The organism is Paractinoplanes lichenicola (assembly GCF_016785085.1).
GTDB classification, from domain to species: domain Bacteria; phylum Actinomycetota; class Actinomycetes; order Mycobacteriales; family Micromonosporaceae; genus Actinoplanes; species Actinoplanes lichenicola.
This window is the reverse complement of record NZ_JAENHO010000005.1, coordinates 278,860-333,902: the sequence shown is the minus strand read 5'-3', so window position 1 is coordinate 333,902 and position 55,043 is coordinate 278,860. Positions and strand designations below refer to the sequence as shown.

General features: G+C 70.7%; 57 protein-coding genes and 1 other RNA gene (2 of these 58 only partly in view). 29 read left to right on the top strand and 29 right to left on the bottom strand.

From position 1 onward, the window contains the following. Positions 1-706, top strand: the 3' portion of a protein-coding gene (panB, locus tag JKJ07_RS19015; RefSeq protein WP_202992931.1) for a 3-methyl-2-oxobutanoate hydroxymethyltransferase. Its footprint begins 125 nt before the window's first position; only the last 706 of its 831 coding nucleotides appear in the window; its start codon lies beyond the left edge, outside the window; it ends in the stop codon at positions 704-706. A gap of 172 nt (positions 707-878) precedes the next feature. Continuing rightward, the gene (locus JKJ07_RS19010) at positions 879-2,078 is read left to right on the top strand and encodes a hypothetical protein (RefSeq protein WP_202992930.1); all 1,200 of its coding nucleotides are present in this window, start codon (positions 879-881) and stop codon (positions 2,076-2,078) included. Here the strand turns inward: JKJ07_RS19010 and JKJ07_RS19005 are convergent. Beyond that, entirely contained in the window at positions 2,075-3,067 is a 993-nt protein-coding gene (locus tag JKJ07_RS19005) for a quinone oxidoreductase family protein (RefSeq protein ID WP_236029323.1), read from the bottom strand. The genes JKJ07_RS19010 and JKJ07_RS19005 overlap by 4 nt on opposite strands. Positions 3,068-3,144: 77 nt before the next feature. On the opposite strand from JKJ07_RS19005, the gene JKJ07_RS19000 reads away from it, so the two are divergent. Both JKJ07_RS19000 and JKJ07_RS18995 read left to right on the top strand, forming a co-directional pair. After that, a complete protein-coding gene (locus JKJ07_RS19000) occupies positions 3,145-3,564 on the top strand; it encodes a MarR family winged helix-turn-helix transcriptional regulator (protein ID WP_202992928.1) in 420 nt (139 codons plus the stop codon). 172 nt (positions 3,565-3,736) lie between these two features. After that, on the top strand, positions 3,737-5,185 hold the full coding sequence (locus JKJ07_RS18995) for an RNA-guided endonuclease InsQ/TnpB family protein (protein WP_202992927.1): 1,449 nt from the start codon (positions 3,737-3,739) through the stop codon (positions 5,183-5,185). Here the strand turns inward: JKJ07_RS18995 and JKJ07_RS18990 are convergent. Together JKJ07_RS18990 and JKJ07_RS18985 are read right to left on the bottom strand one after the other, a co-directional pair. Continuing rightward, positions 5,182-6,597, bottom strand: a complete 1,416-nt coding sequence (locus tag JKJ07_RS18990; RefSeq protein ID WP_202992926.1) for an RNB domain-containing ribonuclease — start codon at positions 6,595-6,597, stop codon at positions 5,182-5,184. The two genes, JKJ07_RS18995 and JKJ07_RS18990, sit on opposite strands and share 4 nt — an antisense overlap. Before the next feature lie 72 nt (positions 6,598-6,669). After that, positions 6,670-7,896 carry a hypothetical protein gene (locus tag JKJ07_RS18985; RefSeq protein ID WP_202992925.1) on the bottom strand — a complete coding sequence of 409 codons (1,227 nt, stop codon included), beginning with the start codon at positions 7,894-7,896 and terminating at the stop codon, positions 6,670-6,672. Here JKJ07_RS18985 and JKJ07_RS18980 point away from each other — a divergent pair. Then, positions 7,826-9,070, top strand: coding sequence for a hypothetical protein (locus JKJ07_RS18980; protein WP_202992924.1), 1,245 nt, complete (start codon positions 7,826-7,828; stop codon positions 9,068-9,070). The two genes, JKJ07_RS18985 and JKJ07_RS18980, sit on opposite strands and share 71 nt — an antisense overlap. An 85-nt stretch (positions 9,071-9,155) precedes the next feature. Here JKJ07_RS18980 and JKJ07_RS18975 read toward each other — a convergent pair whose 3' ends face one another. Continuing rightward, on the bottom strand, positions 9,156-9,359 hold the full coding sequence (locus JKJ07_RS18975; protein WP_202992923.1) for a hypothetical protein: 204 nt from the start codon (positions 9,357-9,359) through the stop codon (positions 9,156-9,158). 136 nt (positions 9,360-9,495) lie between these two features. Then, positions 9,496-10,518 carry an aspartate-semialdehyde dehydrogenase gene (locus JKJ07_RS18970; RefSeq protein ID WP_202992922.1) on the bottom strand — a complete coding sequence of 341 codons (1,023 nt, stop codon included), beginning with the start codon at positions 10,516-10,518 and terminating at the stop codon, positions 9,496-9,498. 112 nt (positions 10,519-10,630) lie between these two features. On the opposite strand from JKJ07_RS18970, the gene JKJ07_RS18965 reads away from it, so the two are divergent. Next, a complete protein-coding gene (locus tag JKJ07_RS18965) occupies positions 10,631-11,428 on the top strand; it encodes a class I SAM-dependent methyltransferase (protein WP_202992921.1) in 798 nt (265 codons plus the stop codon). Here the strand turns inward: JKJ07_RS18965 and JKJ07_RS18960 are convergent. The 4 genes from JKJ07_RS18960 to JKJ07_RS18945 form a co-directional block, all read right to left on the bottom strand. Continuing rightward, entirely contained in the window at positions 11,425-12,027 is a 603-nt protein-coding gene (locus JKJ07_RS18960) for a M15 family metallopeptidase (protein ID WP_202992920.1), read from the bottom strand. The genes JKJ07_RS18965 and JKJ07_RS18960 overlap by 4 nt on opposite strands. Before the next feature lie 30 nt (positions 12,028-12,057). Then, entirely contained in the window at positions 12,058-12,660 is a 603-nt protein-coding gene (locus tag JKJ07_RS18955) for a GTP cyclohydrolase II (protein WP_202992919.1), read from the bottom strand. Between the two features lie 33 nt (positions 12,661-12,693). Further along, positions 12,694-13,824, bottom strand: coding sequence for an ABC transporter permease (locus JKJ07_RS18950; protein WP_307834321.1), 1,131 nt, complete (start codon positions 13,822-13,824; stop codon positions 12,694-12,696). Positions 13,825-13,895: 71 nt separating this feature from the next. Continuing rightward, positions 13,896-14,786 (bottom strand): LysR family transcriptional regulator, encoded by an 891-nt coding sequence (locus JKJ07_RS18945; protein ID WP_307834320.1) that lies wholly within the window; start codon positions 14,784-14,786, stop codon positions 13,896-13,898. A 67-nt stretch (positions 14,787-14,853) separates the two neighbouring features. Between JKJ07_RS18945 and JKJ07_RS18940 the strand changes: the two genes are divergently transcribed. From JKJ07_RS18940 to JKJ07_RS18910, 7 genes are all read left to right on the top strand, one after another. Further along, positions 14,854-16,068, top strand: a complete 1,215-nt coding sequence (locus JKJ07_RS18940) for an MFS transporter (protein ID WP_202992917.1) — start codon at positions 14,854-14,856, stop codon at positions 16,066-16,068. Continuing rightward, positions 16,058-16,486 carry a MarR family winged helix-turn-helix transcriptional regulator gene (locus JKJ07_RS18935; RefSeq protein WP_202992916.1) on the top strand — a complete coding sequence of 143 codons (429 nt, stop codon included), beginning with the start codon at positions 16,058-16,060 and terminating at the stop codon, positions 16,484-16,486. The genes JKJ07_RS18940 and JKJ07_RS18935 overlap by 11 nt, the downstream gene beginning before the upstream one ends. A 324-nt stretch (positions 16,487-16,810) precedes the next feature. Next, on the top strand, positions 16,811-17,869 hold the full coding sequence (locus JKJ07_RS18930) for a type I glyceraldehyde-3-phosphate dehydrogenase (protein ID WP_202992915.1): 1,059 nt from the start codon (positions 16,811-16,813) through the stop codon (positions 17,867-17,869). Between the two features lie 11 nt (positions 17,870-17,880). Continuing rightward, positions 17,881-18,789, top strand: a complete 909-nt coding sequence (locus JKJ07_RS18925) for a serine/threonine dehydratase (protein WP_202992914.1) — start codon at positions 17,881-17,883, stop codon at positions 18,787-18,789. Then, a complete protein-coding gene (locus JKJ07_RS18920) occupies positions 18,753-19,301 on the top strand; it encodes a hypothetical protein (protein ID WP_202992913.1) in 549 nt (182 codons plus the stop codon). The genes JKJ07_RS18925 and JKJ07_RS18920 overlap by 37 nt, the downstream gene beginning before the upstream one ends. Before the next feature lie 7 nt (positions 19,302-19,308). Beyond that, positions 19,309-19,785, top strand: a complete 477-nt coding sequence (locus JKJ07_RS18915) for a hypothetical protein (protein ID WP_202992912.1) — start codon at positions 19,309-19,311, stop codon at positions 19,783-19,785. 53 nt (positions 19,786-19,838) lie between these two features. Then, positions 19,839-20,018, top strand: a complete 180-nt coding sequence (locus JKJ07_RS18910; RefSeq protein WP_202992911.1) for a hypothetical protein — start codon at positions 19,839-19,841, stop codon at positions 20,016-20,018. A gap of 92 nt (positions 20,019-20,110) precedes the next feature. Here JKJ07_RS18910 and rnpB read toward each other — a convergent pair. After that, an RNA gene (gene rnpB / locus JKJ07_RS18905) (RNase P RNA component class A) lies at positions 20,111-20,512 on the bottom strand. A 26-nt stretch (positions 20,513-20,538) separates the two neighbouring features. Here rnpB and JKJ07_RS18900 point away from each other — a divergent pair. The 3 genes from JKJ07_RS18900 (at position 20,539) to JKJ07_RS18890 (ending at position 23,618) form a co-directional block, all read left to right on the top strand. Next, positions 20,539-21,303: a sulfite exporter TauE/SafE family protein gene (locus JKJ07_RS18900; RefSeq protein ID WP_202992910.1), complete on the top strand. Its 765-nt coding sequence runs from the start codon at positions 20,539-20,541 to the stop codon at positions 21,301-21,303. A gap of 562 nt (positions 21,304-21,865) precedes the next feature. Continuing rightward, positions 21,866-22,951 carry an IS110 family RNA-guided transposase gene (locus JKJ07_RS18895; RefSeq protein WP_202992909.1) on the top strand — a complete coding sequence of 362 codons (1,086 nt, stop codon included), beginning with the start codon at positions 21,866-21,868 and terminating at the stop codon, positions 22,949-22,951. 67 nt (positions 22,952-23,018) lie between these two features. Continuing rightward, positions 23,019-23,618: an AAA family ATPase gene (locus tag JKJ07_RS18890; RefSeq protein ID WP_202992908.1), complete on the top strand. Its 600-nt coding sequence runs from the start codon at positions 23,019-23,021 to the stop codon at positions 23,616-23,618. On the opposite strand, the gene JKJ07_RS18885 is transcribed toward JKJ07_RS18890, so the two are convergent. Then, entirely contained in the window at positions 23,584-24,069 is a 486-nt protein-coding gene (locus JKJ07_RS18885) for a hypothetical protein (RefSeq protein ID WP_202992907.1), read from the bottom strand. The two genes, JKJ07_RS18890 and JKJ07_RS18885, sit on opposite strands and share 35 nt — an antisense overlap. Positions 24,070-24,087: 18 nt before the next feature. Next, positions 24,088-24,678 (bottom strand): NUDIX hydrolase, encoded by a 591-nt coding sequence (locus JKJ07_RS18880; RefSeq protein WP_202992906.1) that lies wholly within the window; start codon positions 24,676-24,678, stop codon positions 24,088-24,090. Positions 24,679-24,828: 150 nt separating this feature from the next. Here JKJ07_RS18880 and JKJ07_RS18875 point away from each other — a divergent pair, with 150 nt between their 5' ends. From JKJ07_RS18875 to JKJ07_RS18865, 3 genes are read left to right on the top strand one after another with little or no spacing between them, the layout of a single operon-like run. After that, positions 24,829-25,281 carry a nuclear transport factor 2 family protein gene (locus JKJ07_RS18875; protein WP_202992905.1) on the top strand — a complete coding sequence of 151 codons (453 nt, stop codon included), beginning with the start codon at positions 24,829-24,831 and terminating at the stop codon, positions 25,279-25,281. A 2-nt stretch (positions 25,282-25,283) separates the two neighbouring features. Continuing rightward, complete coding sequence (locus tag JKJ07_RS18870) at positions 25,284-25,814, top strand: TetR/AcrR family transcriptional regulator (RefSeq protein ID WP_202992904.1); 531 nt, start codon at positions 25,284-25,286, stop codon at positions 25,812-25,814. Then, positions 25,811-26,224: a DUF1707 SHOCT-like domain-containing protein gene (locus tag JKJ07_RS18865; RefSeq protein ID WP_202992903.1), complete on the top strand. Its 414-nt coding sequence runs from the start codon at positions 25,811-25,813 to the stop codon at positions 26,222-26,224. The genes JKJ07_RS18870 and JKJ07_RS18865 overlap by 4 nt, the downstream gene beginning before the upstream one ends. Here JKJ07_RS18865 and JKJ07_RS18860 read toward each other — a convergent pair. Next, positions 26,214-27,413 carry a sialidase family protein gene (locus JKJ07_RS18860; protein WP_202992902.1) on the bottom strand — a complete coding sequence of 400 codons (1,200 nt, stop codon included), beginning with the start codon at positions 27,411-27,413 and terminating at the stop codon, positions 26,214-26,216. The two genes, JKJ07_RS18865 and JKJ07_RS18860, sit on opposite strands and share 11 nt — an antisense overlap. Further along, on the bottom strand, positions 27,413-28,465 hold the full coding sequence (locus JKJ07_RS18855) for a S1 family peptidase (protein WP_202992901.1): 1,053 nt from the start codon (positions 28,463-28,465) through the stop codon (positions 27,413-27,415). The genes JKJ07_RS18860 and JKJ07_RS18855 overlap by 1 nt, the downstream gene beginning before the upstream one ends. 151 nt (positions 28,466-28,616) lie before the next feature. On the opposite strand from JKJ07_RS18855, the gene JKJ07_RS18850 reads away from it, so the two are divergent. The 3 genes from JKJ07_RS18850 to JKJ07_RS18840 all read left to right on the top strand — a co-directional run bounded on the left by JKJ07_RS18850 (position 28,617) and on the right by JKJ07_RS18840 (position 32,739). After that, a complete protein-coding gene (locus tag JKJ07_RS18850) occupies positions 28,617-29,243 on the top strand; it encodes a hypothetical protein (protein ID WP_202992900.1) in 627 nt (208 codons plus the stop codon). Between the two features lie 127 nt (positions 29,244-29,370). Next, complete coding sequence (locus JKJ07_RS18845; RefSeq protein WP_202992899.1) at positions 29,371-32,538, top strand: AfsR/SARP family transcriptional regulator; 3,168 nt, start codon at positions 29,371-29,373, stop codon at positions 32,536-32,538. A 36-nt stretch (positions 32,539-32,574) separates the two neighbouring features. Further along, complete coding sequence (locus tag JKJ07_RS18840; RefSeq protein WP_202992898.1) at positions 32,575-32,739, top strand: hypothetical protein; 165 nt, start codon at positions 32,575-32,577, stop codon at positions 32,737-32,739. A 189-nt stretch (positions 32,740-32,928) separates the two neighbouring features. Here JKJ07_RS18840 and JKJ07_RS18835 read toward each other — a convergent pair whose 3' ends face one another. Continuing rightward, entirely contained in the window at positions 32,929-33,267 is a 339-nt protein-coding gene (locus JKJ07_RS18835; protein ID WP_202992897.1) for a hypothetical protein, read from the bottom strand. Positions 33,268-33,639: 372 nt separating this feature from the next. Between JKJ07_RS18835 and JKJ07_RS18830 the strand changes: the two genes are divergently transcribed. Continuing rightward, positions 33,640-34,512, top strand: coding sequence for a helix-turn-helix domain-containing protein (locus tag JKJ07_RS18830; RefSeq protein ID WP_202992896.1), 873 nt, complete (start codon positions 33,640-33,642; stop codon positions 34,510-34,512). A 29-nt stretch (positions 34,513-34,541) separates the two neighbouring features. Next, positions 34,542-34,748 (top strand): DUF397 domain-containing protein, encoded by a 207-nt coding sequence (locus tag JKJ07_RS18825; RefSeq protein ID WP_202992895.1) that lies wholly within the window; start codon positions 34,542-34,544, stop codon positions 34,746-34,748. 105 nt (positions 34,749-34,853) lie between these two features. Here JKJ07_RS18825 and JKJ07_RS18820 read toward each other — a convergent pair whose 3' ends face one another. From JKJ07_RS18820 to JKJ07_RS18800, 5 genes are read right to left on the bottom strand one after another with little or no spacing between them, the layout of a single operon-like run. Then, positions 34,854-35,678 carry a carbohydrate ABC transporter permease gene (locus JKJ07_RS18820; protein WP_202992894.1) on the bottom strand — a complete coding sequence of 275 codons (825 nt, stop codon included), beginning with the start codon at positions 35,676-35,678 and terminating at the stop codon, positions 34,854-34,856. Further along, positions 35,668-36,582, bottom strand: coding sequence for a carbohydrate ABC transporter permease (locus JKJ07_RS18815; RefSeq protein ID WP_202992893.1), 915 nt, complete (start codon positions 36,580-36,582; stop codon positions 35,668-35,670). Before JKJ07_RS18815 ends, JKJ07_RS18820 begins: the two co-directional genes overlap by 11 nt. Beyond that, the gene (locus tag JKJ07_RS18810; protein ID WP_202992892.1) at positions 36,579-37,817 is read right to left on the bottom strand and encodes an ABC transporter substrate-binding protein; all 1,239 of its coding nucleotides are present in this window, start codon (positions 37,815-37,817) and stop codon (positions 36,579-36,581) included. The genes JKJ07_RS18815 and JKJ07_RS18810 overlap by 4 nt, the downstream gene beginning before the upstream one ends. A gap of 25 nt (positions 37,818-37,842) precedes the next feature. After that, positions 37,843-39,441, bottom strand: a complete 1,599-nt coding sequence (locus JKJ07_RS18805) for an FAD-dependent oxidoreductase (RefSeq protein WP_202992891.1) — start codon at positions 39,439-39,441, stop codon at positions 37,843-37,845. Then, a complete protein-coding gene (locus JKJ07_RS18800) occupies positions 39,434-40,453 on the bottom strand; it encodes a LacI family DNA-binding transcriptional regulator (RefSeq protein WP_307834319.1) in 1,020 nt (339 codons plus the stop codon). Before JKJ07_RS18800 ends, JKJ07_RS18805 begins: the two co-directional genes overlap by 8 nt. Before the next feature lie 172 nt (positions 40,454-40,625). Between JKJ07_RS18800 and JKJ07_RS18795 the strand changes: the two genes are divergently transcribed. The 4 genes from JKJ07_RS18795 (at position 40,626) to JKJ07_RS18780 (ending at position 43,469) form a co-directional block, all read left to right on the top strand. Further along, entirely contained in the window at positions 40,626-41,585 is a 960-nt protein-coding gene (locus JKJ07_RS18795) for a glycoside hydrolase family protein (RefSeq protein ID WP_202992890.1), read from the top strand. A 31-nt stretch (positions 41,586-41,616) separates the two neighbouring features. Further along, positions 41,617-42,201, top strand: coding sequence for a hypothetical protein (locus JKJ07_RS18790; protein ID WP_202992889.1), 585 nt, complete (start codon positions 41,617-41,619; stop codon positions 42,199-42,201). Between the two features lie 98 nt (positions 42,202-42,299). Next, positions 42,300-42,509, top strand: coding sequence for a hypothetical protein (locus tag JKJ07_RS18785; protein WP_202992888.1), 210 nt, complete (start codon positions 42,300-42,302; stop codon positions 42,507-42,509). 102 nt (positions 42,510-42,611) lie between these two features. Continuing rightward, positions 42,612-43,469 carry an aminoglycoside phosphotransferase family protein gene (locus JKJ07_RS18780; protein ID WP_202992887.1) on the top strand — a complete coding sequence of 286 codons (858 nt, stop codon included), beginning with the start codon at positions 42,612-42,614 and terminating at the stop codon, positions 43,467-43,469. On the opposite strand, the gene JKJ07_RS18775 is transcribed toward JKJ07_RS18780, so the two are convergent. Beyond that, positions 43,466-44,611: an MFS transporter gene (locus JKJ07_RS18775; protein WP_202992886.1), complete on the bottom strand. Its 1,146-nt coding sequence runs from the start codon at positions 44,609-44,611 to the stop codon at positions 43,466-43,468. The genes JKJ07_RS18780 and JKJ07_RS18775 overlap by 4 nt on opposite strands. A 424-nt stretch (positions 44,612-45,035) precedes the next feature. Between JKJ07_RS18775 and JKJ07_RS18770 the strand changes: the two genes are divergently transcribed. Beyond that, on the top strand, positions 45,036-45,455 hold the full coding sequence (locus tag JKJ07_RS18770) for a VOC family protein (protein WP_202992885.1): 420 nt from the start codon (positions 45,036-45,038) through the stop codon (positions 45,453-45,455). Here the strand turns inward: JKJ07_RS18770 and JKJ07_RS18765 are convergent. The 8 genes from JKJ07_RS18765 to JKJ07_RS18730 all read right to left on the bottom strand — a co-directional run. Next, a complete protein-coding gene (locus tag JKJ07_RS18765) occupies positions 45,438-46,019 on the bottom strand; it encodes a methyltransferase domain-containing protein (protein ID WP_202992884.1) in 582 nt (193 codons plus the stop codon). The genes JKJ07_RS18770 and JKJ07_RS18765 overlap by 18 nt on opposite strands. Before the next feature lie 68 nt (positions 46,020-46,087). Next, entirely contained in the window at positions 46,088-47,734 is a 1,647-nt protein-coding gene (gene mctP, locus JKJ07_RS18760) for a monocarboxylate uptake permease MctP (RefSeq protein WP_202992883.1), read from the bottom strand. A gap of 4 nt (positions 47,735-47,738) precedes the next feature. Beyond that, on the bottom strand, positions 47,739-47,966 hold the full coding sequence (locus JKJ07_RS18755; RefSeq protein WP_202992882.1) for a DUF3311 domain-containing protein: 228 nt from the start codon (positions 47,964-47,966) through the stop codon (positions 47,739-47,741). A 147-nt stretch (positions 47,967-48,113) separates the two neighbouring features. Beyond that, positions 48,114-48,446: a hypothetical protein gene (locus JKJ07_RS18750; RefSeq protein WP_202992881.1), complete on the bottom strand. Its 333-nt coding sequence runs from the start codon at positions 48,444-48,446 to the stop codon at positions 48,114-48,116. Then, complete coding sequence (locus JKJ07_RS18745) at positions 48,443-52,180, bottom strand: colicin D domain-containing protein (RefSeq protein WP_202992880.1); 3,738 nt, start codon at positions 52,178-52,180, stop codon at positions 48,443-48,445. Before JKJ07_RS18745 ends, JKJ07_RS18750 begins: the two co-directional genes overlap by 4 nt. 142 nt (positions 52,181-52,322) lie before the next feature. Beyond that, positions 52,323-53,603: a glycoside hydrolase family 18 protein gene (locus tag JKJ07_RS18740; protein ID WP_202992879.1), complete on the bottom strand. Its 1,281-nt coding sequence runs from the start codon at positions 53,601-53,603 to the stop codon at positions 52,323-52,325. A gap of 81 nt (positions 53,604-53,684) precedes the next feature. Further along, positions 53,685-54,794, bottom strand: a complete 1,110-nt coding sequence (locus JKJ07_RS18735) for a bifunctional RNase H/acid phosphatase (RefSeq protein ID WP_202992878.1) — start codon at positions 54,792-54,794, stop codon at positions 53,685-53,687. 84 nt (positions 54,795-54,878) lie between these two features. Further along, positions 54,879-55,043: the final stretch of a zinc ribbon domain-containing protein gene (locus JKJ07_RS18730; RefSeq protein WP_202992877.1), read on the bottom strand. 570 nt of this gene lie beyond the right edge of the window; 165 of the gene's 735 nt are visible here — the last part of the coding sequence; the start codon falls outside the window, past its right edge; the stop codon is at positions 54,879-54,881.

Below are 55,043 nucleotides of genomic sequence, written 5' to 3'. Positions count from 1 at the left end.
CTCGATCTTCGACCAGAACGGCGTGCCCGTGCTGCTGGTCGGCGACTCGGCCGCCAACAACGTCTTCGGCCACGAGACCACCCTGCCGATCACCGTCGACGAGCTGATCCCGCTGGTCCGCGCCGTCGTCCGGGCCACCAAGACCGCGCTGATCGTGGCCGACCTGCCCTTCGGCAGCTACGAGGAGGGCCCGACGCAGGCGCTGCGCACGGCCGTCCGGTTCATGAAGGAGGGCGGCGCCCACGCCGTCAAGCTCGAGGGCGGCCGTCGCGTCGCCGCTCAGGTCGAGGCGCTGGTCGGCGCGGGCATCCCGGTCATGGGCCACGTCGGCTTCACGCCGCAGAGCGAGCACACCATCGGCGGCTACCGCGTGCAGGGCCGCGACAACCAGGGCGCCGAGGTGCTGGCGGATGCCCGCGCGGTGGCCGAGGCGGGCGCGTTCGCCGTGGTGCTCGAGATGGTGCCGGGCGAGGTGGCCAAGACGATCACCAAGGAGCTCGAGATCCCGACCGTGGGCATCGGCGCCGGCCCCGACACGGATGCCCAGGTGCTGGTCTGGCAAGACATGGCCGGTCTGCGGACTGGTCGCACGCCCCGCTTCGTCAAGCAGTACGCCGACCTCGCGGGTGCGCTCTCGCAGGCCACGCAGCAGTTCGCGGCCGAGGTGCGCGGCGGCGAGTTCCCCTCCGCGGAGCACACTTTCTAAGATCAAGATCCAGCTGTCCCAGCGGGGTGGTGGGTGACGGACCGTCGCTCCCGCGGGGACCCGGGCGGGCTTCGCTGGCCGCTGACGCGTCCAGAACGCGAAGCCCACCCGGGCGACCTGAGTGAGTGGTGGCGTCCCTAAAACCCCGGGCCGCGCCGCCGATAGGACAGGTGTGACCTCGTCACGCCGCACCGGGTGGATGGTCCTGGCCGCCGCCGTCGCCGGGATCCTGCTGGGCCGCCGGCTCGCCCCGCGCCGCCCTCGGGGTCCGGCACCGGCGCCTGCCGTCCCGGCCGTCACTCCCGCCCCACTTTCCGCAGCAGGCACGTCCCCGACCGGCACTCCCGCCGCAGGCCTGTCCCCGGCTCGCCCGCGGGCCGAGGGTCCGTCGGGGAAGCTGGTCCGGATGGCCGTCGGCGGCGGCATCGTCGTCCTGCTGTGCATCCTCACGGTGATCGTGACCAAGCCCGCCAACCGCGACTCCGCCCCGCGCTCGGCGGTCGCCGCGAGCCCGCATCCGCCCGCCTCCGGCCCCTCGGCGGGGTCGTTGCCGACTCCCCTGTCGCTGGCCGACTGCCAGGCCGTGATCGCCGAGCAGCTCAACCTGACCGACAGCATGATCTGCGGCTACGAGACGGCGGGCCTGGACCGGCTGTACGACGAGCCGTCGGCCGACCCGAACGACCCCCGCTACGCCGGCGCGGCCCTGCCCACCGGGATGAGCACCGACGGCCGCGTCTGCGTGGCCGGTTCGGAGCGGCCCGTCCTGGACACTGTGCGCCCCACCCTGTCGGCCTCCTTCACGGCGACCTCCGGGCTGCACCGCGTCGAGTCCACGTTCCAGCTCACCGGCGTCTACGGCCGCACCGCCGACGACCTGCAGGTGGCCGGGGACTACGGCGCCCCGCTGCAGGCGACCCTCGAGCTGTTCCGGCACAAGGCGCTGAAGCACGGCGAGTCCTACCGCTGGCGGGTGCGGGGCACGCCACCGATGATCGGGGCGGCCGGCTGGTCGCCCTGGTGCGAGTTCACGATCCCCGAGAAGACCCCGGACGACCTGGGCCTGGGCGAGAACCGCGACTACCAGGCCACCCTGACCGCGGCCGAGTGGCGGCAGGTTCTGGCCGCGTACGGAAGCACCGAGGACGACACGGCCGCCCGAGCCACGATCGACACCGCCGCGAAGGCCGCCAAGACACCGGCCACCCCGGTGCCGATCACGCTGAACGCCCGCGACTGGGACGGGGTCGTCAACTTCCTGTGCTGGAAGGCTTCCGAAGACAATGATCAGGCCATGTGGAAGCTGGCCGACCTCGTCTCGGCGGCCCTGGGCGGCCCCGACCCGGTGACCATGGGCCATCCCCGGAGCTAAGGCACCAGCACGGTTCGCACGCCGGGCTCCTCGGCCGCCACCCAGACCCGCTCGACGTCGGCCAGCGGCGCCGTGCGGGTCCGCAGCGACAACCGGCCCGCCACGATCTCGTCGATCAGGGCCGGCAACTCGGCCAGATAGGCCCGCGCCGACACCGCGCCCTGCCCGTTGCCCTGCAGCCGGAAGTTGGCCGACCGCAACGCCACCGACGGCAACTCGATCGTCGGGCCGGCCACCGAGCCGATCTGCACCCAGTTGAGCTCCCGGCCGCGATCCGCCCGGGCCCGCAGGACGGCCATCATCGCCTCCGCCGCCGGAGCACCCCACAAGTAATCGAGCACCACATCAACGTCGGCCGCCACCTCCCCCACGTCAGCGAGCGACACAACCTCAGCGGCCGAGCCGGAAGCAGCGCCGGCTGGTGCCGCGATCTCGCCGTCCGAGCAACGAGCCGTGCCGGCCTGTGCCGCGATCTCGCTGTGCGGGTGGCGGGCCGCGCCGACGACCCGGCCCGCACCGAGCAGCGAGGCGACCCGCATCGCCATCGCGCCCGCGTTGCCGCCCGCACCCAGCACCAGCACCGACTGCCCCGGCCGCAGCGGCACCCGGCGGCGCAGGGCGACCCAGGACGACATCGCCGGGTTCATGGCCGCGGCGATCCGCACCGGGTCGGCCCCGGCGGGCAGCTCGACGCAGCGGCGGGTGTCGATCACCGTACGGGTGGCCAGCGGGCCCACCAGCTCGTCGTCGGCGACGAAGTAGACCGTCCGGCCGTCCTCGAGCCGCCCGACCCCGTCGACGCCCGGCACCATCGGCAGCTCACCCGTGCTCGTGTAGTGCCGCCCCGACGCCCCGCTGCGCACCCGCGGGTGCAGCCCGACGGCCAATACGTCGACGAGCGCCTGACCAGCATCGGGCGCCGGCAGCTCGAACGGCTCGTACGCGGGCGGCCGGTCGAACGAGCTCACCACCGCGGCATGGATCTTCATGACGTCCTCCCCGGACATTGGTTCGTGGCACGTACTAATTAGTTTGTACCACGAACCGTCTCGGATAGGATCCCCCTGTGATTGACGACGATCTGGTGGACGCGCTCGCTCAGCTCTCGTTCCTGGTGCAGAACGCGCTGGCCGAGATCGCCGGGCGGCACGACCTGTCGCTGATCCAGACGCGCATGCTCGGCATCCTCCGCGACCACGAGCCGACGATGCAGGACCTGGGCCGTCACCTGGGCCTCGACAAGTCCTCGATCAGCGGCCTGGTCGACCGCGCGCAGCGCCGGGGCCTGGTCACCCGGGTGCCGACCGCCGCCGACCGCCGGGTGACCCTCGTGTCGATCACCGACGAGGGCCGCCGCCTGGCCGCTCAGGGCGCAGCCGAGTTCGCCGAACACATAGCGGCCCTCACCGCCACCCTGCCGCCCGACGACCGCCGCACGCTGACCGCCCTGGCCAACCGCGTGATCACCGCAAGCCGCATCCCGTGACCGCCGCAATCGCCGCTGGAGGCCGCATCTCGCGACCGACCGCCCGACCGAAGGCGTCCTAGGAGGCTGGGTTGCTAGCCTGCGCCGGCGGAACCGCTAGTGCGGTGACTACCAATGTTCGCCGGGTTTTCTGGTGGTCGCGTGTTCAGTGGTCGTGTGACACGATGGTCGTATGCCTAGACGTCGCAACGTTGCCACCGGCCCGGTCGTGCACCGCACCGCCCGGATCGGCCTGCGACTGACCCGCGCTCAACGGCAACGCTGCTTCGGGTTGCTGCGGGCGGGCGGTGACGTGTGGGCATGCATCCTGGAGATCAACACCTGGCACCGCAGGCGCGGTGACAAACCGGTCGCCGGTTTCCCGGAGCTGTGCGGGTTGTTGGCGGCGTCCGGGCCGGGCACGTTCGGTGAGTTGGACAGCACCGGGGCACGGTCGGTGCTACGCCGATACTCCGACGCCTGGTTTTCCGCTGCCGCCCGCCGTAAAGCCGGCCACCACGAGGTCCGCTACCCGCGACGCCGGCGGGCCCTGATGCCGATCCGCTGGTACCACGGCACATTCACGGTGTCCGGGCGGCAGGTACGCCTCCCCGCCGCGCGGGGCTGCCCGCCGGTGCTGGTCCGCCTGGACCGCAGCGTGCCCTACCCGCCCGGCACCGTACGCTCGGTCACCCTGCTGTTCGACGCCGGCCGGTTATGGCTGGATGTCACCGCCGAACTCCCGGTCGCCACCTATCCGCCCGGCACCGGACCCGACCCCGGCCGGGTGGCCGGGGTAGACCTCGGGATCATCCATCCCTACGCGGCCGCCAACCCGGCCGACGGCACCGGCCTGCTGATCTCCGGACGAGCCATCCGGGCCGAACACCGCATGCACCTGGCCGACACCAAACACCGACGCCGCGCGACCGCCGGGCATGCCCCCAAGAAAGGGCAGAAGGGGTCACGGCGGTGGCGCAAGATGCGGCGCCGGGCCCGGCTGGTCGAAGCCCGGCACCGCCGCCGCACGGGCCAGGCCCTGCACGAAGCCACCACTACCCTGATCAGCTGGGCCGTCGAGCAGCGGATCGGCGTCCTGACCGTCGGTGACCCGCGCGGGGTCCTGAACAAACCCGCCGGGCGGCGGCACAACCTGCGGCTACGGCAATGGCAACTCGGCCGCACCCTGCACATCCTGCAGGACAAAGCCGCCCTGGCCGGGATCCGCGTCCATCTGGTCGACGAACGCGGCACCTCATCGACCTGCCCCGCCTGCCACCAGAAGATCAGCAAACCCCGCGGCAGGACCATGACCTGCCCACACTGCACGTTCGCCGGGCATCGCGACCTCGCCGCGGCGTTCACCATCGCCACCCGCACCCCGGGCGGCGCCCCCACCACCCCCGCACAACCGTGTTCCGGGGTGGTCACGCACCGTCGAGCCGGACGACACCTGCCCGGTGCCGGCCCGGCACGGCGTGACCCACGCCGCCGGCCACCCCGGCCGGCAGCATCAGGGTCCCTTGGCCGGCGCAGGCCCGCCCCACCAGCTCTGGTGGGGAGTCGCTCGCTCACACCCGTGAACGAGGATCCACAACACCACCGGACCCAACCCGGTCAACGTTCGTGGACACCGCACTAGGCCTCGAACTGCACCTTCCGCTTGGCCGGGTCGGCGACGACCAGGCGAGCCTGCATCCGTACGCCCAGCGACAAGGCCCCCGAACAGCGCGCCCGCACGGCCGGCTCGTCGATCGCGACCGTGCCGCCCGGCGGCCGCCCCTTCGACGGGTCGTCCAGGTCGACCACGCCCGCCTCGAACAGCTCGCCCACCCGATGCTCCAGCAGCACGGCCTCGGCCAGGTCGATCGCTCCCCGGTTGGCCGCGCCGGCCAGCCGGTCCGACTCGGACATCGCCTTGGGCAGCCGGGGCAGCGCGGCCCGTGCCCACTCGGGGATCGTCTCCCCCGCCGCGACGGCCAGGCAGACCTCCGTCGCGTAGCGGTCGGCCAGCCGCCGCAGCGGGGCAGTGACGTGCGCGTACGGCGCGCCGACGCCGCCGTGCCCGGTCTGCTCGGGCAGCGTGCCGTCGAACGGCGTGTAGGCCGCGCCGCGCAGCAGGTCGGCCGCCTGGTCGAGGAAGGCCGCGCCGCGCGGGGTGCCCGGGTCGACCGACGCGACCACCGTGCCGACCGGGGCCCCGGACGGCCACAGCACGCCCAGCGACTTCGCGGCCGCCTGCAGCTTGACGATCGCCTCGGGCTTGGGCGGCGGCATCGTGCGCAGCAGCCCGACCTTCGCGCCCAGCATCAGCTCGGCCGCGGCCATGCCGGTGAGCAGCGAGATCTGCGCGTTGTGCTCCTCGACGGCCAGCGGCGCCCGCAGCACCAGCCGCCACCCGCCGTCGTGCGGCTCGACCTCCTGCTCGGGCAGCGGCAGGTTGACCGCGCCCCGGTCGACCGCCCGCCGGGCCAGCAGCGTGCCCAGCTCGGTCAGCAGCGCCAGCGGCTCGGGGGCGTTGCCCGCGTCGACCTGCTGCTGCACGGCCTCGTAGTTGAGCTTGGCCCGGCTGCGCACCCGCGCCCGTTCGAGGGCGATCGAGGTGGTCGCGCCGTCGGCGTCGAGGTCGATCGTCCACAGCACGGCCGACCGGTCGACGTCGGGGAACAGGCTCACCGCGTCCTCGCTGAGCACCGCCGGGTGCAGCGGGATCCGCCCGTCGGGGAGGTAGATCGTCTGGCCGCGGACCCACGTCTCGGCCTCGAGCGGGCCGCCCGGCCGCACGTAGGAGGCGACGTCGGCGATCGCGTAGCGCACCCGATAGCCGCCGCCGGGGCGCCGGCTCAGGTGCATGGCCTGGTCGAGATCCTTCGACGTGGCCGGGTCGATCGTCACGAACGGCACGTCCGTACGGTCGGCGGCCGGTGGTGGCGGCGCCGCGGCGGCCCGTTCGGCCTCGGCCAGCGCGTCGGCCGGGAAGTCGCCCGGCAGCCTGAGTTCCCGCCGCAGCGCGTCGAAGTCGATGCGCGGCGCCCACACCCGTCTGATCGGCACGGGTCATTCCTACCAGTTCCCCGTACGACGAAGGGCCGCGCCCGGCAGGCGCGGCCCTCTTTCGTGCGGTTGTCAGCGCCGGCGCGCGGCGGCCTTGCGGGCCGTCGAGGCGGGCGCGTCCATCATATCGGCGGCCGGGGTGTTGCCGAGCGCGGCCTGCCGGGCGGCGGCCGCGCTGGCCGCCTTGGAGACCCGGGCCCGGTTGGTCGCCGAGTTCTTCGCGGTCGCGGCCGCGCGCGGCGTGTTGGCCGAGCGGGCGGCCCGGTTGCGGGTCGCGCCGGCCTCGTTGGTGGCGCTGCGCTTGTCCGCCGGCGTCGCCGCGGGCTTGTTGCCGCCGCGGGCCATCACCGGGCTCAGGCCGGCCACCTTGGCCACCGGCGAGCGGGGCGTGGCCTTGGCGGCAGCCCCTTCCCCAGCCGTACGCGGTGCCGTCGCCTTGCGGGCGCCGGCGGCCTTCGTGGCCGGGGCCGTCCTGGCCGCGGGAGCCTTCTTGGCCGGCGCCTTCTTGGCGGCCGTCTTCTTCGCCGCCGGAGCCGCCTTCTTCATCGCGGTCGCCGGCGCCTTCTTGGCCGCCGTCTTCTTCACGGCAGTGCTCTTGGTGGCCGTCTTGGCCGGAGCGGCCTTCTTGACCGTGGCCGCCTTCTTCGCCACCGTGCTCTTGGCCGCCGTCGCCTTGGTGGCCGTCGCCTTGGTCGCGGTTGCCTTGGCCGCGGTTGCCTTGCCGGCCGTCGCCTTCGTCGCCGTCTTCTTGGCGGCGGTCTTCTTGGCCGCCGGGCCGGCCTTGGTCGCGGTCGCCTTGCGGGCCGCGGCCGCCGACTTCGCGCCCGACTTGGCCGCGGTCGCCGCGGCCCGGTTGGCGGTGGCGGCGGCCCGGTTCGCGGCCGCCGCGGCGCCCCGCTCGGCTCCGGTCTTGGCACTGCCCGCGGCGGCGCGGTTGGCCGCGGCCGTCGCACTGCGGTTGTAGCCGGTCCGCGCGCTGCCCGCCGCGGCCTTGTTCGCCGAGGCCGTGGCGTTCCGGGCCGCGGCCGAGCCCGCCGACGTGGCCGCCTTGGCCGCGGTCGTCGCCTTGGCCGCCTTGGTCGCGGGCGCCTTCTTGGCCGCCGTCTTGCTCGCCGGCCGCGTCGAGGTGGCCTTGGCCGCCGTCTTCTTCGCCGCCGTCGCCTTGGCCGTGGTCTTCTTGGCCGCCGTGCTCGACGCCGCCGCCGTCTTCTTGGCCGCCGTCGCGCTCGTGGCCGACTTCTTCGCCGTCGCGCTGCTCGCCGCCGCCGTCTTCTTGGCGGCGGTGGTCTTCTTGGCCACGGTCGCGCTCGTCGCCGACTTCTTCGCCGTCGTGCTGGTCGCCGCGGCCGTCTTCTTGCCCACGGTCGCGGTCGCCGTCCGCTTCGGCGCGGCCGAGCTCGCCGCCGCCGTCCGCTTCGGTGCGGACTTCTTCGCCGTTGTCTTAGCGGCCTTGGCCGCGGTCGTCTTGCTCGCTGTCGTCATCGCCCCAGCCTTGGTAGCCGCCGTCTTGGTGGAACCGGTGCGGCTGGCCGGAACCCTGGCCACCCCGGTCGACTTGCCCGCACTGCTCGCCGCCGCCTTACGGGCGGTGGACGTCGTAGCCTTCTTGACGGCCGAGGCCGCCTTCACCGCCGCCGCAGCAGTCACGGTGGTCTCCTTGTCCGCACGCCCGGCCCGGCCCGCACGCGAGCCCATCGTGGACGGACCCTGCTTCGCCCCCGCCGCAGCCCGCTGCTTCGGCGCGGTCTTGACACCCGTCGTCTTCACAGTCGCAGCCTTGGCCGCCCCTGTCTTCAAACCCGCGGTCTTCGCACCCGCGGTCTTGGCCGCACCCGTCTTAGCCGCCGCAGCCTTCGCAGCAGCCGCACTCTTCACAGCACCCGTCTTCGCCGCCGCGCTCTTCGCCGACGCCACACCCTTCGCCGTCGCGGTCTTCGCAGCCGCGGCCTTCGCACCAACTGGCTTGGCGGCGGTCGCCGTCTTCCGGCCCGCAGCGGTCGCGCTCGCCGCCTTCGCCACCGCCGCCCGCGCGCCCGCCGGAGACTTGGCAACCGCCGAAGACTTAGCGCCCACAGCCTTCCCGGCCACGGCCTTCGCACTCGTCGTCTTCGCGGCGGCAGTCCTCGCAAAGGCGGTCTTCGCGGAGGCGGTCTTCGCGGAGGCGGTCTTCACGGCAGCAGCCTTCGCGCCCGTCGTCTTAGCGGCCACCGTCTTGGCCGGAGCCGCGGCGCGAGCGGTCACCGTCTTGGCCGGAGCCGCGGCGCGAGCGGTCACCGTCTTGGCCGGAGCCGCGGCGCGAGCGGCCACTGATCGGCCCGCCACCGAGGTCCCCCGCCCGGCGCCGGAACGCGGAGCGGCCGGCTTCGTGGGCTCACGAGCCGGCGTACGCGAAATGCGGTTTTTGTCCGCTCTAGAGGCAAGACTGGGGGCCTTTTTGGCAGCGGCCATCTGGGGTGTTCCTCCTTGCGAATGACTGCGCGAGTCAGTGCGGGCTCGTCTCCGCCCGGAGACTGCAACGATCGGTGGTGGTGCGCGGACTCAGGGGGCCGGCGCCGGCGTCAGCGGGCCTCCCCGTTCCAACGAGCATCCTCGGCATCCCACTCGGCGTTGCGCTTCTCGACAGTCTCGAGAGCATGCGTGGCTTCGTCGGCCGTGGCGTAGGGGCCGAGTCGATATTGGGCGGGACACACGTCGTCGCCGGTCTCGACCCGATGATGGCGAAGGCACCAGAAGTAGCCTCCGCCGGGCCCACTGTCGCTCATGCAATCACTCTGCACCTCAAACCGACCATCCGCCACCGATTCGGGCAAAAAGTCCTAGATTTCCACATTGGAGGATGAGGCGCGGACAACAAAAACCGCCCCGGCCGTGTGACCAGGGCGGTTTTGCGCTACGGAACTAGAGCGATGCGGCAACCAGCTCGGCGACCTGCACGGCGTTGAGCGCGGCGCCCTTGCGCAGGTTGTCGTTCGAGACGAAGAGCGCGATGCCGTTCTCCACCGTCTCGTCGGCGCGGATGCGGCCCACGTACGACGCGTCGCGACCGGCCGCCTCGAGCGGAGTCGGCACGTCGGACAATTCGACGCCGGGCGCGCCGGCCAGCAGCTCGCGCACCCGCGCAACCCCAAGCGGCCGGGCGAAGCGGGCGTTGATCTGCAGCGAGTGGCCGGTGAAGACCGGGACGCGCACGCAGGTGCCCGAGACGAGCAGCTCCGGGATATCGAGGATTTTGCGGCTCTCGTTGCGGAGCTTCTGCTCCTCGTCGGTCTCGTCGCGGCCGTCGTCGACGATCTTGCCGGCCAGCGGCAGCACGTTGAACGCGATCGGCTTGGCGAACGAGCGCGGGGCCGGGAACTCGACGGCCGAACCGTCGTGGGTGAGCTCGGTGGCGCGGTCGGCGACCTTCTTCACCTGCTCGTCGAGCTCGCTCACGCCGGCCAGCCCGGCCCCGGAGACGGCCTGATAGGTGGTGGCGACCAGCGCGACCAGCCCGGCCTCGTCGTGCAGCGGGCGCAGCACCGGCATCGCGGCCATGGTCGTGCAGTTCGGGTTGGCGATGATGCCCTTGGGGCGGTTGCGCGCGGCGTCGGGGTTGACCTCGCTCACCACCAGCGGGACCTCGGGGTCCATGCGCCAGGCGGACGAGTTGTCGATGACCACGGCGCCGGCCTCGGCGACCCGCGGCGCGAGCTCCTTGGAGCTGGCCCCGCCGGCCGAGAACAGGACGATGTCGAGACCGCTGTAGTCGGCGGTCGCCGCGTCCTCGACGGTCACCTCGCCCGGGCCCCACGGCAGCGTGCGGCCCGCGCTGCGAGCGGAGGCGAAGAGACGGAGCTGTCCTACCGGGAATTCGCGCTCGGCCAGGATGCGCCGCATGACGCTGCCCACCTGCCCCGTCGCGCCCACAATGCCGATCCTCATGGCGACAAAAGTACGGCCTGAACTGCGTACGGAGAAATCAGTTAACCGACTGCGTTTCACATGCCGGGATTTTTGTCCCACATGCAAGGACAGCGGGCGTACGTTGCTGAGCATGGCGACGTACACGCATGGTCATCACGAATCGGTCTTGCGCTCACACCGCTGGCGCACCGCAGAGAATTCGGCGGCGTACCTGCTGCCGCATCTTTCCTCCGGTGTGGCGGTGCTCGACGTCGGTTGCGGCCCCGGCACGATCACGGCCGACTTCGCGAGCCTCGTCACCCCGGCCCGGGTCACCGCGCTGGAAGTGACCGAGGGCGCGCTCGACCTGGCGCGGGCCGAGATCGCCCGGCGCGGTCTGACCAACGTCGACTTCGCGGTCGGCGACGTGCAACGGCTCGACTTCCCCGACGACACGTTCGACGTCGTGCACGCCCATCAGGTGCTGCAGCATCTCGGCGACCCGGTGGCGGCCCTGCGCGAGATGCGCCGGGTGACCAAGCCGGGCGGCCTGATCGGCGTACGGGACTCGGATTATGCGGCTTTTGCCTGGTATCCGCGTCTGCCCGAGCTGGACGAGTGGCTCGCGCTCTACGAAAGGGTGGCGCGCGGCAACGGCGGCGAGCCCGACGCGGCGCGGCATCTGCTGGCCTGGGCCCACGCGGCCGGCCTGACCGACGTGGCGGCCACCTCGAGCACGTGGTGCTTCGCGACGCCGGCCGACCGCGAGTGGTGGGGCGGCATGTGGGCCGACCGCATCCTGAAGTCGGACATGGCGGCCACCGCCGAGCGCACCGGCGCGGCCACCCGCGACGACCTCACCCGCATCTCGCAGGCCTGGCGCGACTGGGCCGCCCACCCCGACGGCTGGATGTCATTGCTGCACGGCGAGATCGTGGCAAGGGTTTAGGCGGTCGGCGGCTTGAACTCCCAGTGCCACGGCTCGCGCGGCACGTTCTCGGAGAAGCCGTACTTCTCGGCGTTGGCCCGCATCCAGGTCTGCGCCTTGCTGTTCAGGTCGAGGTCGGTGGCCATGCCCCAGCCGTGCTCGCTGGTGCCGGGCTTGGCCGCCAGCCCGCCCTGGGAGTAGAGCCCCTTGCGGCGGGCGAGATCGACCTGTTCCTCGTACGGGCGGTACGAGTCGGTGATGCCGATGGTGACACCCTCGCGCTTGGCGTCGTTGATCATCCGGTTCAGCCCCTCGGCGGCCGGCGCCCACAGCTTGTGCCGGGTGTTGCCGACCTGTTCGAGCGCGTTGGCCGGGATCTTGCCGTTGCCGTAGGCGGCGAGCTCGGTCGGGATGCCCTTGCTGTTGAGGGTGTAGGACTTGCCGGCGGTCGACGTCTGCGCGACGGCGTTCTCCAGGGCGTTCGCGAAGCTGCCGCCCTCGGCGCCCGAGGCCGACTTGGTCTGCTGGGCCTGCACGTTACGGCCCGCCTGTTGCGTCTGCATCGCGATCATCCGGCTCTGGATGTCCGCGATTCGCGAGTTGATCCGCTCAATCCCCACGAACTCCTGTTCGGCACCCGCGCCGAAACCTTAGTGGGCCACCGGGAGCGAAATGGTGTGACCGGTGTGCGCGACCTTGGCTTCGAGATAGCGCCGGTTGGCCGGGGACGCGTGCACGGCGGTGGGCACGACCTCCCGTACGGCGATGTGGTTCCGGCGGAGCTGGGCGACCTTGTCCGGATTGTTGGTCAGCAGGTCGATCGTGGTGGCCCCGAGCGCGGTCAGCATCTGCGCGGCGGCCGAGTAGTCGCGCTGGTCGTCACCGTGGCCGAGCGCGCGGTTGGCCTGATAGGTGTCGAGCCCGGCGTCCTGCAGCGTGTAGGTGTCGAGCTTGTTGTAGAGCCCGATGCCACGCCCCTCCTGCCGCAGATAGAGCAGATAGCCGCCGTGCTCGGCGATCCGCTCGACGGACTCGCGCAGCTGGGGGCCGCAGTCGCAGCGCTGCGATCCGAACACGTCGCCGGTCAGGCACTCGGAATGCATGCGTACGAGGGGGAACTCACCGGGCGTGCCGAGCGCGAGCGCCAAATGCTCCTTGCCGTCGGAGAGTCCGTCGAAGGTGACCATCCCGGCGACGGTCTCGTAGCCGTCGGCGTAGCGCAGCGGGACGGTGACTCGGGTGCGTACGGGCATGCCCCTGATGATCGGCAGGGCCGGGCCGCGACCTCAGAGTTTCACCGCCTCCCGTCGTTCCGAACCCTCGAGCCGGTGGGCCAGGTCGAGGTCGACCTCGGAGGTCTGGTTGCGGCGGTTGGGCAGCATGTTCGTGACCAGCACGACGATCGCGCCGAGGCCCGCATAGAGCGAGAGCACGATCAGGTGGCCCTGGATGTCGGCCGCCGGGAAGTACAGGTTGTCGCGCACGGCCTGCACGCCGGCGCCGGTCGGCAGGTTGGCCCCGAGGTGCCGGCCGAACGCGGGCAGGAACTCGGGCAGGATGCTGGCGCCCGAGATCACCGTGCCCAGCGTGAAATACATGGCGCCGATCAGCGCGCCGGCCGGGCCGAACAGGGCCACCGCGCCGGCCGTGGAGGCGGTGATGGCCAGCGAGATCAGCGAGAAGATCCCGAGCATCTCGCTGCGGTCGGCGGTGACCCCCACGCCGAACCAGCCCATCGACCACAGCACCGCGGCGGCCGAGCCGACGGCGTAGACGGCCAGGATGCTCACGTGCGCGATGCCGCGGCGCCAGGACCTGCGCGTACGGGGAATCAGGCGGCCCAGGCCCATCGACGCGATCGTGCCGCCGAGCGCGAGCGCCTGGGTCAGGAAGCCGAGCGAGACGCCGTTGACGTCGTCGTCGGGCAGCGGCACCACGTCGGTGATCGGCGGCGGGGAGTTGAGCTGCTGGGCCTGCGAGACCGGGATGCGGTCGCCCTCACTCGCCAGCTTGGTCAGCTCGGCCGCGGTCTGCTGCTGCACGACCGACGTGAACGTGGTGCGCAGCAGCGCCGCCGCGGCGGGTCCGGCGGCCGAGGCCACGTACAGGTGGGGCCGGGTGCCGGTGATGTCGACGCCGCCGTACACGTCGCGCCGCTTGATCGCGATCTCGAGGTCGTCCGCGGTGGCGTAGTCGGTGACCTTGAAATAGCCCTTCTCGGTGAGCAGGCCGGCCACCTGGGTGCGCTCGGCGGCCGGCGACACCAGCCCGACCGGCACGTGATGCGGCTGCGCCTTGTGCCCCATGCCGAGGTAGTAGGCGGTCAGCCCGAGCTGCACGAGCACGCCGATCACGCAGACGGCCAGCGCGAACCGCCGGAACTGCAGCACCGACTCGGCCGGTTGAACCTCAGCCACCGCCGCTCCCCCCATTCGGTCCGATATGTGAAAGTTTTACGGACGAATGGCAATCATGAGAGCGTTTCGGGCTAACCGACCTTCTCGTCGATGAGCGCCAGAAGCGCCCGAGCCGCGGCGCTGGGCCTGCGCAGGGCCGAGACCGCGACCCCGATCGGCCAGTCCAGGTCGGCGCCGGCGACGTTCTTGAGCACGAGTCCCCGCCGGTCCTCCGGCACCGCGAACAGCGGCAGAATGGCCACCCCCAGACCTTCCCGTACGAAGCTCGCGCCGCTCGCGATGTCGGTCACCTCGATCGCCACGTGCCGTTGCACCCCGGCCGCGGCGAACGCCCGGTCGACGACCGTCCGGTTGCCGAAGCCGGCCGGGAAGTCGACGAACGCCTCGCCGGCCAGGTCGGGGATCCGCACCTCGGCCGGGCCGGCCAGCCGGTGCCCCGCGGGCAGCACCAAGTCGAGACGCCGGGACTCGATCTGCCGCACCCGCAGGCCGGGCGGCGGGCGGCCGGGCGCCGAGACGAACGCCACGTCGAGCGAGCCGTCGGCGATCCCGTCCAGCAGCCCGACCGAGCCGCGCGGCGAGACGCTCAGCCGCAGCCCGACGTGCGGGTGCACCCGGTGGAACGCGCCCAGCAGGGCCGGCACGTCGATCAGCGGGACCGAGATCATCGTGCCGATCCGGACCGTGCCCCGCAGGCCCCCGCGCACCTCGTCGACGGCGTCCCGGGCCTCCCGTACGGCGTCGATCGCCGCCCGGGCCCGGGGCAGCAGGGCGACGCCCGCGTCGGTCAGCTCGACCCGCTTCGACGTGCGCTCGAGCAGGCGCGAGCCCAGCTCGTGCTCGAGCGACTTGATCACGGCCGACACCCCGGACTGCACGACGTGCAGGCGGGCCGCGGCCCGGGTGAAGCTCCGCTCCTCGGCGACGGCCACGAAGTATTCGAAGTGACGCAGTTCCAGCACGATTCGTGATCCTAGTCAGCATTGATCATCGTTGGCGATGATGCTGGTGGCGGCGCAATCTCTGGGCATGACCCTTTTGTTGGAGCGACCGGCGCCGGTCTCGCAGCGCCACGGCCGGGGCTTCTGGCTGATCGCCGCCGTCTATCTCGTCGCGCTCGCCTTCTCCACCGTGCCGACCCCGCTCTACCCGCTCTACCAGCGCACGGACGGCTTCTCCGCGTTCACGGTGACGGTCGTCTTCGCGATGTACGCCCTCGGCGTGATCACCAGCCTGGTGCTGGCCGGGCACATCTCGGACTGGACCGGCCGCCGCCGCATCCTGTACGCCTCCCTCGCGCTGGAGATCCTCGCCGGCGTGCTGTTCCTCACGTGGACCGCGCTGCCCGGCCTGATCGTGGCCCGGTTCCTGACCGGCCTGGGCGTGGGCATGCTGACCGCGACCGCCACGGCGTACCTGCTCGAACTGCACAAGGCGCACCGGCCGGAGGCGGACGGGACGCGCTTCGAGGTCGTCTCGTCGGCCGCCAACCTGGGCGGGCTCGGCGCGGGCACGCTGGTCGCGGGGGCCCTCGCGCAGTTCGTGACCACTCCCCTGCGTACGCCGTACGTGGTCTTCCTGATCCTGCTGGCGCTGAGCGTGGTCGCCGTCGCCGCCGCGCCCGAGACGGTGGACGCGCCCGCCACCCGCCCGCGCTACCGGCCGCAGGGCGTGCGCATCGCCGGGCGGGACCGGGTCGCCGTGGTCGTCGCCGTCGTCTCCGCGTTCGCCGCCTTCGCCGTGTTCGGTCTGTTCACGTCGCTGGCGCCGAGCTTCGTGGCGGGCGCCCTGCACCACCCGAGCCGCCTGCTGGCCGGGCTGACCGTCTTCGTGGTCTTCGGCGCGGGCGCGGCCAGCCAGGCCGTCAGCGGGAAGATCGCGCCGCGGGCCCGGTTCGTAGGCGGACTGATCGCGCAGGCCACCGGGCTGATCGTGCTGACCGCGGGCATGGAGACGGCGTCGCTGGCGGGCTTCCTGATCGGCGGGGCGATCGCCGGGGCCGGGGCGGGCATCCTGTTCAAGTCGGCGGTCGGGACGATCGCCGTGAACGCTCCCGTCGCGCAGCGGGGCGAGAGCCTGGCCGGGCTGTTCCTGATCGCGTACTCGGGTCTGGTCGTGCCGGTGCTGGGATTGGGCGTGGCCACCCGGTATGTCCCGTCGACCACCTCGATCCTGTGGTTCACCGGCATCATGCTGGCGCTCCTTGCCGGTGTCGCGTCGCTAGGCTTGCGGCGTGGCCGATGACCCCCTCGAGTTGGAACGACAGGTGTGTTTCGCCCTGTCGGTGGCTTCGCGCAGCGTGGTGGGGCTCTACCGCCCGCTGCTCGAGCCGATGGGCCTGACCCACCCGCAATACCTGGTGATGCTCGCGCTCTGGCAGCACGCCCCGCTCTCGGTGCGCGAGCTCAGCCGTCTGCTCCAGCTCGACCCGGGCACGCTCTCGCCGCTGCTCAAGAGGCTCGAGACGATCGGGTACGTCGACCGGCAGCGCGACCCGGCCGACGAGCGCAGCCTGGCCGTGACGCTGACCGAGCGGGGCCGCGCGCTGCGGGCCGAGGCCGAGAAGATCCCGCCCGCGATCGTGGCCCGCTTGGGCATGCCTATAGCGGAACTGGAGTCGTTGCACGCGGCACTCACACGGGTGATTGCTGCCACCCACTGATCGATTCCGGAATACCGTACGAGGGCTGTCCGGGTTGAAATTCCCGGCAGCCGAATTGTCTGGCAAGAACATCGACTGGCCGGAATGCGCAACGCTCATCCGAAAGGCGCAGACGGCCGGAAGAGCCATTCGGAAGGATCGGCAGGTCGATGGGCATGACGACGAGCATGGATGCCCGGCGTCCGGTGTGGATCAAGGTTGTGGTGTGACACGCCGTGCGTTGACGTGCAAGTTGCACGACTCATAGTGTCGAGGGCGTAACTCCGGGTGTTCACCCCTCCGGTGTTGCGACAGCACCGTCAGAGCGGCCGAGGAGAGCCATCCATGAGTGTCACGATCGGCATCAACGGATTCGGGCGGATCGGCCGCAGTCTCGCACGGATAGTCGCGGCGACCGGAGATCCGGGAATATCCATTGGCGCCGTAAACGACCTTGCCTCGACCGAGAAAATGGCCTACGGGCTGCGCCGGGACAGCATTCGCGGCGCATTTCCGGGCACCGTCACGGCCCGCGCCGACCACCTTGTCGTGAATGACCATGCAATCCGCGCGTTCCACCATGAACGGCCCGAACGCATTCCGTGGGCCGACGCCGGGGTCGACGTCGTCATCGAGGCCACCGGCCGGTTCCGGGCCGGCACGACCGCCCGCACCCACATCACCCACGGCGGCGCGCGCAAGGTCGTGATCAGCGCCTCGGCCGACGAGCCGGACGCGTTCCTCATGTACGGGGCCAACCACACCACGTACGACCCGGACCGCCACGACGTCGTCTCCCCCGGCTCGTGCGGTGTGAACGCGCTCACCGTGATGGCCAAGGTGCTGCTCGACCGGTTCGGGCTGAGCGCCGTGAACACGTCGGTCGTGCTGGCCACGCAGGGCTGGCAGAAGCCGCAGGACACGTTCAGCGGCACCTCGCGCGACGACCCGCGGCTGGGCCGGGCCACCGGCGAGAGCATCATCCCGCACAACTACGTGGTCGGTGACCTCGTGCGGGTGGCGCTGCCCGAGATCGGCGAGATGCGCTACAGCTACTACTGCGTGCCCACCCCGATCGGGTCGCTGGCCGAACTGTCCGGGCAGACCGACCGGCCGGTCAGCGTCGAGGAGGTCAACCGGGCCGTGGCCGAGGCGGCGGCCGGTTCGCTGCGGCGGGTGCTGGCCTACGACCCCGACCCGACCGTGTCGATCGACGTGAAGAACAACCCGGCGTCGTGCCTGTTCGACCCGTCCGGCACGCAGACGACCGCGGACGGCGGGGTGAAGGTGCGCGGGTGGTTCGACAACGAATGGGGCTTCTCGAACCGATTACTCGACATCGCGCGGCTCGTGGGTGAACGCACGCCCGTGACGTCGCGGCAGGTGTCCTGGAGCATCGCCTAGAGTTCTTCTCGATGAGAGTGCAGATCGACGACGTACGGGCGGCAGTTTCCCGCCTCGAAGGCCGGGTCCGGCGCACGCCCGTGTTCCAGGGCGACGGCGGGGTCTGGTTCAAGCTCGAGCACACGCAGCACGCGGGCTCGTTCAAGACGCGGGGCATGGTCAACCAGATCCTGGCCGCGGGTGACCTGCCCGCCGCGGGCATCGTCGCCGCCTCGGGCGGGAACGCGGGTCTCGCGGCGGCCTACGCGGCGCGCGAACTCGGCGTACGGGCGGAGGTTTTCGTCCCCGCCAACGCGCCCGCGGTCAAGGTGGCCAAGCTCGGCAAGCTGGGCGCGCACGTGGTGCAGATCGGCAACGAGTACGCGGAGGCCTACGAGGCGGCCGTGGCGCACGCGACGTCCACGGGCGCGCACTTCTGCCACGCCTACGACGACCCGGCCATGGTGGCGGGCAACGGCACCCTCGGCCTGGAACTGCTCGACCAGATCCCCGGCGGCTTCGACACCGTCATGGTCGCCGTCGGCGGCGGTGGCCTGATCGCCGGGATCATCGCGGCCCTGGGTTCCTCCCACCGCATCGTGGCCGTCGAACCGACCTCCGCCTCCGCCCTGCACGCCGCGTTGGCGGCCGGCTCCCCGGTCGACGTTCCCGTCTCCGGCGTGGCAGCCGACTCGCTGGGCGCCCGCCGAGCCGGGCAGATCGCCTTCGACATGGCCTCCGGCATCCCGTCGGTGCTCGTCGACGACCAGGCCATCGTCGACGCCCGCCGCCGCCTGTGGGACGACTACCGCCAGGCAGTCGAACACGGCACGGCGGCGGCCTACGCGGCCCTGACCTCGGGCGCCTACGTTCCCGCCCCCGGCGAGCGGGTAGTAGTGCTGCTATGCGGAGCGAACACGAACCCGTCCGACCTCGCGTAGAGCCGATCCTCCGGGACGGCGCCCGGCCTCCCGGTTTTGCGGCGGGCGCCCTGCCCCTGGCCTCGTGGCCTGCCGAGCTGCTGCGAAACGGCGAGGCGGGCCCGTTCTGGCTCAGCGTCACCCACTCGGGCGCGGCCCCACACGTACGCCCGATCTTCGCCGCCTGGGACGACGGTTCGTTCTTCTTCGTCTCGAAGGAGTCGGCTGCCAAGACCCACCTCTTCACCCAGCAGCCTTCGGTGAGCCTGAGCGTCGACTTGAAGACCCTCCACCTGGTCGTCGAGGGCCGGGTAACAGCTGCCTCGAACCTGCCCCGCGCGTCCGCCGCCCTGCGCGAGGTCTTCTCCTGGCCCACCGTCGTCCGCGGCGACCAGCTGGACGCCGAGGGCGGCGCCCCCACGTCGGGCGGGCCACCGTACGAGGTGTGGGAGCTGACCCCTGTACGGGCCTACGCCTTCCCCACCCAGGACCAGTTCGACCCGACGCGCTGGACGTTCCCCGACCCGTCATGATCGTCGCATGGAGTTCGTCCTCGACCCGCCGTACGGCGTCGGCCCCCTACGCCTGGGCATGACACCCGACGCGGCCCGCACAGCCCTGGAGTTCCTCGGCCCCCTGCCGCCGAACCCGACGGGCGGCCCGTTGGTTCACCGCCCGAGCGGCCTCGGTCTCAGCGTCGGCGTCGATGCGATCGAGGTCTGGCGCCCGCACGACCCCGTCGACACCGTCACCTATCGCAACGTCAACGTCTTCGAGTTGCCCGCGCTGACCGTCGTCGAGCGCCTGTCCGAGCACACCCAACTGGTGCCGGACGGCGACGGCTTTGTGGCACCCGAGCTGCTCCTCGCCCTGTGGCGACCGTTCGCCGCGGACGACGACCCCGACGAGGAGGAGGGCTACTTCTTCCAGTCGGTGCTGGTGGCGCGGCCCGGCTACTACGACACCCCGGCCGAGGCCGCAGCTCGGGCAGCCGCCGGCCAGCCACCGGGTTATTGATCGCCCGCCTCACCAAAACCGCGCGTCGACCGAAGAGAGCTTCGGAGGTGGCTATGACGTGGGCTGACGTGGCCGAGCCGATCGTCGCCGGTTTGGCGGCGGTGCTAGGCATCTACGCGACTCAGGAAGGCCTGACCCAGCTGCGCCGACGCGGCATCGGGACGGAACGCTGGATCAGGTCCCGCACGTTCTTGCTGCCACGAACCCCGGCGGAGAGCGAGGTAGAGTCCTGACCCTGCTAGTTGCCGAGGAGAACCACACCCAACAACGGTCCGTCCATTGATGCACTTCAGCGCCGTGATCAACGGTGTGACGTCGAAGGCGACGGACGAGTCAGCCTGTACGCCGGATTTTGTCCCGGCGACCGTGGTCGCCGTGGGCGGTCATCCATCTCGGCCGGCCGTTGCCGGCTCGGCTCTTGCGGCCTACCCGCAGGCTCGGGCGAGCAGCCCTCGAACGCCTGCGCCGGCCACCGCCTCGCGGCAGTGGCCTTGCTTGGCCTTGCTCCGGGTGGGGTTTACCTAGCCACCCCGGTCACCCGGGATGCTGGTGAGCTCTTACCTCACCGTTTCACCCTTACCGGCCTTTGGGGGCCGGCGGTCTGTTCTCTGTGGCACTGTCCCGCGGGTCGCCCCGGGTTGCCGTTAACAACCACCCTGCTCTACGGAGTCCGGACGTTCCTCGGCGGCACCCCGAAGGGAACCGACGCGACCGCCTGGCCGACTCGTCCGTCGCCCGGTCATTCTACTCATCATGGATATCGCACACGTCGCCCTGCTCCTGCTGGCCGGTGTCGCGGCCGGGGCGGTCAACGCGATCGCCGGCGGCGGCTCACTGATCACGTTCCCGAGCCTGATCGCGACGGGGTTGCCCTCGGTGGCGGCCAACGTCACCAATTCCGTCTCGGTCTTTCCCGGGTACGTCTCCAGCGTGATCGGCAGCCGGGCCGACCTCGCCGGGCAGCGGGCCCGGGTGACCGCGACCCTGCCCGCGTGTGTGCTGGGCGCGGCCGGCGGGTGCGCGTTGCTGCTGCTCACGCCGGCCCGCGCGTTCGAGCTGATCGTGCCGTTCCTGGTGCTCGGGGCGGCCGCCACGCTCGCCTTCCAGCAGCGGCTGCGCGGCCTCGTCGGGCATCCGCGCGCCATGTCACCCCGCCGGGCGGCCGCCTCGCTGCAGGCAGTCGTCTTCGTCGGCGCGATCTACGGCGGCTACTTCGGCGCCGCGCTGGGCGTCATGTATGTGGCGGCGCTGGCCCTGATCCTGGACGAGCCGCTGAACCGGATCAACGCCCTCAAGAACGTCCTGTCGGCCGCGGTGGGGCTGGTCACGCTGCTGGTCTTCGCCTTCTTCGCCCCGGTCGACTGGGCCGCCGTCGCGATCCTGGCACCGGCCACGGTCGTCGGCGGCTACGCGGGCGCCAAACTCGCCCAGCGCCTGCCCTCCCACGTGCTCCGCATCATCATCGTCACCTTCGGCACAGCTATCGGCCTGCTCCTGCTGTATCGCGCCCTGAGCTGACAACCCCGCACGCTCGTCCCTCGGTCACTCGCCCGGCCCAGCCATCGGGAACATCCCGGTCGCGCGCTACGGCCGCGCCTCCCGCTCAGGCCGCGCGTGGCAGCCGCCGAAGGCGGAGTTCGGCCCCATTGCTTTTGTCGGCCCGACGTGGCGTACGTCTGCAGTTCGCATTTGATCTTGAACCAACCACAACCTGCCACCGCCACCCCCTCCCACCCGGGTGTGGTGGGACCCTACGTGATCGGGAGGGGGCGGAACGGGTTATCCACAATGCGGAGTTGTCCACGTTGAGATGCTGGGTTGGCCTCAGCGGGGTCTGACTCTTTGTCCACGTGGTGTCCGCGATAGAACTTGGTGGATCACCGGTGTCGGTCTGACCCTGTTTTCCCCGGGCGTCGTGTGACTGCCTTAACCCTGATCTGTCGACCGCCGCTGGGGCCACCACCGGGCAAGAACGGTGACTTAACAGGAGCTTGGCTAGAAGCCCCGTCAACGTGCTGTCCGCCCTTGCCCGGTGGTGTGCCGACCCCGTTCACCACAGCAGAGGGCAGCACAGACCACCATGACAGAAACTTTGGTCGAGGTGATCGGCGGTGTCGACACCCACGCCGACACCCATACCGCCGCCGCTGTCGACACCACCGGCCGTCTCCTCGGTCACCAGCAGTTTCCCACCGATCCCGACGGCTACCGGCAGCTGTTGGACTGGCTGGCCAGTTTCGGCCGGGTCCGGCAGGTCGGGGTCGAGGGCACCGGCAGCTATGGCGTCGGCCTCTACCGGCACCTGCACGCCCAGGGCATCTCGGTGATCGAGGTCGACCGGCCCAGCCGTAAGACCCGCCGACGCCGCGGCAAAAGCGACTCCATCGACGCGGAGACCGCAGCCCGGGCCGTACTGGCCGGCACCGCCACCACTGTCCCGAAGACCCGGACCGGGATTGTCGAGACGCTCCGAGTCATCACGACCACCCGCGCCACTGCCGTCAAAGCCCGGACCGCGGCGAAAAACGCCCTGACCGCGATAGCCCGCACCGCCCCCGAACCCCTGCGCAGCCAGTTGAGCGGCCTGGGCACCGACCGGCTGATCGCCGCGGCGGCCGACCTGAAACCAGGCTTCGACATGACCGAACCCTGCACCGCAACCGCTCTGGCACTACGCCGGCTGGCCCGCCGCTGCCACAACCTGGCCGCAGAAATCCGCGAGGCCGACCTCGACCTCGAGTTGATCCTGCGTGAGCTCGCCCCGGACCTGCTCGCCCGGCCCGGTGTCGGCCCCGCCACCGCCGCTCAACTGCTGATCACCGCCGGCGACAACCCGCAACGACTCCGCGCCGAAGCCGCGTTCGCGATGCTCTGCGGCGCCGCACCCCTACCCGCCAGTTCCGGGCGCACCGACCGGCACCGCCTCAACCGCTCAGGTGACCGGCAAGCCAACAAAGCCCTGCACACCATCGCGCTCAGCCGCAGCCGGCACCACCCAGAAACCCGCGCCTACATCGACCGCAGAACCCGCCAAGGCCTCAGCGACCGCGACATCAGACGCTGCCTCAAACGCTACATAGCCCGCGAACTATTCACCCACCTACAAAACGCCCTACGCCGCAACACCCTGCAAACACCCCCACCCGCCCAGTTATCCACAACTTGACTTACAGGAGCATCAGGGGCGGGAAAATCGGGGGCCGTGGCGAGGGCGATTTCGCTACGCTCCGCGCATGAATCGGACCGCGCCGACCCTGCTCTTCGTCATCGGGCCCCCCGCCGTGGGCAAGATGACCGTGGGCAACGCGATCGCCGCGCGCACCGGTTTCCGGGTGTTCCACAATCACCTGACGATCGAGCCGGTGCTGCGGTTCTTCGACTTCGGCACGCCGCCGTTCCATCGCCTGGTCGAGGGTTTCCGCAGGGGCGTGCTCGACGAGGTGGCGGCCAGCGATCTGCCGGGGCTCGTGTTCACTTATGTCTGCGCCTTCGACCAGCCGGCCGACATAGCGGCCCTCGACGGATATGCCGAGCCGTTTGTCAAGCGCGGCGGCCGCGTGCTGTTCCTCGAGCTCGAGGCGTCGCAGGAGGCCCGCCTGAAACGCAACGCGGGCGAGGACAGGCTGGCCGAGAAGGCCTCGAAGCGTGACCTCGACCGCTCCCGGCTCCACCTGATCGAGGCCGACGACCAATATCAGCTGAACTCGACGACGGAGTTCGAGGGCCGCGACGACTACCTGCGCGTCGACAACACGCACCGAAAACCCGACGAGGTGGCCGGCCTCGCGGTCGAGCGGTTCAGCCTGGCTGGAACGAGCGCTCCGCGAAGCTGACCCCGCCGCGTTCGTCCGAGGTCAAAACCTTCCGGTGTACGAGTCGGGGCGCGCTCCGCAGATGCTGGCGGTAACCCCGCGCCCGCAGGTGGAAGCCGAAGTTGTGCCCCTCGACGTGCCACGACGGCTCGGGGTGCCCGTCCGACGGGTCGAGGCGGTGGATGTCGGCGATCTCGAGCTGCTCGAAGACCGGGCCGAACTCACCGCAGATGCCCCACGCGCCCTCGAAGACGAGCGTCGCCGGGGAGATCCAGAAGGAGGCGTCGCCCCAGCTCACGATGTAGTCGAGGTCGATCATCAGGCGCACTTGCGGGAGGGCGCCGTCGTCGCTGTGCTCGGCCAGGCTCAGCCCGTGGATGCGGCAGTCGTGCCACCCCATCGTGGGGTAGTCCGCCTCGGTCGAGGTCGCCTTGGTCAGTTCCAGGGTCGGTGGCGCGACGGCTGCGGTCATCGGGTCAGTATCAGCTCCCTAAACGCCCGAATCCGACATTTCGCCCGTGTCGCGGCGGCCTGAAATCTTCTTCAGGAACCGGGTGAAGTGCGGGTCGAACCGAGCGGGGTCGGCCGCCGCCAGCTCGTCCCGCGACCACCATCGCACGCCGTGAAACTCGCCCTCGTCGACAACGAGCGCCCGCGAACGCTCGCACGGCAGCACGTACCAGAGGCTCACGTCGGTGTGCCCCGAGTCGATCCCCACGGTGCCGGTGACCGTCAGAAACACCGGCTCCTTCGACACCGCCGCGCCGTCCAGGCCCAGCTCCTCGCCGACCTCCCGCCCGGCCGTCAGCCACGGGTCCTCGTCGGGCTCGACATGCCCGCCCGGCGGCAGCCACAGCCCGGCATTCACGTGATCAACCAGCAGGATCGCCCCGTCGTGAGGATCGACCGGCACCACGTACGAGACCAGGTGCCGATCGGGAGTGGCTGGCTTGACCCGCCGGAACACGTCGTCGGTGCCGCTCAGCCAATCCAGCACCAGCCGCCGATGCTCGCCCTCCAGCTCGTCCCCCGCCTCGAGCCCAGCCACCACCGAATGCACAACCGCCACCGACGCACGCATCCGTGCATGCTCCCAGGGCGCCGCTCAGCAACATCGTGGCGGGCACGCGCTACCACCGCGAGCGCCATCTCGCGGGAATCGATCGCCGTCCGCTTGACAGTGTCAAGCCGATGGGGCAACCTAGTGCTTGACACCGTCAAGGAGGCGAACATGTATCACGCCATCGTCAAGCGCATCGCGGTTCGTAACTTCGAGCGCATCAACAACCACGACTTCCAGGCCCTGGTCAACGACTGCGCGCCCGATATCCGGCACCGCTTCGGGGGTGAGCACGCCCTGGGCGGCGAGCGCCACGACCGCGAGTCGTTCCACCGGTGGATGCAGCGCCTCGGGCGGGTCAGCCCCACTCTCAAGCTCACCGTCAAAGACGTCTGGGTCAAGGGCGGCCCGGCGCGCACCACGATTATCGTGCGCTGGACGGCCACGCAGGACATGCCCGACAATTCCCCGTACGAGAATCGTGGCGTGCACGTGATCGAGATGCGCTGGGGCAAGGTCGTCTCGATCGATGCCAACGAGGATTCGCAGCTGGTCGACTCCGCGTTGAAGGTCCTGGCCGCGCACGGCGTCGACGAGGCGCTCGCCGCGCCGATCGTGAGCTGACGGTGGGCGTACGGGAAGATCTGCTCGCCGCCGCCCGGGCCGAGCTCGAGGAACACGGGCACGCCGGGATCAGCTTGCGAGCGGTGGCGCGCCGGGCCGGTGTCTCGCACGCCGCGCCGAAACACCATTTCGACGACCGCGCGGCGCTGCTGACCGCCATCGCGGCCGACGGTTTCGCCGAGCTGGCCGCCGCGATGGACCGCCTGCCCGAACCCACCCTGGCCGCGCTGGGCCGGGCGTACATCGATTTCGGGTTGACCCATCCGGCCCTCTTCGACCTGATGTTCCGCCCCTCCGAGCTGCACGCCGACGACCCCGAACTGCTCGCCGCGAGCAACAACTCCATCAGTCGCCTGCGCGCCGCGGCCGACGACCAGTCGCTCACGCTGATCAGCTGGGCCCTGGTGCACGGCCTGGTCATCTTGGCCCGCGACGGCGCCCTGGGCCGCATCGCCGACATCGCCGAGCCCGCGGGCGTGGCCGAGCTGGCCCGCGGGCTGGCCGACGCGTACACCGAAAGGATCCAGTCATGATGCGCACCAGCACCGACGACCGCGAGCGCACCGGCCGCCACCTCGGCGTCGCGCTCGACCTCGGCTACCTCGACCTGACCGAGTACGAGGACCGCCTGGCCGCGGCGATGACGGCCCGGGACGCCGGCGAGCTGGCCCGCCTCACGGCCGACCTGCCCGCCGACGAGCTGCGCCGCCGCGACCCGCAGGCCCGGGCCCGGCGCGCCGGGCACGCCCGCCTCGGCGTACGGATCCATCTCGCCGCCTACCTCGCGATGGCGGTGCTGGTGACCGGCATCTGGCTGACGATCGCCCTGGCTGCCGGCGTCTGGTACCCGTGGTTCGTCTGGCCCGTCCTCGGTGGCGGTCTCGGCGTCCTGGGGCACGCCATCCCGGTGCGACTGGCCCTGGCCAAGAACGTCAGCCGGTGATCCAGGCCAGGTTGACCTTGCGGAACACGATCGAGCGGTGCGACGAGGCGTTGGCGTCGACGTTCTCGTTGACCTCGACCAGGGCGCCCACGAATTTGTCGGCGGTCTTGGCCATGCTGGAGTAGCCGCCCTCCACGACCTTGGCCGTGCCCAGCTGCGGCCAGGCGGGCAGGGGCGCGTCGCTCAGCGGCCGGCTGACCGGCCAGGTGACCCCCTCGTCGGTGCTGATCCGGATCGTCATGGCCCGGCGGTTCACCGTGCTGGCCGAGTTGAGAAACATGATGCGCGGCGTCGTGTCCAGGTTGTAGCGCAGCATTGAGGCCTGCGCGTGCGGGTCGGGCAGCTGCGGATCGGGGGCGTACGGGCCGAAGCCGCCCCCGATGGTGCCGCGGGCGACCCATCGGCTCTTCGCTGTCTCCCATGTGGACTTGACCGCGGTGTCGTTGCGCATCAGCCGGCCGTCGGTCAGCTCCAGCACCGTGCTCTCGCCGGTGACCTCCTGCCCCTTGGCCATCGGCGCGCTGCGGAAGGTCTGCCCGCCGTCGTCGCTGTAGATGTTGCGGTTCGTGGCCGGGATGACCAGCCGTCCCGACGTGGTCTGGATGCCCACGCCCGGCCCGGCCGCGTCCCAGGCCCAGGCCGAGCCGTCGGCGTGCTTCTTCGGGGTGACCGCGGCGGTCAGGTCGACCGGCCCGTGCCAGGTGCGGCCGTCCTCCTGCGCGCTGCTCGTGAAGAGCCTGACCCGGCGCTCGCCCCACTGGGTGATCCGGGTGGTGCCGTCGGCTCCGGTCTGGCTCATGCCGGCCGCGTTCCACGACAGGAACAGGAAGATCTTGCCGGAGGTGCGGTCCACCACGGCGGTCGGGTTGCCCCAGGTGCCCGGGCCGGTGCCGGCGACCTCGGCCGGGCCGGACCAGGTGTTCCCGTTGTCGGTCGAGCGCTTGGCCAGCACGTTGATGTTGCCGTAGTCGCGGTTGGAGTCGGCGCGGCCCTCGGCGAAGGCGAGCAGCGTGTCCTTCGTCGTACGGATCAGCGACGGGATGCGGAACGAGTGGTAGAGGGTGCCGTTGAGCGTCTCGCCACCACCGTCGAACAGCAGTGACTCGGAGTGTTTCTCATCGGCGGCGTAGGCCGGCGAAGCAAGAGCGGCCAGGGCGACAGCGGTGAGGACCGCGAGCACACGACGCATCAGAAGACCTTCAGCCCGGTACGGTCGAGGACTTCCTGCACCGGTTGGTAGTAGGAGCGCCGCTCGTTGACGCCGGTGCTGCACGACTGGTCGGCGCCGTTGGCCCCGGAGGCGATGCCGAGCGCGACCTCGCCGTGGAACAGCGGGCCGCCGCTGTCGCCGAACTCGGCGCACAGGGAAGTCTTGATCAGTCCGGTGACCTGGCCCTCCTGATAGTTCACGGTGGCGCTGGTCAGGAGCACCGCGCCGACCAGGTCGGTGCTGGTGGTGCCGGCCCGCGCGACCGACTCGCCGTCGACCGGGTAGCGGGAGCTGCTGATCTGCTTCTCGGCGCCGTTGACCCACACCGTGCCGTAGCCGGAGACGTCGGCGTTGCGATAGGTGACGACGGCGTAGTCGTCGCCGGGGAAGCTGATCGCGTTCCGGGTGCCCAGGTAGGTGCCGTCGGCGGCCTTGTACCAGGCGCTGACGTCCTTCGAGCAGTGCCCGGCGGTGAGGAAGGACTTGGCGCCGGCGGTGTTGCGGACGTTGAAGCCGAGCGAGCACTTGAGCGTCTGGTTCTTGTTCTGAATGCCCTGCCCGCCGGAGGTGAAGGCGGCGGTCGTGGTGAGCGTGCCGGGGATCCGGTCCACTGTCACCACATCGCCCAGCGATGCGGTGACGGCCAGCAACTGGTCCAGCTTCGCCCCGGTGACCGTGCTGTCCATCTCGACGGTCACCCGGTTGGTGCTCGGGTCGACGCCCCACGAGGTGCCCGGGATGCGGGCGGAGGTGTCCAATCTGGTGGTGGCCGAGCGCAGTTCGGTCAGGCTGTGCTCGACCACCTGCGCGACCCCGCCCGCGTCCCGAACCGACTGCGCCGTCGCGGGGTCGGTCACGGTGACGACAGTGCGGCCGGCCGCGTCGACATAAATCCCTCCCGTACGGGTATCACCCAGCCGCACTGCGAGGGCGGTGGCGGCCTCCGCGCGCATGGGAGAAGCCGCGTGGGCCGGCGCCGGAAGTGCGATGACGGCCAGCATTCCGGCCGCCGCGAGCCATTTCTTGGGCATGTCTGCCTCCCCATTCTCGGTGGCGCCGAAAGTAGGTAGCCGGCGTACATTTCCCGTTGGCGCGCGCATGTACGAGCGATGTGCGACCCGTGGATAGCTTTCCGTCGATGTCAGCGAGGCATCGTCCCGTACCGGGAAAGGAAAGCAGCAGATGCGCAGGTTCACGAACCGCCGGATCCGGATGGCCGTGATCGCGGCCGCCGTCGCGATCACGGCGCCGGTCATGTCGGCCCCCGTCTCCGCCGCCGCCGCGACCCCCACAGGCGACGTCGTCCAGGTCGCGGCCGCGGACGGAGCGGCCGAGGGCGCGGAGGAGGTGCTGACCGTCGCCGAGGACGCGGAACTGACCGCGGCCGGCTACGGCCAGCCCATCAAGCGTGACGCCGTGATGACGCGGGCCAAGGACTGGTACAACCGCAACGTGCAGTACAACGACCAGGCCTCGGCGTGGGACGTGAACCAGGGCAAGCGGTACCGCACCGACTGCTCGGGCTTCGTCTCGATGGCCTGGAAGCTCAAGACGAGCAAGGTCACGTGGACGCTTAACGACGTCTCGCACGTCATCAACTGGAACGACCTGCTCCGCGGCGACGCGATCGTGCACGCCCACGACCACGCGGTGCTCTTCGACAAGTGGGTCGACCCGGAGACCAAGGCGGACTTCTGGGTGTACGAGGAGAGCAACCCCACCAACGACATGAACCACCGCAAGGTGCATGTGGTGGACATCCGCAACGACGGCTTCAAGCCGTACCGGTACAACGGGATCCGCAAGTAACCCGCGCACGCGGCGGAAGGCGACCCCGGGTTGCCTTCCGTCCCGCCCGTACATTCGCCGTACATTCGCCGCCCCGGACGGCCGTGAACCGTTCCCCGGACCGTGACACACGTCTATCTTCGGCAACGTGTCCTCAGGAGAGCTCACCGAAGTTCGCGTCCTCGCGTTCGGGGAGATGGTGGTCGCCGTCGACGGTGTGGCGGTGGCCGCCGGTCCGCCCAAGCAACGCGCCCTGCTGGCCCTGCTGCTCTGCCGCCCGGGCGCCGAGGTGCCCTCCGGCGAGCTGATCGACGCCCTCTGGGGCGCCCAGATCCCCAGCTCCGCCCGCAACAACCTGCGTACGTACGTGCATGGTCTGCGCCGCATCCTGGGCGACGAGCGGATCAGCGGCAACGGCCGCCCCGGCTATCGCCTGCACCGCGACCGGATGTGGACCGACGTCGGGCACTTCGAGGCCCTGTGCGCCGCGGCCGACCGGGCCCTGACGGAGGCCGAGCCGGAAGCGGCCCGCACCGCCCTGGCCGAGGCGGTGGCGCTGCGCCGCGGCCCGGCCTTCGGGGACGTCGGGCCGCTGGCGACGGTCGAGGACGAGGCGGGCCGGCTCGAGGAGCGCTGGCTGCTCGCCGTCGAGCAGCGCATCGAGCTCGACCTGCACCGCGGCAGCCCGGCCCAGGTCATCGGCGAGCTGAGCGGCCTGGTCAAGCGGCACCCGTGGCGGGAACGCCTCGTGGCCCTGCTCATGCTGGCGCTCTATCGGGCCGGACGGCAGACCGACGCGCTCACCACCTTCCGGCAGACGGCCGGCGCGCTGGCCGATGAGCTGGGCATCGAACCCGGCGCCGAACTGGCCGACCTGCACCAGGCGATGCTGCGCCAGGATCCGGCCCTGGACCGCCCGTCCGCCGTCCCGGCCCCGGCCGAGCCCCCGGCGGTGGCCCGGCCGGCCGAGCTCCCGCCCGGATCGGGGCACTTCACCGGTCGTACCCGGGAAGGCGCGGTGCTGGACGCCGCCCTCGCCGACGCCCGCTCCTCGGGCCGGCTGCCCGTGCTGGCGGTGGTCGGCCCGGCCGGCATCGGCAAGACGTCACTCGTCGTGGAGTGGGCGCAGCGGGTCGCCGCCGACTTCCCCGACGGGCAGATCTTCGCCGACCTGCGGGGCTTCAGCGCCGAGCCGGTCACGCCGCCCGCCGACGCGCTGCGCCGGTTGCTCTGGTCACTCGGCGTCGAGGCGGACCGGGTGCCCGCCGCCGCCGAGGAGGCGGCCGCGCTGCTGCGCTCGCTGCTCTCCGGCAAGCGCCTGCTGATGATCCTGGACAACGCCGCCTCGGCCGAGCAGGTGGTGCCGCTGCTGCCCGGCGGGGGCGGCAACGCCGTGGTGGTGACCAGCCGCAACCGGCTGGCCGGGCTGATCGCCCGGCACGGCGCGCGGCAGATCGCGCTGGACCCGCTGGCCGAGGACGAGGCGCTCGAGCTCGTCGCCCGCATCGCCGGGCCGGTACGCGTACGGGTGGAGGCGGCCGCCGCCCGCGCCCTGACCCGGCGCTGTGCCCGGCTGCCGCTGGCGCTCTGCATCGCCGCCGCCGACGTGGCCGAGGACCCGGCCCAGACCATCACCGACTATCTGACCGAGCATCGGGCCGGCGCCCGGGCGCGGGGCAATCCGGAGCTGGCGGTGCTGGCCGCGTTCGACCTGTCGCTGCGGGGCCTCACCCGGGGTCAGCAGCGGCTGCTCATGCTGCTCAGCGTCGTGCCCGGGCCCAGCTTCACCGCCGCCACGGCCGCGGCGGTGGCCGGTGGCCCGCCGGAGACCGTCGAGCCGGACCTGCTGCGCCTGGTCAACGCGCATTTCGTGCAGCGCCGGGGCGGCGGCCGGTTCGCCTTCCACGACCTGATCCACGAATACACCCGCACCAAGGCGGCCGCGCCGGACCGGGCGGCGGCCCTCGACCGCCTCTACGAGCACTACCTGGAGTTCGCCGACGCCGCGGACCGGATCCTGCAGCCGGGGGCGCTGCGGTTGCCGGGTCCGGCCGGGCGGGACCCGTTCGAGGGGAACGCGGCCGCCGCGCAGACCTGGTTCGCCGACGAGTCGCCCAACCTCGTCGCCGCCTGCCGCCTGAAACCGGGCCCCGGCCACCGTACGGCGGTGATCCGGCTCGCCGATGCCGTGGGCCGCTATCTGTGGACCCGCGTCGAGCTGGACAACTGGACCGCCGTGGCCGAGGCGGGCGCCCGCGCGGCGCTGGCCGGGCAAGACCTCAAAGGCCAGGCCGCGGCACAGATCGCGTTGGCTCGCATCGCCGACGGCCGGTGCGATTTCACCACAGGCGTTTCCCGGTACGCCGAGGCCGCGCGCCTGGCCCGCCGCGCGCACTGGCCCGAGGCGGAACAGCTCGCCCTCGGATCCACCGCCGCGCTGCACGGGCAACTGGGTGACCTGCGGGCCGCGGTGGACCAGTTGGAGGCGGCCCTGGCCGTCACCCGGGAGCTCGGCGACCGGCTGCACGAGGGCCGCACCCTGCAACTGCTCGGGGCCTACCGCGCCGAGCAGGGCGAGCTCAAACTGGCCGGCGACCTGTTCCGGCAGGCCCTGGAGGTGATCGAGGAGCAGGGCTCGCGGATCGGACAGGCGATCATCCTGACCAACACGGCCGAGCTGAGCCTGCTGCGCGGCGAGTTCGGCGAGGCCGCCCGCCAGGCCGGCCAGGCGCTGACCATCGCCGACGAGGTCGGTCACGTCTCCTGCCGGATCGGCGCCCTGGTCAACCTGTCCGCGGCGTGGCGCGGGCTCGGCGCGGCGGCCACGGCGCTGCCGTACGTGCAGCGGGCGCTGGCCATCCCGGCCGGGCTGGACGCCCGCGACCTCGGCCTCGCGCTGCACGAGGCGGCCGAGGTGCACGACGCCCTCGGCGAGCCCGGCCGCGCGATCGAATACCACCGCACCGCGCACCGGCTGACCGCGTCGGCGCAGGCCCGCTCACCCGCCCTGACCAACGCGATCGCGCTGGCCCTGGCCGAGCACCGGTGGACCCGCTCCGGCCGGGCGGGCACGCCCGCGCCGGACACCCCCGATCTGAACGACGCCCTGGCCGAGGCCCGGCGCTACGGCTACCGCGGGCTGGAGGGCGCGGCGCTGGCCGCCTTGGCCGAGATCAGCCACGACCAGGGCCGCCCGGCCGAAGCCGTCCGGCAGGCCGAACTCGCACTACGCCTACAACGCGAGTCCGGCCGCTACACCAACCCCGAACTGCTCACCACGATCATGACGACTACGAGAAGAAAAATAGCGACGTAGCGCATATTGAACCCATACACGGCGTCGTCAAGGAACGTGACGACTTTCATCCTGTCCGTTCCGCTGTGGACCGACGACAAGAACACCGGCACCGACGCCGACTGGACGACCCTGGCCCGCAAGATCGCCGCTGTCGACGCCGACGGCTACCCCAACGCCGCCGCCCGCTACCGCTCCACCATCAACGCCCTGGCTTCCTGACCCACCCAACGACCGGGCCCACGCATTGCGTGAGCCCGGCTCTTCATTGGCGGTGCCTGGCGAGCCGGCGATCCACCAAATGGGGCACCTGTCGATTTATGCACGCCTCCCGCATCCCATCCACACCGCGGGCCGGTGGTCCGATGCCCACAGGGTCGCGGCGTCGTACGACTGAGGCGCGTTCCTCCATCATTCGCGACTCATCAAAATCAACACTAAAAAGGCAGTCAATGTGGCAATAACGCACAAAACTCCGAGGGCTCCGAAGATGGTGAGGTCGCTCAACCGCCACCGACCGGCAACTCCAAGGATTGTCGTGATCGAAACAGCAAATGCGCCGCCCGCGATCAGCACGGCACGGGCAAGCACCGGCTCCGGGGGACGTTTCGGCTGTTCGGAACGATCGAACCGTTGTATTTTGAGCATGTTGACTCCTCGAATCTGCCTACGGAACCGGGGAAGCGTCGACACCGACGGCCCGCCTGCCAGCGGGCCGTCGCCATCTCTGTCGTAGAGCCAATGGATCATTCGTCAAGTCGGGGCAACCAAGGGGCTAGTCGCGTGTAAAGTTGCCGTCGCCCCTGGCACCCAACATCCTCAGGAGCCGCACCGCCATGGCACCTCACTCGTTGAGGCGGACGCGTACTCGAGAGCAGCAAGCCAGCAGCCACTCGAAGCGCGGCCCCTGAGTGTCGCTTCGCAGGATGCCACCTCCCCTCGGCAGAAGGGGTTACCGTAGGTCGACTACTGGGAGTCAGAAGGGGGTTACATAGAGTAGGTAAGAACACTATGACGGAGCTGGAGGCAATTGCCAATAGTTCGTTGCCCGGTTAGTGTTGCCAAGAAATCTGCCATCTGGCAGTTGGCTAGGTAGCGCTCAACCTGTGGGGGTGACCATCCATGCCCAGCGATCCTGGGCCGATGGCGCGCCGCCGCCAGTTGGGAGCGGCCCTACGTCAACACCGCCTCGACGCTCATCTGAGTGTCCGAGAGGCGGCGCACGCTCTTCTCTGTTCACCGTCGAAGATAAGCAGAATCGAGACGTCGCAACGGAAGGCTTCCCTTCGCGACGTCCGCGATCTCCTCAACCTCTACGGCATAACGAACGAAGAATATCGCGAGCAGCTCATGACGCTGGCGCGAGAAAGCCGCGAGTCAGCGTGGTGGCGGAAGTATCGCCTCAACCCGACCCTCGAGAAGTTCGTCGGTCTGGAATCTTCGGCGACGAAGATCAGCGATTACCAATTCGGAATTGTTCCCGGATCTCTGCAGAGCCGGGACTATGCGAAGGCGATAATCGAGCCTTGGGTCATCAACGACCCCGAGGCATTGGCTGAGGCGGTCGAGGTCCGCATGACGCGGCAAGAATTTCTGGACGCGAGCGGCACTACCCTCCATGCCGTCATCGACGAAGCGGTGTTGCACCGCACCGTGGGGGGTACCGATGTCATGCGCGGCCAAATTGGCAAGATGATCGAACTGGCCGAGTCAGGCTTTGTCGCCTTGCAAGCGATCCCCTTCGACGCGGGGGCGCATCTAGGGATGAACAGCGGCTTTACGGTGTTGCAGTTCGAGGGACCGCACATGAGCGACTCACCCTATCCCGTCGCCGATGTGGTCTATCTCGAAGACCTCGGCGATGGGCAGTGGCTTGACCAGCCCGCCGAGGTCAAGCGCTACCTGGGTGCGTTTGATCGACTGAGGTCGACGGCTCTGCCGACGATCGAGACGATCGATTTCATGAAGTCGTTCTATCGAGCGCGACTGCCTTGAGGCCACGGTCTTGAAAAGGCGAAGTCAAGATGATCGAGAACGACCAGAACTCCACTCCGCAGTGGCGGACGTCATCATTCTGCAGTAACGGTAGTTGCGTGGAGGTGGCGTCTTTCGGCGACTCTATTGCCGTGCGCGACACCAAGAACCGGAACAAGGCACCTTTCCATTACACCTTAGAAGCGTGGAGAGATTTCGTCGTGAGTGTCCAAAAGGGCGAGTTCGACGTTTTATAGCCGACTGCGGACCCGGCCGAGGCTCGACCATATCAATGGGCACTCGGCCGGGGCTTCTCAGACACCGCGGCCCGTTACTTTCAGCTCGTAGCCAGGCCCGTCACCTCAGCCCTTGAGGCCCGTGTGGGCGAGGCCCTCGATGAACTGGCGTTGGGCGATGACGAAGACGATGAGCACTGGGATTGCCGTCATGGAGGCTGCTGATAGTTGGACGTTCCAGAGCTGGCCCTGGTAGGCGTCGGTGAATTGGGTGAGTGCCTGGGGCAGCGTGTATTTCGTCTGGGAGGAGATGTAGACGACCGGCTCCAGGTAGAGGTTCCAGCTGTGCAGGAACGTGAAGATGGCTACGGCGCCCAATGCGGGCCGGGCCAGGGGCAAAGCGATGCGGCGGAAGATGGCGGGGCGGCCCAGGCCGTCCATGCGGGCTGCTTCCTCCAGTTCGCCGGGCAGGGTGATGAAGAACTGGCGCATGATGAAGGTGGCCAGGACGCTCGGCGGGCCCAGCATCGGCACCAGGATCAGCGGCCAGTGGGTGTCGACCAGGCCGAGGCTGTTGAAGATGCGGAACAGCGGGACGATCGTCACCTCGCTCGGGATCAGCAGGCCGACCAGCACGAGCAGGAACAGGGCGTTTTGGCCGCGGAAGCGGATGCGGGCGAAGGCGTAGCCGGCCATGGAGGCCACGACCAGGGTGCCGGCCGTGACGACTACGGCGATGTAAGCGCTGTTCCAGTATTGCTGGGCGAACGGCTGCAGTTCGAAGACCTGACGCCACGGTTCGAGGCTCCACGACGACGGCAGCAGCGACGGGGAGAAGATGTCGGCGTTCGGCTTGAAGGAGCTTGTGATCATCCACCAGGTGGGGAACACGAAGGGGACGCAGAGGACGAGCAGAATCCCGTACAGGAAAAGCTTGGCCTTAGTGCTCATGGAAGACCCACCTCTTGCGCATCTGCCACTGCAGAACGGTCAGGGCCAGCACGATCAGGAAGAGCAGGACCGAAAGGGTGGCGCCGTAGCCGAAGGCGTGGAACTGGAACGCCTGCTGATACAGGTAATAGACGAGAACCGTGGTGGACGTGCCGGGGCCGCCCTGGGTGAGGACGCTGATCTGGGCGAAGACCTGCAGCGAGCCGACCACGGTGATGATCGACGTGAGCAGAATGGTGGGGCTGATCAGCGGTAGCGTGATGCGCCGGAAAATGGTCCACGGGCTGGCGCCGTCGGTGCGGGCGGCCTCGTACAGGTCTTGTGGAACGCCTTGCAGAGCGGCCAGGAAAAGCACCATGTTGAGGCCGACGTTTTTGAACACCTGCACGACGACCACCGAGGCCATGGCGGTGCCGCCCGAGCGCAGCCAGTTGGGGCCGTCGATGCCGATCGTGTCGAGCAGGCCGTTGATGCCGCCGTTGTCCTGCAGCAGGAAACCCCACACGATCGTCCAGGCGAGAAGCGACACGACGACCGGGGAGAAGAACAGCACACGGAAAACGGTGGTGCCGCGCAGTTTCTGGTTGAGCAGGACGGCCAGCAGCAGGGCGAGGGCCAGATTGAGGACGACCAGGCCGATCGAGAAGAACGCGGTCGCGCGCAGAACGGCGGGCACATTCGGGTCGTCGGCGAGCTTGCGATAGTTCTCGGCGCCGACGAAATTGAAGGTGTCGGCCAGGACGTTCCATTCGTGCAGGCTGTACCAGACGACCAGCACCAGCGGCAGGAAGACGAACACCAGCGAGCCGAACAGGGCCGGCGTGATGAACACGTACGCGGTCAGTTGATCACGCCGCCGCGTGGTCCAGTAGCGGCGGCGGATCAACGCGGAGCCACCGCTCATTTGGCGAGCAGCGGGGTGATGGCCGTGCACACACCCTTCAGCACAGCGGGGACGTCTGCTCCCGGCTTCCACAGCGGATCAAGCCCGGCCCGTACGGCCTGGTTGATCTCGGCGCTGCCGGTGTGACTCGGCTTGACGACGCCGTCGGCGATCCCGTCGATGACCACGTTCTGCAGCTGCTCCGGCTTGAGCAGCGGGTTCGCCTTGGCCAGCGTCTGCGCGGTGAGCTGGGACTGCCGCGGCGGCGGGAAGAACTGGGCCAGCTTCTCGCTGTTGGCGGGGCTGGTGAAGAACTTGACGAACTCGGCCGCGGCCGACGCGTTCTTGCCCTTCTTGAGCACGCCCAGGCCACCCTGCCCGATCACCGAATACTCCCCCGACGGGCCGGCCGGCAGCGGGACCAGCGTCCAGCCGAAGCCGTCCTCCTCGAGCAGCGACGTCCGCGAGATCTGCGCGATCGTCATGGCCGACTCGCCGGCGAAGAAGTCCGCGGCCACGCCGGGCGCGGGCAGCGCCTTGCCGGTGAAGATCGCCTTGTGCAGGAACGTCATCGCGTCGACCATCGGCTGCTGATCGAAGCCGCAGGTCTTGCCGTCGGCGCTCCACGCCTCGGCGCCCCAGCCGCGGAAGACGGTGGCCAGGTTGGTCCAGTCCTTGTAGTCGAAGTCGCGGACCACCAGGCCCTGCTTGCCGGTCTTGGCCGCCACCGTCGAGGCCGCGGCGACGGCGTTCTCCCAGGTCCAGTCGGTGGGCAGCGTGACCCCGGCCTGCTTGAGCAGGTCGGTGTTGACGAAGACCCCGAACGGCGAGGTGGAGAACGGGTACGCCATCAGCTTGCCGTCCTGCTTCCACAGGGCGGTGGCCGCGGGCGCCAGGTCGGCCGCGTTCTCGATGCTGTCGTCGAGCGGCTCGAGCGCGCCGGACGCCACGAAGTCGGGGGCCGAGCCCTCCAGGATCCACGCGATGTCGGGCGCGTTCCCGCCGGCGATCTGGGTGGTGACCGTCGTCGTGTAGTTGTCGATCGGCAACGCGTCGAACTTGACGGTGACGTCGGGGTGGCTCGTCTTGTATTCGGCCGCGATCGAGTCGAACAGCTGCACGTGGGCCGGGTTGGCCGACCAGGTGGTCATCCGCAGCGTGATCGGGCCGTCGGACCCCGCGTCGTCGCCGCCACCGCAGGCGGCGAGCGAACAGAGGAGGGCGGCCGTCGCTATACCGGAGAGAAGGCGTCTCATCGAAGGTGCTCCTTCCAGGAAAAAATCAGTAACCGCTGACGTCGGGCCAGTGCAGCTCGACGCCGTCGGCGCTCAGGTGGGCTTGAAAGTCGGCCAGCAGGCCGGGGGTGTTACGGACGGCCCGCGGCGTGACGGCGCGGTCGAGGCAGAACGCGGCCAGCGCGCCGGCCACCTCCCCCGCGTTCCACTCGACCGGGTGCAGCCGGTACGAGCCGTTGGTGATGTGGGTGGTGCCGATGTTCTTGCCGGCCGGCAGCAGGTTCTCCATGCGCTGCGGGATCAGGGCCCCCAGCGGGATCTCGAACGGGCAGCTGGCGACGTCGATGTAGTTGTCGCCGCCCGTGGAGGGGTGCAGGTCGATGCGATACATGCCGACCCCGACCGCATCGGAGTACGGGACCGCGCCTTTGTCGCCTCTGACCTGGAGCGACAGATCCTGTTCGACGACCGTGTACTCGGCCCGGATCCGCCGGCCCTCCCGCACGTACGGGGCCATCGCGAGGCCGTCGGCGCTGCCGGTGATGTCGCCGCGCAGCCGCAGGCCCGGCCAGCCCGTGCCGCCGTCCGGGCGCGGCGCCTCGGTCTGCAGCCAGTAGAGCACCGAGAAGGACAGCTCGCGGGCGTTGCGCTCGACCTCCGCGGGGGGCGGCCCGTCGACGTACGGCTGCTCGAAGTAGTCGATCATCGGCCAGTTCACGAGGCAGATGTCGCTCGGGTAGAGGCCGCCGGTGAAGTTGCGGCGCGCGGCGATCCGCCGGAACGTCCACAGGTTGCCGTCGCCGGGGTTGACCCGCTGGTCGGCGTCGACGAGCCACGGGTCGTCGTCCGGGTTCGGGGTGAACGAGCGGGTCGAGAGCTGGAGCGTACGGGGGTTCGGGGTCTGCCACGAGAGCATGCGAGCGCCCCAGAAATCGGGCTGGTATTCGCGCCAGAACCCGTACGCGGAAGGCTTGTCGATGGTGTGATCGCCGTCGACGTGATCCACCGCGAAGCAGACCGACAGCGCCTGCATGTTCGCCGGGTTCGCGGTGCCGGGGGCGTTGGGCTCGCCGGTCTCGGCCTGCGACTCGGCGCCCGTCACGTATTCGGTGCCGGTCATCGGCAGCAGGTCGCCGGTCTCGGTCGCGTCCAGGATGTAGGGCGCTGACAGCACGAGGTCGTCGCCGTGGTGGCGGACCGTCACGGCCGTGACGCGGTCACCGTCCGTCTCGGCGGCGATCGGCACTGCCGGTTGCAGCACGGTCAGCCGGCCCGACCCCCGGTACGGGGCGAGCATCGCGTCGATCACGGCCACGGCGACGCGCGGCTCGTGGCAGAGACGGCTGACGTGCCCGGCGCCGGGGTTGAGATCACGGGTGCGGCGGGCGCGGTCGGTCAGCGGATAGTAGGCGCGGTAATAGTCCCGGATGCCGTCGCGCAGCGCCCGGTAACTCGCGGTGACGCCGAAGCGCTCGACCCAGCTGTGCTCGTCCGGCGGCACGGCCTGACTGGTCAGCTGGCCGCCGAGCCACGCGTACTCCTCGGTCAGCAAGACCGTGCGGCCCGCCCGCAGCGCCGCCAGGGCCGCCGCCACTCCACCCAGGCCGCCCCCGACGACCAGCACGTCCGCTCGCAGCTCACGCACGGGCCACCGCCAGCGTCGCACCGGTCACGGGTTCGCACGGCAGCAGTCGTTGCCGGTCGCCGTCCGCGCCCTCGAGCACCGCGGACAGCACCTCGACGGCCTGCCAGCCCATCTCGCGCCGCGGGATCCGATAGCCGGTGAAGTCGAGATCCGTGCTGGCGGGCCGGGTCGGGTCGCCCAGTGCCACAAAGGACAGATCTTCCGGTACGCGTAGACCCCGCCTGACGGCCTCGTCGGCGAGCTGGGCGCCGTCGGCGAACTCCTCGACGAACACTGCGGTGACTCTTTGCTTGATCAACTCGTTCAGCGCCTCTTTGCCCGGTTTGATGTGGATTCCTGTGATGCCCGCGCCGGCCACCGCTGTGGTGAAGCCGCGGAAGCGGTCGGCGTGCGACTCGGGGCCGCCGCCCTCCCCCACGTACGCGATCCTGCGATGTCCCAGCTCGGCGGCCCGGCGGACCTGGGCCGCGGTGGCCGCCGGATAGTCGGCGCCCACGTAGGGAACCGGGCCGCCGGCGTCGTCGCGGCGGCCCACGCTTACGAACGGCTGACCCTCCGCGATCAGCCGGGCCAGCTCCTCGGGGTCGAGCCAGCGGCCGAGCAGGATGCAGCCGTCGGCCAGCCGCAGCCGGTTGTCCTGCGAGAAGATCCGGCGCCGGCCGTCGACGACCGGGGCGCTGGTGAACAGCAGCAGGTCGCAGCCGATGCGCTCGGCGCACTCCTCGATGCCGACCAGGAACGGGTGGTAGAAGTCGCCCAGCCCGGCCGGGAACACCGGCTCGTAGGTGAAGACGCCGAGGAAACGGTTGCGCTGCGCGGCCAGGCGGCGGGCGATCGGGTCGGCCACATAGCCCGTACGCCGGATGGCCGCGAGCACCTTCTCCCGGGTCTCGGGCGCGATCCGGACGGCGGCGTCGTCGCGCTCGTTGAGCACGATCGAGACGGTCGTCTGGCTGACGCCGGTCATCCTCGCGATGTCCTGCTGCGTCACCCGCCGGCTGCTGGATGGCACGTCGGAGTCCCCTCTGTTACGCCGCTAATACGCATTAACAAACGTGAACCGATGTTGCGGGACCGGATCGGCGCCAGTCAAGGAAATGCCAGCACTAATACCTATTAGCGCCTTGACCAAGGTTGTTAACGATGGCGAAACTTCGGGGCATCCCCTACCTGGAGGTCACCCCGTGGACCGACGATCCCTGCTTCGAGGCACTGCCGGTTTGGCCGGACTTGCCGGACTTGGCGCCTTCCCCAGCGCGGCCCAGGCCGGGCCGGCCGGCATGCCCACCTACACCTATCTGCGGGACGCGCTCAAGACGCCGCTGCGCTACAACCCGACCGGGGAGTTCATCTTCCCGTGCATCCGCGGCGTCTACGACAAGGTCAGCGGCGCCCGCAGCCGCTACTACCTGTATTACGCGCCGCACGAGAAGCCGGGCGGCATCTGCGTGGCCGGGGCCGACTCGCTCGACGGGCCGTTCGCCGAATACTCGAACAACCCGATCATCGACAACGTGCTGCCCAGCACCACCGTCTCGCACGTGTCCTCCCCGCACGTGACCTGGGACGCGGCCACCCGGCAGTTCTTCCTCTACTTCCACGGCGAGAACACCACGACCCGGGTGGCCCGCTCGTCGGACGGGCTGACCTTCCGCGACGAGACCCCGATCCTGAGCACGCGGCTCGTGCCGGGGCTGACCGAGACCTCGTACGCCCGGGTCTTCGAGCACGTGCTGCCCGGTCGCGGCAACAAATACACGATGGTCTACATGGGTGTGCTCGGCGGGAAACGGCGGATTTATCACGGCTGGTCGCCGAACGGGTGGGACGGCTGGCAGTTCGCGCAGACGGCCCTGGTCAACCCGGAGCCGGACGGGCTGACCGACATCTCGGGGCCGTCGCTGGTGTTCCGCAACGGCACGGTCTACGTGGCCTACCACGGCAACGACGGCAAGATGCGGCTCACCGAGGTCGGGCCGGGTCTCGACCGGGAGAACCACCTGGGCGTCTTCTACTCCCCCGCGGCCTCGGACAACGGCCGCGCGGCGGCGCCCTCGTTCGGCACCGACGGCGGGACGCAATACATGTTCTACGAGGCGGGGCCGCGGCTGAACGCCCGCATCTGCATCGCCCGAGCCAACTGATCTTGTTGCCTCGCGGGGCTACCGTCGGTTCATGGCTCCCGTCTCGTACCCGCGTGCCCTGGCGCTGGCCGCCCTGCAAGCAGCCCTGAGCGGAAGCTGGATCGCCGCCGGCGAGCTCTCCCCGGCCCGGCGGCGACTGGCCCGCTTCGGGGCGGTCGCCCTGACGACCGGGATCGGCTATGTCCTCTCGCCGCCGTCGTCGCGCTCGCCGGAAACGCCCGACTCGCCGGTCACGCTGCGGCTGGTCGCGCCCGGGTCCGCGCTCGGCGCCGCGGCCCCCGACCTGACGTCCGCCCCGGCCGACGGCGACCCGGCGGGCGGGGACGGTGCCGACGGGCCGTCGCACGGCTTGCCTGACGCGTCCGAGCTGCTCGGGATCGGCGACAAGCTCGAAAGGCCGTTCGACAAGCGCAAGGCCGTCCTCGGCGCGGCCGTCGTGGCCATCTCGGTCGGGGCGATCGCCGGTCGCCGCCAGTTGGAGAAGCGGTGGCTGGCCCGACTGACCGGCAACGGCCATCCCCACCCGACCCGGGGCCTGGCCGTCCGGGTGGCCGCCGTCGAATTCGCCGGCCAGTTCGCGCTGCAGCTCGCCGACCGGCGGCGGTCCCGCGGCTGACCGTCACACGCGCCGGAAATGTGACAGGAGCCGATGGGCCGGTCATTGTGGACGCCCGGCCGGTTCGGACCCAGGCCCGGCTGGGCAGACTGGGCCCCATGACGGAACCCCGGCGGCCCCGCTGGCAGGTGGCGAGCACGGCCAAGCAGGGGTTCATCCTCGGCGGCTTCTGGAGCTTCCTCGCCCTCTCCCAGGCGATCGTGCTCGCGGCCGGCGACGGCGGCTGGCCCAGCGTGCTGCTCGGCGCGGGCGCGGCGGTGCTGGCGGCCGCATACCTGACCACGGCGATCGCCCTGCGGCGACGCTAGCCGGGCGGATCCCGCCACGACCACCCGCCGGCGAATTCCATGGCCGCCGACGTAGTCCATCCTCGATGATCAGCGCGTGCGCATTCGCGGAAGGGCCGGGCGATGAGGACATTGACACGCGACGTCGTCGAGAACTGGGGTGCCGACGGAGAACGGTGGCTTGCCGGGCTGCCGGCGCTCGTGGACGAGGTTGCGGCGGAATGGGGCGTACGGGTCCTGGAGACCTATCCGATGACGTTCCACTGGGTGGCCGCGGCCGTGTGTGCGGACGGGACGAAAGCGGTTCTCAAGCTGGGCGTGCCGGATGGGCATCTCGACACCGAGGCGGAGGCGCTGCGGGTTTTCGACGGGCAGGGGGCCGTACGGCTGCTGGGTGAGAATGCCGCCAAGGGCGCACTTCTGGTCGAGCGTGCCGATCCGGGAACGACATTGACGGTCGACGACGAAGCGGCTCTGGTTGACGTGGGTCACCGCCTTCACCGCGTACGGGGGAAGGACCGCAACCTGCCGCACCTGCGGAAGCTGCGCGGGGGTTTCGAGCGGTATCGCGAGGGGCCGATTCCGCAGCGGATGGTGGACCGGGCGGCCGAATTGTTCGACGACCTCTGTGACAGCGCGCCGCGGGAGACGGTATTGCACGGGGACCTGCATCACGGCAATGTGCTGCGGGGCCGCGACGGGGAATGGCTGGCCATCGACCCGCACGGCTGGGTCGGGGATCCCGGATACGACGGCGGGGCGATGCTTTACAACCCCGATCCGGAACGGCGGGAGCCGGAACTTCTCGCGCTCGTGCCGCGCCGGGTCGACATGCTCACGGCGTACGAGGAAAAGGAAAGGGTCATCGCCTGGGGCTATGTCATGGGGGTGCTGTCGGAATTGTGGACGGTGGAGGCTTCCGGCCAGGCCCGCAGCCGGGCCCTCGACGTGGCCCGCCGGTTGGAGCCGATGCTGGATTAGCGACGCAACACTGAGGCGCCCAGCGTCATGACGACCATGAGCCCGACAATGACGGCGAACGATACGGTCAGCGACGAGACGTGGGCGATTCCGCCGATGATTCCGGGGGCGATCAGACCACTTCCGTACGCGATTCCGGCCACCCCGGCAATGCTGCGTCCCGGGTGTTCGCTGCTGCGCCCGGCCGCCGCGAAGACCAGCGGGACCACCACCGCGATCCCGATGCCGAGCAGGCCGAACCCGGCGATGACCAGCACGACCTGATCGAGCAGGACCACCATGAGCGCGCCGGTCGTGGCCAGCGCGCCACTGATCCGTACGGTCCGGACCGGGCCGATCTTGTGTACCACCCAGTCTCCGCCGAAGCGCGCGATCGCCATGCACACCGAGAAGATCGAAACCGTGGCGGCGGCGGTCGCGGCGGGGTGATGCAGCAGGTCACGGATGTAGACGGCGGCCCAGTCGAGGCTGGCCCCCTCGGCGAAGACGGCGCACAGCCCGATCAGGCCGATCGGCAGCACGGCCTTGCTGGGCAGCGCGAACGCCGGCGGCTCCTCGAGGGTGGGGGCGGGCCGGTGCGGCACGATCCACAGCGAGGCGCCGAGCACCACGACGGCCAGCACCGCCGCCGCGATCGCGAAGTGGGCCGGCGCCCCCAGCCCCTCGCGGGCCGCGAACACGGCGACGGCCGAGCCGCCCAGCCCGCCCACGCTCCACCAGCCGTGGAAGCCGGACATGACGGACCGCCCGTATTGCTCCTCGACCAGGACGGCGTGCGCGTTCATGGCCACGTCGGCCAGCCCCGCGGCCGCGCCGTAGCCCACGAGCGCGGCGCAGAGCAGCCACAACGAGGTGGGCAGCGACGGCAACAACAGCGCGGCGACCCAGGCCAGCATGAGGACGCGTACGAGGGAACGAAGGTCGAACCGATGCACGAGGCGCCCCGACAGCGGCATCGCGAGCAGCGCCCCCACCCCGGGCATGAGCAGCGCGATCCCCAGCCCACCGGGCCCGGCCCCGACGTGATCGGCGATCCACGGCACCCGCGCCGCGAACGTCCCCGTCACCGCCCCGTGCGCCGCGAACACCGCCGACGTGGCCACCCGCGCCCGCCGCAACCCGGCCACCTCGACACCGATCACTCCCCGACAGTAAGCGAAGCCGAACGATCCTCGTCCGGTGCCCCGCTTGGTGCCGGCCGCCGAATTCGCGGCCACGCGGAAGCCCTTCAACTCCTTCGCCGGGTCACCGATCACAAGCCCAGGATTTCCCGTACGACCCTCAGCAGCTCGGCATTCCCGGGCCCGCGTGAGCAGGCCGCGAAAGGCTCGAGCGCTTGCTTGAGCCGCCGCACCAGCCAGTTCACGTCAAAGCGCGGCGGAATTCCCGGACCGCGCACTTGACCGCCGCCTGTCTCATTGCGACAGCCTGTCAGCTGGGCCTTTTCCGCTTCGGATGACAAGCGGGCGGTGGGTGTCGGCGGGTGGGCCGGGACGACACGGTGCGGAGGGGTCGCGTACGGGTGGGAATGTCGGTTGAATGGCCGGAGGCCGGTTAGTGAATGGAATGGGGGCTGTTGTGCCGCTTCGGAGTCGGAAGCAATGGTGGGGCGTGACGTTGGATGCGCCGGACGGGGTGGCTCTGGGACGGTTCTATTCGCGGTTGCTCGACTGGAAGTTCTATCCGGCCGAGAACGGGCTCGGCGGGGCCGTCGCGCCGTCCGAGCAGGCCGGGTTCAACCTGGGGTTTCAGACCGAGGAGCACTACGTGCGGCCCGTTTGGCCGGCCGCGCCGGGAAAGCCGCAGATGAGTATGCATCTCGAGATCGAAGTGGACGATCTGGAGGAGGCCGTGGCGCATGCCGTGGGGGTGGGGGCCACGGTGGCCGAGTATCAGCCGCAGAAAACCGTGCGCGTGATGCTCGACCCGGCGGGGCATCCGTTCTGCCTGTATCTGGATGAAAGTGAACTAGACGAAGGTAAATAGGCGAAGGCCGGGGACGAACGGTTCGGGCGGCCGGCGCAGGCGGTGCACTCCGACGCGGAAACGGGCGTCCGGCGGTTCGTGGAAGGCCAGCTCGTCGAAGCCGTTCGCGGCGAAGACGTCGCGCACCTCGGCGGCCCCGGCACCGGCACGGGTCCAGACGACCGTGCCGCCGGGGGCCAGCAACGTGGGCAGCGCCTCGATGGTGCGGCACGTGTCGGCGTACGGGATGTTGCCGAAGACGCCGCAGGCGAGCACGACCTCGGCGGGGGCCACGGGGGCGTACGGGTCGGTGATGCCCGCGTCGCCGGTGACCACCGTGACGCCCGCGGGGGCCGCCTGCTCGGCCCGTGCGGCCAGCGCCGGGTCCCACTCGACCAGGACGGCTTGCGACCCGGCGGGCAGCAGGGGCAGCACGTCGCGGCCGTCGCCGGCGCACATGCTGAGCACGCGGCGGGGGCGGTCGAGCAACGGCCGGAGGCAGTCCCGCACCACCTCGAGCCGGCGGGCCAGCGACGAGCCCGGAACGTCGTACTCGTCGTGCCATCGCACCCAGTCGCGCGCCATCGGATCATTAAAGCGAAAGACGCCGCGCCCGGACGAAGGGCGCGGCGTCTTCCCAGGAGCGGATCAAGCTAGGTGGACGACTTGTGGTCGACGGTCGCGGCCACGTCCTTGTCGACGCGGGGGTCGCCCGCGTCGGCGAAGTAGTCGTCCAGGGTGGTGCCGTCCACCCCGTCCGGCGTCTTCGCCGCCCGCAGGATCAGCGTCGCGATCACGGCCACCAGCAGGTTCAGGATGACGGTGACGAAGCCGACGTAGATCGTGCGCTTGGTGTCGAAGCCGAAGTCGGAGAGCGGGAACGCCGAGCCGCCGAAGTGGGCCCGGCCGGTCGCCGCGTTCGGGATCTGCCACAGCATCCACATCGACAGGCCCATGCCGACGACCCAGCCCGCGATCAGCCCGCCGCGGTGCAGCCAGCGGGTGAACAGGCCGAGCGCCACCGCGGGCGCGGTCTGCAGGATGATGATGCCGCCGATCAGCTGCAGGTCGATGGAGAACTGCGGGTCGAGGAAGACGATGCAGGCGACCGCGCCGACCTTCACCACCAGCGAGGTGATCTTCGAGACGCGCGCCTCCTGAGCCGGCGACGCGTCCTTGCGCAGATATTCCTTGTAGATGTTGCGGGTGAACAGGTTGGCCGCGGCGATCGACATGATGGCCGCCGGGACCAGTGCGCCGATGCCGATCGCGGCGAACGCGACGCCCGCGAACCAGGACGGGAACTGCATGTCGAACAGCAGCGGCACGACGGTGTTGCTGTCCACCTTGCCGGTCGCCGGGTCGGTGATCGGCTTGACGCCCGAGGCGATGGCCGCGTAGCCGAGCAGCGCGAGCAGGCCGAGCAGGAAGCTGTAGGCCGGCAGGGCCGACATGTTCCGCTTGATCACGTTGCGGTTCTTGCTGGCCAGCACGCCGGTGATGCTGTGCGGGTAGAGGAACAGCGCGAGCGCCGAGCCCAGGGCCAGCGTGATGTATTGGAGCTGGTTGTTGGCGTTGAGCGTGATGCCGTCGCCGGGCGCCGGTGAGGCGGTGAACTTGGCCTCGGCCGCGTCGAAGATGCTGCCCCAGCCGCCCAGCTTGTAGGGCAGGTAGATGACCGCCACGAGGATCACGATGTAGATCAGCGTGTCCTTGACGAAGGCGATCAGGGCCGGGGCGCGCAGGCCCGATTGATACGTGTACGCGGCGAGGATCGCGAACGCGATGATGATCGGCGCGTGCCGGGCGACCGCGCTCTCCCCGGTGACGCCCATGGTCTTGAGCACGGCCTCGATGCCGACCAGCTGCAGGGCGATGTACGGCATGGTGGCGACGATGCCCGTGATGGCGATCAGCAGGGCCAGCGTCGGCGAGCCGAACCTCGTACGGACGAAGTCGGCCGGGGTGACGAAGCCGTGCCGGTGCGACACCGACCAGAGCCGGATCAGGATCAGGAAGAACAGCGGGTAGATGACGATCGTGTACGGGACCGCGAAGAACCCGGCCGCGCCCGCGCCGAAGATCAGGGCGGGCACGGCGACGAACGTGTACGCCGTGTAGAGGTCGCCGCCGACCAGGAACCAGGTGATCCAGCCGCCGAAGCTGCGCCCGCCCAGTCCCCACTCGTCGAGGTGCTCCATGTCCTGCGGCGCCCGCCACCGCGCGGCGACAAAGCCCATGCCGCTGACCAGCAGGAACAGGAGGGTGAAGACGACGATCTCGGTGATGTGGTCGCTCATGACGTCACCGCTTCTTCGTCATCTGATAGACGAGCGAGGTCGTCGCCACGCCGACGAGGATGAAGAGGAACTGCAGCCAGTAGAAGGCCGGGAAGCCCCACAACCGGGGCGAGTCGTGGTTGAACAGCGGGGTCAGCACGGGCAGCACGATGGGGATGACCAGCAGCCAGTTCCAGGGGCTGCGATCGCTGCGGGCTGCGGGCACTGCTTTCGGCGTTTCGGGCTCCGCCATCAGCCGTACCTCCTCGTAACTGTGGAGACGGTCACAGTCACGCTAACGACACACGCCCGTTACAAGCGATCATCCTGCGCCCAGCGGTTTACGAACTGCGCCGAACGGCCGGTCCGTCCATCGACGAGCCGGCCGTTCCACCGCTTCCTACAGCGCGTCGAGCCTGGCCAGGGCCGCACGGATCTTTGTGGTGAGCTGCTCGTCGGTGAGGTCGCCGGGGCCGCGCAGCCCCACCGGGATCACGTAGTCGTCCTCGAGCAGATAGAAGACGTCGAGCAGCACCCGCTCGAACGGCTCCCGCGTGCGCTCGCCGTCGTTCAGCACCTGGCGCCGCGCCTCGAACCAGTCGACGGCGAACCGTGGCCCGCTGATCTGCCCGGCCACCAGGCGGCGCATCAGATCCACCTGGGTGGCCGTCCCGGAGCCGGGCGGGGCTTCGGACGGCCGCGCCCAGGCCCGCGGCCGTTCCGGTCGGGTCACCAGAGCCAGCCCTTGTCGACGATGTCGGTGAACTGGTTGTCGCCCAGCTTGTAGCCGGTCCAGAACGAGCCGTCCTTGGGGTTCAGCATGACCATCTTCTTGCTCGCCGGGTCGATGAACCCGACTGCCGGGCCCTGCCCACGGTAGTTGAACCGGTAGATCTTCGTGTTGGGCGCCGTCATGTGGTTCCGCATGATCTGCTCCCACTCGGCCAGGCTCTTGTTGGTCGCGTTGCCGGTCAGGCCCCAGTCCGTCTTGTGGGCGTCCCACTTCTTCTGCATGGTCGACCGCTTGCTGAAGTTGGCCTTCTTGGCCCACCCGGCCGCCGCGCTGCCGCAGTTGGCCGCGGCCGCTCGCTGCGCGGACGCCGCACGGGCCTGCGGAACCACCTTGCAGGCCTCACCCATCTGCTGGGCGAACTCCTCGAGCTCTTTGAGACCCTTCTTGCCGGCCTTGATCTCGTCGAGGAACTTCCGCAGCTTCGGCGCCAGCCGCAGGATCTGCTTGATCGCCTTGCCGCCGGTGCTGAAGATCTTGCCGACCGGGATGATGCTGGCCAGCGTCCACAGGCACGCCTCGACGTTGCCCTCGGTGAAGCACTTCTTGACGTCGGTCCAGCCGGACAGGTCGGCGATCAGGTCACCGAGGTTGTCCTCGATGAAGTCGAGGATGTCCTGACCGGCCAGGTCCTTGTACTGCTGGTAGCGCTCGCGGTCCTCCGGGCTGAGCTGGTCGAGGATCTCCTGCTCGCGGTCGGGGTCGGGCACGCCGTTGTCGCCCTCGAGGGCGGCGCCGCGCGCGTCCTGCTCCCGCTGCCGCTCGGCCGCCTCGGCCCGGTCGGCCGCCTGCTGGGCCTCCACGGCGTGCGAGAAGGCGAGGTCGACGGCCTTGTCGGCGTCGTCGGCCCACTTCTGGGCCTCGTCCGCATTGGTGCGCGCCTCGGCGGCGTAGCCCTCGGCGTCGGTGGCCGACTTCCGCGCGGCGGCCGCGTCGGCCTCGGCCGCGCTGGCCGCGGCGGCCGCGGCGTTGGCGTCGGCCTGCGCCGCCTGGGCGCTCCGGCCGGCGATGGCCGCGTCGTCGGCCGCCTGGTTCGCCGCCGCGCGGGCGGCCGCGGCGTCGGCCCGGGCCCGGGCGTCCGCGGCCACCGCGTTCGCCGCGGCGGACCGCGCCGCGGCGCCGTCGGCCGCGGCCTCGGCCGCCGACTTCTTGGCCTCGGCGGCCGACTTGGCCGCGTCGGAGGCCGACTTGGCCGCGTCCGCCGCCGACTGGTAGGCCGGGCGCACCTGGTCGTTGGCCCGCTCGGCGGCCTGCTGGGCGAGGTCGGCCGCGGTCAGCGCCTCGGCGGCACGCCGCGCGGCGGCCTCGGCCTGCTCGGCGCCGATGGTGCGGGCCTGCTCGGCCACCACGGTCACGAAGTCGGCGTCGATGTCGGCGCCGGTGAACGGCGTGACCAGACCGATCGCGGCGTTGGCGGGCTCGGCGATACCCGCGGCCGACTGCCGGGCCGCCGCGGCGGCGGTCACCGCCAGGTCGGCCTGGTGGGCGGCCGCCACGGCCTCGGTGGTGGCCGCCTGCGCCTCGTCGCGGGTGCGGTTGGCCGCCCACAGCGCCTGCATCGCTTCCTCCGCGGCCTGCTGGGCGAACTTCACCGCGGCCGAGGCCGCCTCGGCCGCCTTGACCTCCTGCCGGGTCGCCTCGGCGGCCTGGGCCTCGGCCCGCATCCGCGCGGCGTGGGTCGCCCGCGCGTCCGCCTCGGCGGCGTCGGCGGCCGCGTCCGCGCGGGCCGCGGCGGCCTCGGCGGCCTGCGCCGCGGCGAGGGCCCGGGACGCGGCCTGCTGGGCCTGGGTGGCGGCGGCCCGGGCGTTGGCCGCGGCGCCGGTGGCGACGTTGGCCGAGCCCCGGGCCGAGCGGGCGGCGGTGCCGGCCACGCCGGCCTGCGCGTTCGCCTCGTCGGCCTGACGCTGTGCCTCGGCTCCGGCGGAATCGGTCGCGTAGGCCTTGGCCTGCGCCTCGAGCGCCTTGGCCTTGGCCTTGGCGGTCTGCTCGGCCCGTTCGGCCTCGAGCGCGGCGTCGCGGGCCTGCCGGGCCGCGTCCTCCTGCTTCCAGGCCCGGACGTCGGCCTGCTCGGCCGCCTGGTTGGCGGTGACCGACTTGTCGCGGGCGCCGCGGGCGATCGCCGCCTGGGCGTCCGCGTTGCCGCGAGCCGACCGGGCGACTGCCGCCTGCTCCTCGGCCCGGGCCCGGGCCGCGGCCGCGTTGGCCCGCTCCCGCTCGGCGATGACGCGCTGCTGGCGTGCGGTCTCGGCCTCGGCCTCGGCGGTCAGCCGGTGCTGGTGGGCGCGGGCGGCGGCGGCCACGGCGGCGGCCTCGGCCTGCTCGGCCTTGACCCGGGCGGCCTTGGTGCGCGCGGCGGCGGTCTTGGCCGCGGCGGCCTGCTTGGCGGCGGCCGCGGCGAGCTTCTTGGCGGCGGCGGCGTGGTCCGCGGCCAGCTTGCGCCACCGCTCCGCCTGCCGGGCGTGCGCCTCGGCCTTGGCCTGGGCGTCCTGCGCGTTGTTGGTGGCGATGGTGGCGTCGACGGCGTTGAGCGCGGTCTCGGTCGCCCCGGCCGCGGCGGTGGAAGCCTCGGCCATGCCGTTGACGATCAGCGACCACTCGGCCCCGTAGACCAGGCCGGTGTCGACCAGCTCGTCGGCGGCCGTGGTGGCGATCGCCGCCGCCGTGCCGGCCTGCTCGGCGGCCTGCTGCGCGGCGCGCAGCTCGTTGGCGGTCTGCGTCTTCGCCGCGGCCAGCTCGGGCGCCTTGGACGCCGACGTGCCGGCCCCGGCGGTCAGCACGCGCTCGGCGTGCCGGGCCGCGTTCGCGGCGCCACCCATGGCGTTGGCCGCGCGCTGGAGGGCCCGGACCGCGTCGCCGTGCGCGGCCAGCAGCCGGGTTCGCGCCTCGGAGGCGCGCTTGGCCCGCTGGGCCAGGTCGGACAGCTCCTCGGCGGCCTTGTTGCGCGCCTCCAGGTCCTTCAGATATTGCTCGCGCTCGGCGGCATCGGCCTTGGCCGCGGCCAGATATCCGGTCGCCCAGAACGCCGCCACCGCGGCGTCGTCGCCGGCCAGTGCCTGCTCGGCCGCGGCCTTCACCTTGGACTCGGCCGGCGCGGCGGCGGCGAGGACCCGCAGCCGGTCGCGCAGCTGGCCGGCGCGCTCCCGGCCGTCGGCGGCGACCTTCTCGTCACGGGCGCGCGCCACGTCGGCGCCGTAGGCGAGGAACGCCGCCCGGTCGCCGTCCGTGCCGGCCAGCACCCGCTGCACCTCGGCGTTGAAGTAGGGACCGCCGGTGCCGGCCATGGCCTTGATCCGGGCCAGGTTGTCCGCCGCCTCCTGCTTCTTGCGGGCGGCGACCTGCTTGGTCAGGGCCGGCATGTCGACCATGGCGAACTTCTGGATGGCGGCCGGGTCGGCGGCGGCCAGCGCGGCCAGGGCGGCGTCGCGGATCTCCGGTTCCGGAGTGAACTCGGCGACGTCCGCCACCGCCTTGCGCCAGCGCTCGTTCGAGGTGTCGATGCCGGTCTTGCCGTCCCACGACTCCGTCACGAGCGGCGGAATGGGCAGCGGGTCGCCCTCGGCCAGCAGGAGGGCGGAGGCGGGCGCCGCCGCCGCGGGTGGCGCGTGCAGCACCGGGATGAGGACAGCCGCCGTCAGTGCGGCTGTCACAAAGGTGTGCAGCCGTCGTCGCAATCGCATATTCAGTTTCCCCCGTGGACTCACTGCGAAGATGCCTGCACCGAGTGATCGACCTCGATGCGGACGAGACATTGAAGCACGTCTCGCCCAAGAGACGCGCCCACCCCCGTACGGGGATGGGCGCGGACGGCGGAACGACCGGTCAGGGGGTCCAGAGACCCGTCGAGACGGCCTTGGTCAGCGAGGCGTTGGTGTCGTCGCCGTCGAGCGACCACATCATCGCGCCGCCCAGGCCCTTGGCCCGGATGTAGAGGGTCTTCTGGAGCATCATGGCCGGGTCGTCGTAGGTCCAGAACGTGGTGCCGTCGAACAGCCACGAGTGGCCCGACTTGAGGTCACGGTAGGTCTTGAAGCCGGGCAGCGTCTTGACCGTCTTGTAGTCCTCGGTGCCGGCCGCGAACTTGCCCGGCGCGGGGCCGGTGGCCGGGGCGAACAGGCCGTTGCCGGGCGCGGTGACGCCGGTCCAGCCCTGGCTGTAGTAGGGCAGGCCGAGCACCAGCTTCTTGCGCGGGGCGCCGACCGAGAGCCACTTGTTGATCGCGACCTCGGACGAGAAGTCGGGGTTGTCGGGGGCGCCCTTCGGCACGAAGATCGCGGACTGCTGGTTGGTGCGGGCCTCCCACGAGCCGTGGAAGTCGTAGCCCTGCACCGTGGCGAAGTCGAGGTACTTGAAGATCTTGCCCTCGAAGCCGGCGTCGACCTTGACCGGCGAGGCGGGCAGGAAGGCCGTCAGGTCGTAGTGCCTCTTGGTGGTCTTGCTCAAGGCGTCGAGCTGCTTGCGGAACTCGGCGGTCAGCAGCGTGAAGTTCTGCTTGTCCTCGGGCCGGATGATATTGCCGACCTCACCCTCGGAGCCGGGCCATTCCCAGTCGAGGTCGATGCCGTCGAGGATCCCGGACGCCACCCCGGCGGGCAGGCCGGGCAGGTTGCCCTTGATCCACAGGTCGACGCAGGAGGAGACGAGCTTCGTACGGGAGGCGTCGGTCAGCGCCGCGTCCGAGAAGTACTTCGAGCCGGTCCAGCCGCCGAGCGAGATCAGCACGCGCAGCTTCGGGTTCTTGGCCTTGAGTTCCTTGATCTGGTTGAGGTTGCCCGAGATCGGCTGGCCCTCGACGTCGGCGACGCCGTCGACGCTGTTCTCGGCCGAGAACGGGGTCTGCCAGTCGGCCCACGCGTCGGCCGAGGCGCAGAGCCCGTCCGCGGTGACCGGGCCGAACGCGTAGTTGATGTGGGTCAGGCGGCTCGCGGCGCCGGACTTCTGCACCTTGGCCAGCTGGAAGTCGCGGCCGTAGATGCCCCACTGGGTGAAGTAGCCGACCTTGACGTACGGCTTGATCGTTGCCTGTGCGGGTGTCGCGGCGAACGTCGACGCCACCGCGGCGACGGCCGCCGCGGCCACGAGACGTCGGGTGAATACGCGCATGAGCCCTCCCGGGCCGAAACGTTGAAGAAAGTTTCCTAATCGAGGAAGCTAAACGTCTCGAACCCGGGAGGCAAGAAGTAGTTAGCGCAAATGGGCCGTCTCGTTGACGGAACGTACCGCTATGTTGCCATCCGGCCAGACATCCATTGTGGAGATGCCCGCGGCGTCGAGGAACAACCGATGCAGGAACGCGTCGGAGGCGGCCAGCGCGTCGCGCAGGATCAGCTTGATCGGCGACACGTGGGAGACCAGCACCACAACCCCTCCCCCGTACGAGGAAAGGATGCTCGCCATCGCGCCGCGGACCCGCTTGCCCGCCGCCTGGAACGACTCGCCCCCCGGCGGCGCCACGCTCGTCGAGTCGAGCCACGCGTTCATCTCGGCCGGCCAGCCCTGGAGCACCTCGGCGAAGGTCAGGCCCTCCCAGAGCCCGAAATCCACCTCGATCAGGTCGTCCACCACCGTCACCGGCACCGCGCCGACCTCGGCCGCGATGTGCTCGGCGGTGCGCACGCAGCGACCCAGCGGCGAGCTGACGACGGCCGTGACATCGCGCGCGATCCCCGCCACCCGGCCGCCCGCGGCCATCGCCTGCGCCTCACCCTGCTCGGAGAGCGGGATGTCGCCGCGACCGGAGTAACGACCCTGCTGCGTGTACGCCGTCTCGCCGTGCCGCACGAGGATCAGCCGGGTGGCGTTCTCCATCGCGGGCGGGGCCCATGACCGGGGAGCGGTCTTTTCTTCCGCGGCAAGATCAACGGGCGAGGAAGAGACGGGCTTGCCCGCGGCCTCGTCCATCGCCCGGTTGGCCAGCGCGTCGGCCGCCTTGTTGCGCTCGCGCGGGATCCACTCGAAGGTCACCTTGCCGATCCGCGCGACCCACTGGGCGGCTTCGGCGGCGAGCGGTCGCAGGCCGGCGTTCTTGATCTGCCAGCGGCCGGACATCTGCTCGACCACGAGCTTGGAGTCCATCCGCACGTCGACCTCGGTCGCACCCAGCTCGTGCGCCGCCTTGAGCCCCTCGACCAGGCCGGTGTATTCGGCGACGTTGTTGGTGGTGGTGCCGAGCGCGCCCTGCCGCTCCAGCAGCACCTGGCCGTCGGTGTCGCGCACCACCGCGCCGTAGCCGGCCGGACCCGGATTGCCCCGGGACCCGCCGTCGGCCTCGACGACAACCCTCGCTGTGCTCATGATTCGCTCCTCATGCAGCGCAATGTTGACGACGCCTTGCCTCCGCTGCGCTCCGGCAAGACGCCGCCGCGCTAATTCGGTCGCTCATAGCCCCGATTCCTTCGTACGCACCATGATGCGCCGGCACTCCTCGCAGCGGACCACGTCGTCGGCGGCGGCCGCCTTGACCCGGGCCAGGTCGGCGCCGTAGAGCTCGATGCGGCAGCCCCCGCAGCGGCCGGACTGGAACAGCGCGGCCCCCAGCCCCGA

Coding starts and splice junctions, on each gene's coding strand:
- JKJ07_RS19005 (WP_236029323.1), bottom strand. CDS start 3,067: ATGAAGATCCATGCCGCGGTGGTGAGCTCGTTCGACCGGCCGCCCGCG.
- JKJ07_RS18995 (WP_202992927.1), top strand. CDS start 3,737: ATGCCTAGACGTCGCAACGTTGCCACCGGCCCGGTCGTGCACCGCACC.
- JKJ07_RS18975 (WP_202992923.1), bottom strand. CDS start 9,359: ATGAGCGACAGTGGGCCCGGCGGAGGCTACTTCTGGTGCCTTCGCCAT.
- JKJ07_RS18970 (WP_202992922.1), bottom strand. CDS start 10,518: ATGAGGATCGGCATTGTGGGCGCGACGGGGCAGGTGGGCAGCGTCATG.
- JKJ07_RS18965 (WP_202992921.1), top strand. CDS start 10,631: ATGGCGACGTACACGCATGGTCATCACGAATCGGTCTTGCGCTCACAC.
- JKJ07_RS18955 (WP_202992919.1), bottom strand. CDS start 12,660: ATGCCCGTACGCACCCGAGTCACCGTCCCGCTGCGCTACGCCGACGGC.
- JKJ07_RS18940 (WP_202992917.1), top strand. CDS start 14,854: ATGACCCTTTTGTTGGAGCGACCGGCGCCGGTCTCGCAGCGCCACGGC.
- JKJ07_RS18930 (WP_202992915.1), top strand. CDS start 16,811: ATGAGTGTCACGATCGGCATCAACGGATTCGGGCGGATCGGCCGCAGT.
- JKJ07_RS18925 (WP_202992914.1), top strand. CDS start 17,881: ATGAGAGTGCAGATCGACGACGTACGGGCGGCAGTTTCCCGCCTCGAA.
- JKJ07_RS18920 (WP_202992913.1), top strand. CDS start 18,753: ATGCGGAGCGAACACGAACCCGTCCGACCTCGCGTAGAGCCGATCCTC.
- JKJ07_RS18915 (WP_202992912.1), top strand. CDS start 19,309: ATGGAGTTCGTCCTCGACCCGCCGTACGGCGTCGGCCCCCTACGCCTG.
- JKJ07_RS18910 (WP_202992911.1), top strand. CDS start 19,839: ATGACGTGGGCTGACGTGGCCGAGCCGATCGTCGCCGGTTTGGCGGCG.
- JKJ07_RS18900 (WP_202992910.1), top strand. CDS start 20,539: ATGGATATCGCACACGTCGCCCTGCTCCTGCTGGCCGGTGTCGCGGCC.
- JKJ07_RS18895 (WP_202992909.1), top strand. CDS start 21,866: ATGACAGAAACTTTGGTCGAGGTGATCGGCGGTGTCGACACCCACGCC.
- JKJ07_RS18890 (WP_202992908.1), top strand. CDS start 23,019: ATGAATCGGACCGCGCCGACCCTGCTCTTCGTCATCGGGCCCCCCGCC.
- JKJ07_RS18885 (WP_202992907.1), bottom strand. CDS start 24,069: ATGACCGCAGCCGTCGCGCCACCGACCCTGGAACTGACCAAGGCGACC.
- JKJ07_RS18880 (WP_202992906.1), bottom strand. CDS start 24,678: ATGCGTGCGTCGGTGGCGGTTGTGCATTCGGTGGTGGCTGGGCTCGAG.
- JKJ07_RS18875 (WP_202992905.1), top strand. CDS start 24,829: ATGTATCACGCCATCGTCAAGCGCATCGCGGTTCGTAACTTCGAGCGC.
- JKJ07_RS18865 (WP_202992903.1), top strand. CDS start 25,811: ATGATGCGCACCAGCACCGACGACCGCGAGCGCACCGGCCGCCACCTC.
- JKJ07_RS18860 (WP_202992902.1), bottom strand. CDS start 27,413: ATGCGTCGTGTGCTCGCGGTCCTCACCGCTGTCGCCCTGGCCGCTCTT.
- JKJ07_RS18855 (WP_202992901.1), bottom strand. CDS start 28,465: ATGCCCAAGAAATGGCTCGCGGCGGCCGGAATGCTGGCCGTCATCGCA.
- JKJ07_RS18850 (WP_202992900.1), top strand. CDS start 28,617: ATGCGCAGGTTCACGAACCGCCGGATCCGGATGGCCGTGATCGCGGCC.
- JKJ07_RS18835 (WP_202992897.1), bottom strand. CDS start 33,267: ATGATCCATTGGCTCTACGACAGAGATGGCGACGGCCCGCTGGCAGGC.
- JKJ07_RS18830 (WP_202992896.1), top strand. CDS start 33,640: ATGCCCAGCGATCCTGGGCCGATGGCGCGCCGCCGCCAGTTGGGAGCG.
- JKJ07_RS18825 (WP_202992895.1), top strand. CDS start 34,542: ATGATCGAGAACGACCAGAACTCCACTCCGCAGTGGCGGACGTCATCA.
- JKJ07_RS18820 (WP_202992894.1), bottom strand. CDS start 35,678: ATGAGCACTAAGGCCAAGCTTTTCCTGTACGGGATTCTGCTCGTCCTC.
- JKJ07_RS18815 (WP_202992893.1), bottom strand. CDS start 36,582: ATGAGCGGTGGCTCCGCGTTGATCCGCCGCCGCTACTGGACCACGCGG.
- JKJ07_RS18810 (WP_202992892.1), bottom strand. CDS start 37,817: ATGAGACGCCTTCTCTCCGGTATAGCGACGGCCGCCCTCCTCTGTTCG.
- JKJ07_RS18790 (WP_202992889.1), top strand. CDS start 41,617: ATGGCTCCCGTCTCGTACCCGCGTGCCCTGGCGCTGGCCGCCCTGCAA.
- JKJ07_RS18785 (WP_202992888.1), top strand. CDS start 42,300: ATGACGGAACCCCGGCGGCCCCGCTGGCAGGTGGCGAGCACGGCCAAG.
- JKJ07_RS18780 (WP_202992887.1), top strand. CDS start 42,612: ATGAGGACATTGACACGCGACGTCGTCGAGAACTGGGGTGCCGACGGA.
- JKJ07_RS18770 (WP_202992885.1), top strand. CDS start 45,036: ATGGGGGCTGTTGTGCCGCTTCGGAGTCGGAAGCAATGGTGGGGCGTG.
- JKJ07_RS18765 (WP_202992884.1), bottom strand. CDS start 46,019: ATGGCGCGCGACTGGGTGCGATGGCACGACGAGTACGACGTTCCGGGC.
- mctP (WP_202992883.1), bottom strand. CDS start 47,734: ATGAGCGACCACATCACCGAGATCGTCGTCTTCACCCTCCTGTTCCTG.
- JKJ07_RS18755 (WP_202992882.1), bottom strand. CDS start 47,966: ATGGCGGAGCCCGAAACGCCGAAAGCAGTGCCCGCAGCCCGCAGCGAT.
- JKJ07_RS18745 (WP_202992880.1), bottom strand. CDS start 52,180: ATGCGATTGCGACGACGGCTGCACACCTTTGTGACAGCCGCACTGACG.
- JKJ07_RS18740 (WP_202992879.1), bottom strand. CDS start 53,603: ATGCGCGTATTCACCCGACGTCTCGTGGCCGCGGCGGCCGTCGCCGCG.
- JKJ07_RS18735 (WP_202992878.1), bottom strand. CDS start 54,794: ATGAGCACAGCGAGGGTTGTCGTCGAGGCCGACGGCGGGTCCCGGGGC.